The organism is Gemmatimonadaceae bacterium, from assembly GCA_035606695.1.
Taxonomy (GTDB): Bacteria; Gemmatimonadota; Gemmatimonadetes; order Gemmatimonadales; family Gemmatimonadaceae; genus JAQBQB01.
On sequence record DATNEW010000027.1, the window covers coordinates 230,685 to 288,355 of the forward strand.

The window sequence follows — 57,671 nt, forward strand, 5'->3', positions numbered from 1 at the left end:
ACGTCTATCACGCTCCCGCCGAGCATGGTGTGCCGCTCGTGTCGCCGTGTCCGGTGACGTTGACGGTGCACAGCGTCACGACCGCGAGCTACCGCTCGCTGATCGCGTCGGGTGTTCTCGCCGGCCGAATCTCCGACTATCTGGACGTACCGAACGCCGGCGCCGTTCGCTCGATGAAGGACGTGTATTATCGGTTTCAGCTTCGCCGCCCCGAGCACATCTTCACGCCATCGCGCTTCTGTCGCGACGAAGTCATCGAACACCTTGGCGCCGCGCCGGAGCGCGTAACGGCAACGCCGCTCGCGGTCGGCTCCGAGTTCACCGCGCCAATGACGGATGGTGCGACACGCGCCGCGACGCTGGCGCGACACGGCGTCGTTGCGCCGTATCTGCTCTACGTAGGCGGTTTCGAGCGGCACAAGAATGTCGCGGGCCTGCTCGACGTCTTCGCGGAAGTGAAACGCGTTCGCGCGGATCTGTCGCTCGTCATCGTCGGGTCGGGCGCTGTACCAGATGACCTTCGCGCATGTGCATCGCGGCGGGGCCTGCGAGTCGATCGCGACGTCCGCTTCCTCTCGAACGTGACGGCCGATCTCGTTGCACTGTACGACGCCGCCGAGCTCTTCGTCTCGCTTTCCTGGCGCGAAAGCTTCGGCTTGCCGGCACTCGAAGCCATGAGCCGCGGCGTATCCGTCATCGTCAGCGGCCTCGGCGCGGCGCGTGAAGTCGTCGGCGACGTTGGGACGCTCGTGAATCCAAGCCGGCCTGATGAAATCGTTCGCGCGATTGTCGGCGCACTCGCGATGTCGCCCTCGGCGCGCGAGCAGCAGCGGTCGCGCGCCGTTCGGCGTTCGCGCGAATTCAGCTGGTCGGCGACCGCGGATCGAACGATTGCCGTCTACGAGGCGCTGGTGCGCCGCGAGCTCGTGGCCGCGTCGTGAGCGACGATATCACCACGACGTACGTGCTCGTCAGCGGCGACTTCACGACGTGGGGCGGCATGGACCGCGCGAATTATGCGCTGGCGTGGTATCTCGCGGACGGGCTCGGGGTGTCGGTGCATCTCGTCGCGCACGGGGTTGCCGAACCGTTGGCATCGCACCGCAACGTCACGTGGCATCGCGTCGACAAACCATTCGGCCGCTACGGCCTCGCGTCGCCCGTGCTCGCGTCACGCGGCCGGCGTGTTGCGCGGGAGCTGAGCCGCGTCGGGGCGCGCGTCGTCGTCAACGGCGGCAACTGCGTCTGGTCCGACGTGAACTGGATTCACGCGGTGCATGCCGCGTGGGCCAATCGCGACACGCATGCGCCCCGGTTGTTCCGTTTGCGCAACGGTCTGCAAAAGCACGTTGCTCGGCGTGCCGAGGGGCGTGCGCTTCGCACGGCCGCCACGATCATCACGAATTCGCGGCGCGCGCGATCGCAGGTGATCGAGCATGTCGGCGTTCCGCCCGAATGCGTGACTGCCGTCTACTACGGTATCGATCCGACGATCTTTCGGCCCGCGTCTCGTGCCGAGCGCGATGCGGCGCGCTCCCGTCTCGGTTGGACGCTCGACCGACCCGTCGTGTTGTTCATCGGCGCGCTCGGACACGATCGCAACAAGGGCGTCGACGTGCTGGTGGATACCTGGCGTCGTCTGTGCGCCGACGAGCGATGGGACGTCGACCTCGTGCTCGCCGGCGGCGGCGCGGAAGTCGACACGTGGCGCGCGACGGTGGCCGCCGAGGGGCTCGAACGTCGCATCGACTTCTTCGGTTTCACGAAACAGATCCCTGATTTGCTCGCCGCGGCGGACGCGCTCGTGAGTCCAACACACTACGATGCATACGGCCTGGGCGTACACGAGGCACTGTGTTGCGGACTACCGGCGTTCGTGACGCGATCGGCCGGCGTTGCGGAACGGTATCCGGAATCGCTTTCGGGATTGCTGCTCGACGATCCGCCGCAAGCCGCCGATCTCGCCGCGCGCATGCGCTCCTGGCGCGAGCGCATGCCGGAATTCCGAGTCGCCGTGGCACCGTTCGGTGAAAAGCTGCGCACGCGCACCTGGGACGATATGGCTCGAGACATCAAACAAAAGCTCGACGACACACGTTGATGTCATCCACGCACGACGTCGTTCTCGTGATGATCGAGCCGCCGTTGCCGTTCGGCAACGCCGCGGCGCGCTGGTATTACGTGCTGCTCAAGCAGCTCGTCACGCGCGGACATCGCGTGCGTGCGTTCGCGACAACCCGCACGCGTGCGCAGGCCGACGAAGCCCTCGCGCTGTTTTCAGAGCCCGAGTATGACCTGCGCTGTTACCCGCAGCAGGAGCGGCGAACGTATGCGGCCGCCAAGTGGGCCAGCGTGCGCGAGCCCTTCTCGTACGTGTTCAGCGAGCGGATGCGCGCCGATCTCGGCGGCGAGCTGGCGCGCGGATACGGCGTGTTGCACTTGGAGCAGCTGTGGAGCGGATGGTTGGCGCCACGCGACACGACACGGACTGTGGTCAACGTTCACTTCCTTTATACGGTCGACTTGGCACCGCAGGCGGGCGACCCACCGCGGCCGTTCTCGGAACGTACGCGTTTCCGGCACACGCAGTGGGCGGAGCAGCGGCTGCTGCGCCGGTTTTCAACGATCACGACGCTGACGCCACGCCTTTCGCAATGCACGGAGCGCATCAATCCGCGCGCGCGCGTGCAGACGATCCCGCTGGCGCTGGATCACACACTGTATGACGCATCGCCGGTTCGCACCGGCTCGCGCGCGCCAGTCGTGGGACTTATCGGCTCGTTCGACTGGCCGCCGAGCCGCCGCGCCGCGCGCCGGCTGATTGAGTCGCTGTGGCCGCAGATCAAAGCGCGAGTGCCGGACGCGCGATTGGTCGTCGTCGGCCGCTCCGCTGCGCGCGCACTCGCGGAGTTTCGTGCCGTCACGGGTCTCGAGATTCACGAGGACGTGCCCGACGCGCGACCGTACTTCGTGGATCTCGACGTGCTGTTGTACGCGCCGACCGAAGGAAGCGGCATGAAGGTGAAAGTGCTCGAGGCGATGGCGCACGGAGTTCCCGTCGTCACGACGACGGCCGGTGCCGAGGGCCTCGATGTCATCGACGGCGTGCATGCGGACGTGTCCGACGTCGATGCGGTGCTCATCGACCGCTGCGTCGCCTTGTTGCGCGATCCGTCGCTTCGAGCTCGCCGCGCCGAACACGCGCGAACGCTCGTACGCACGCAATGTGATCCCGAACGCTGTGTTGCGCTCGTCGAGTCCGTGCATGCGCGCATTGCGGCACCGGTCGAGCAAACGACATGACGGCCACGGCCCCTCCGGCAATTTCACCGCTACCGGCCGCGCCGCGTTCCGTCGCGCCGAGTGCGCCGGAAAAGAGTGGCCGGTACTTGCCGACGCTCGACGGATGGCGCGCGCTCGCGATAGCCGGCGTCATGATCGCGCACGGCACGGCCGCCGTCTTCGGACCAACCGGCAGCCATCCGTGGGCCGCGGCCTTCCGCGCGACGCGATACGGCGCACTCGGCGTCGATGTGTTCTTCGGCATCAGCGGATTCCTCATCTGCACGCGCTTGTTGGAAGAGAGAGCGCGGTTCGGCCGCGTCTCGCTCGCGGGATTTTACATCCGTCGCGCGTTTCGGATTCTGCCGCCGTACGTGGCGTACCTCGCGATCGCGGCGGGGCTGGGACTGGTGGGTGTGTTGCCTGTGGCGACTCGCGAGATCGCCGCGTGCGTGCTCTTCGTGCGCAACTACTATCTGAGCGCCCAGAGCGGCGGATGGTACACCGCGCACTTCTGGTCCCTCGCCGTCGAGGAGCACTTCTACCTGCTGTGGCCTGCGCTGCTGGTCTTCGCGCGTCGTCGCGCGCTGCTCGTCGCGGCCATGCTCGCGATTGCCGTCGGTCTTTGGCGAGTGGCCGCGTTTCGCGTTGCGCCAATACCCGGCGTTTCATTTTACGAACGCACCGACATTCGGCTCGACGCGCTCATGTGGGGGTGCTGGACCGCGATCCTCGTGTCCGAGCATCGTGCGTCGCTCACGCGGTGGCTCAGGCCCCGGGTGTGCGCGCTGCTTGCGCTTGCGTTCGTCGTGTGCGTGCGCTGGTCGCCGCCGCTCGCCATGACGTGGCAGGCGCTCATCGTGCCACTCGTGCTGCTCGGCACCGTGCTCCATCCGAGGACGTTCGTCGGTCGGATGCTCGACACCGCGGCCATGCGATGGATCGGCGTGCTGTCATACAGTCTCTACCTGTGGCAGCAGCTTTTTCTGACGCCGCTCGATACGCGCGCGCCGGCCCTCGGAATGCTTCAGCGTTGGCCCGTGAACATCGTCGCCGTGTTCGCCGCGGCATCGTTGAGCTACTACCTCGTCGAGCGTCCGTCGATGGCGGTTGGCCGCCGACTCGCTGCGCGGCAAGCGAATCGATGACCCGTTCTCGATTCGCCGGCTGGAACTTCGCGAGCGCGCTGCTCTTCGCCATCGTCACGATGGTGGTTGGCGTGTTCGCGACACCGTGGCTGCTGCAATGGCTCGGTGAAGATCGCTTCGGCGCGTACAAGGCGGTCATCGACTGGTTCGGCTACCTCGCGCTGTTGGACTTCGGCATCCTCGGCGCCATGCAGCCGTTGTTCGCCGAAGCGCTTGGCAAATCCGATACGTCGGCGATGGGCCTGCTCGTGGCGACCGGCTCGCGGTTGTATGCGCGAGTCGTCGGCGTAATGATCGTGGTGGGGTTGATCATCACTTCGATGATCACACATCTCATTCCCGTGCCCGCGCCACTCACGGGAGAGCTGCGCATAGCGTCGTTGATCGTCGTCGCGGGTCTGCTGCTCCTGCCGCTGTCCGCGCCGTTTCGCATCGTGCTCGAGAGCGATCAACGCGGATATCGCGTCAACAACCTGCTCGTCGTGCAGTCGCTCGCGACGACGGCGCTTTCGCTGGGCTTCGCGTACTACGGCGGGGGCATCGCCGGCCAGGCGCTCGCGGTACTGATCGCATCGCTGCCGTATCATTTGCGATTGCTGACGTACGGACGACGGCGATTCCCGCGCGAGATGCGCGATGCGGCCGCGGCGACGCCGGCTGATGCGGCCACGGCGCGCGCACGACTCCTGTCGCTCAACCGTCCAACGTTCGTGCTCAACTTGTGCGGCCGCGTCGGCTTGTTGAGCGACAACATCGTCATTGCCGCGCTGCTCGGTCCAGCCGCGGTAGTCCCGTTCTTCGCTACGCAGCGCATTGCCGTGATGGTGCAGGGACAACTCCAATCGCTTGGCAACGCGACGTGGGCGGGCCTCGCGCAGTTGCACGCGGCGGGCGAACGCGAATTGTTCAATCGCCGGCTGGTCGATTTGACCGGCCTCGTCGCCGCGCTCGGCGTGGCGACGTTGATTCCCGTCATCGCCTTCAACGAAGCATTCGTCACACGCTGGCTCGGCGCGCAGCGGTTCGGCGGTCAAGCGCTGACATTGGTCGCCGTGCTGAACGCATTCCTGCTGTCGATCTCGTCGCTGTGGGGTTGGGCGTTGAATGGAACCGGCCGCGTCGAACAGATCGTTCGCCCATTCGGCATCCAGACCGTCGTGAATCTCGTCATGTCGATCGCGTTGACCAAAGCACTGGGTCTCATCGGACCGATGCTCGGCACGACGCTCGGGTATCTGTCCGTCTCCATTTGGTATTTCCCGGTGCTGATGCACCGCGCGTTCGGCGTTTCCGGTGGAGAGCTGCGACGCGCCATCGCCAAGCCGGTGTTGCTGGGTACACCGTTCGGCATCGCGACGTGGATGCTCGCGCGCACGTACGCGCCGACGGGATGGTTGATGCTGCTCGCCGAGATGATGCTTGCGACGGCGTGCTATTTGTGTGCGTGGTGGCTCGTGCTGCTGCCAAAGAGTGAGCGGCACCTGTACACGAAGCGCGTCGCGGGCGTATTGCGTTATCAATCCGCATGATGCTCGCCGAGACCTTGCTGATTCGATCGGCGCCGATGTGGGTCCGCGTGACCTCGTCCCTCGTTCGGCGATTGCCGGCGGCACGCTATCGCGCGATTCGCGCGATGTCGGGATTCGACACCGAGCCGTTCATCGGCGCACTGCCGCGCAGCGCCGGCGGTCTTCGCTTCGTGTGCGATCTTCGCGACGTCATCGCGCGCGACGTGTGCTTCACGGGCATGTACGAGCCGCAGGAAACGTCGCTCGTCAACGCCATCCTTCGTCCTGGCGACACCTTCGTCGACGTCGGCGCGAACTGGGGATATTTCACGCTGCTCGGAGCGCATGCGGTCGGCTCGGGCGGGCGCGTGATCAGTCTCGAGCCGGATCCGCGTCTGTTCGCGATGTTACGCGCGCACGTCGATCTCAACGACCTGGACCAGGTGACGTGTCTGCCGACCGCGGCCGCCGCGGAGTCAGGTGAGCTCACGCTTTCTGGTTTCGCGGAGGACGACGGCAACTTCGGATTGTCGCGCGTCATGGCCTCGCGCGCCGACGCCGCCGCGGCGTTTGTCGTCAACGCGGATACGCTCGACTCCACGCTCGCCGCCGCGGGCGTCGATCAGATCACGTTGCTGAAGATGGACATCGAAGGGTTCGAGGCGAAGGCGCTGCGCGGGCTCGATGGGATGCTCGGCGAGCAACGTGTCGAGCACCTGATCGTCGAGTTGCACCCGGCATACCTCCGCGAGCACGGTGATGACTCGCAGGCGCTCGTTCGGCGCGTACTCGACTTCGGCTACACCGCGTGGGCCATCGATCATTCACCGGCTGCGACGCGGCGTGCCGCGTACAGTCGCGGCGACCAGACGATGCTGCTGCGAGCGATGCACGCCGCCGACGCGCTCGACCGATGGCCGCACGTGTTGTTCGCGCGGCCTCGCTCACGCGTGCACGCGACCATCGAGGCCGGGGCGCAAATATGAGTACGCTCATGACGCCGGCCGCCGGTCCCATGGCAACCAGTAGCCAAGCGATATCGCGGCGGTGGGTGATCATCACCGGGGAGTATCCGCCGCAACCGGGTGGAGTCGCCGACTACTCGCGCCTGATTGCACGCGGACTTGTGGCCGCCGGCGACAGCGTGACGGTCTTCGCGCCACCGGCGCCAGGCGCGGACCCGAGCGACAAAGACGTCGAGGTGCGGCGACTCCCCGATCGATTCGGCCTCCGATCGCTGCGCGCAATCGATGCGTATCTCGACACGCACGGCGGTTCACCCCAGTTGCTCGTGCAGTACGTCCCCCACGCCTTCGGTCGCCGAGCGATGAACGTGTCGTTCTGTCTGTGGCTGTGGCGTCGGCGTGCACGCCGACCGTTCGTCGTGTTTCATGAAGTGGCATTTCCGATACAGTCGGGTGCACGATTGCGCCATCAGGCGCTCGGACTCGTCACGCACGCGATGGCGGCGATCGTCGAACGCGCATCGGCGCATTCGTTCATCCCGACCGCGGCGTGGAAGACCGTCTTGCGCCGCGTCGCCGGCCGCAAGGCCGACGCGTGTGCGTGGATGCCCGTGCCAAGCAACATTGATTGCGACGTGTCGAATGACGAACGCCACGCCGCGCGTTCTCGGCTGGGAGCGCCACCGCTGCGCTTGATCGGCCACTTCGGCACCTTCGGTCAGTATCACAATCGGTTGATGCGGCGTCTCGTGCCTGAACTTCTGGCCGGCGATTCGGACCGCGTCATGCTGCTCGTCGGCCGCGGCAGCGACGCATTCCGGGATCGTCTCGTCGCGTCAGACCCGAACCTCGCGCCCCGCGTGATCGCGCGCGGCGCCGTGAGCGCCACCGACGCGGCGCGCGTCCTCAGCGCGTGCGACCTGTTGGTGCAACCATATGAAGACGGCATCAGCGGACGCCGCGCGTCGGCGCTTGCCGGTCTCGCGTTGGGACGCCCCGTCGTCAGCACGGTGGGCCGTCTCTCGGAGGCGATGTGGCAAACGAGCGATGCAGTCTCGCTCGTGCCTGCCGAAGACGTCGAGGCGACGTCGCGCGCGCTGGCATCACGTGTCGATGCACTCTTGAACGCGCCCGAGACGGCAGCTGCGCTCGCCGATCGCGGCGCGACGCTGTATCGAGCACGATTCGACGTTTCGCACACGATTCGTGCATTGCGCGCCGCGGCGGCTCAGCGCGCGGGATCGGCGCCGTGAACCTCACTCTACGCGTCGCGCGGCTCATTCCGCCGCGATGGGCGTCGTCGATCGCCGCGCTGCAATGGAAGCATCCCGTCTTGGGCGCTGCGTATCGCTGGGCGAGGAAACGCGCGGTCGATCGGGCGGGCATCATCGAGCATGGTGTCGGGCGCGGACTGCACATCGATGCCTCCGGCGCGAACGCCGGCTATCTGCTCGGCACGACGGAGCCCGCCATCCAACGACTCTTCGCGCGGCTTGTCTCGCCCGGCGACACCGTGATCGACGTCGGCGCCAACATCGGATTCTTCACGCTCATCGCCGCCCGGCTCGTTGGCCCGAAGGGATGTGTGATTGCAGTCGAAGCGTCATCCGATAACGCATCTCGCATTCGAGCGAATGCTCACGCCAACGGTTTCATGCATGTGACAGTGCGCTCGGAGGCAGCTGCCGCGAGCGATGGAACGGCCGAGTTTCTGGTCTCGGCAGATCCAACGCTTGGCCGGCTCGCGAGCATCTCGCCGACGACGAATATGCAAATCGGTGTCACGCGAGTCCCAACGCGCGCGCTGGATTCACTGTTCGCCGAGGGTGTGCTCGCGCCGCCGAATCTCATGAAGATCGACGTCGAAGGCGCGGAGGTTGATGTTCTCGAAGGTGCGCGCCGGCTCATCGCCAGCGCGCGACCCGTGTTGCTCGTCGAGCTTCACGGAACGAACGCTCCAGTCGCGGCAGCGCTGCGTGACGCGCGATACGTCGCCGCCGTTGTCGGCTCGTCGAGCGATGTCGAGACGGCGCCCTGGGACGCGTACGTCGTCGCGGTGCCCGAAGAGTCGGCGTCGCTGCTCGATGTGGTTCGCGAGGTTGGCGTGGAGACGAAGAGTGCGCGCTGACGCCACACGCGAGATACGCATGATCGCACGGGTTTCGGCGTGAACGTCGTGCTTCGTCGCGGCACGCGCGCAGCGTTGCGCGCATGGGCGCGCACCGGGCGAGCGTCGGGTTGGTTCTACCGCACTGTGGAACACCTGGGCCCCGCACTCGCCGAGGCGACGCCGATCGCGACCGTGCTGCCGAACGGCTGCCGCGTGTCGTGCGATCTCCGCGATCACGTTCAGCGGCAGATCTTCTTTTTCGGTGTGTACGAGCCGGTGCTCGCGAGCTTGTTCGTGAGGTTGCTGCGGCCCGGAATGACCGTCGTCGACGGCGGGGCCAACGTTGGTCAGTACACGCTTCTCGCCGCGTTCGGTGTCGGCGCGACCGGAAGCGTGCACAGCTTCGAACCGGTGCCCCATACGTTCGAGCGACTCACCGCGCACGTCAGAGCGAACGGGCTCACGAACGTGCATGCCAATCGAGTCGCGCTCTGGAATGAATCCACCGAGCTGACGCTCGGTCTTGCTGACGATCAGGAAAACAACGCCGGCGCGTACAGCGCCGGAGTTCGCGACTCGACGAGCTCCTTCACCGCATCCGCAATTCGCCTGGACGACTATTGTGCGCAGCGAGACATCACGCGCGTTCACCTCGTGAAGCTCGACGTCGAAGGCGCCGAACTACAGGCGCTGCACGGGATGCAGCAGATCCTCGAGCGCGATCGTCCGGTTGTTTTCGTCGAAGTGTGCCGCGAGACCGCCAGCCGATTTGGCTACGATCACGCCGAGACGTGGAAGTACCTCGTCGATGGCCTTGGCTACGCCGCGTGGGTCGTTCGCGACGGCGAGCTGCAGAGTGTGCAACACGACGAGGTGCGCGAGCAGGAGAACGTGCTGTTCGCGGTCGAGGCCCCCGCGATCGATGCGCACGTGCTCGCGCCTCGCGGCGCGTTGCGATGGGCGGCGTCGGGTCATGACTGACACGGCAGCGTCGGGCCGGCCACTGCGCATTCTCACCATCGGCCACTCGTACACGGTGGGCGTGAATCGCGCGATCGCACGCGAGGTCGCGCGTGATCCGGCATTCGAGGTCACGGTTGGTGCACCCGCGGCCTTCGACGGCGACCTCCGCCCGCTTCGCATCGACCCCGAGCCGAGCGGATCACCGATCACGCTGCGGCCGCTCGCTGCCGCGCGCACGCGCTTCATCCACGTCTTCGGCTACAACGGCGCGACGCTTCGCCGCTTGATGTTCGAAGGCGATTTCGACGTCGTGCACGCCTGGGAGGAGCCATACATCCTCGCGGGCTACCAGATCGCGCGCGCGGTCGAGCGCACGAACGCGGCGTTCTGCTTTCGCACGGCGCAAAGTCTCGTGAAACGTTATCCGCCGCCGTTCTCCGGTTTCGAGCGGCGCGTCCTCCGCCGCGCGGACGGGTGGATCGCCGGCGGCAATCTCGTGTATCGCGCGATGCTCGAGCGGCGATATCCGGCGGAGCGCGGACGGATTCTCACCCTCGCCGTGGACACCGAGCGCTTTCGACCGTTGTCGCCCGATGAGCGCGCGGCCGTCCGCCACGAGCTTGGGCTCACGGCGCCGATCATCGGCTTCGTCGGACGACTGACGCGCGAGAAAGGACTCGATGTGCTCATGCGCGCGCTCGAGATGTTGCCGGCGAATACGCCGTGGAACGCGTTGTTCGTCGGCAGCGGACCGTACGAGCGCAAGCTGCGCGCCTGGGCCGCGCGACGCGGCTGGAGCGATCGCATCTGCATCAAGCTCACGCGACACGACGAGATTCAGCGATACCTCGGCGCCATGGACGTGCTCGTGGCCCCGAGTCTCACGACGTCGCAATGGAAAGAGCAGTTTGGACGCATGGTGATCGAGGCGTTCGCGTGCGGCGTTCCCGTCGTCGGGAGCGATTCCGGCGAAATCCCGTTCGTCATCGGCGACGCAGGGCGAGTCGTGCCGGAAGCGGACGCCGCGGCCTATGCACGAACGCTCACGGAACTGCTCCACAGCCCGGACCTTCGCATGGAGCTTGCGCGACGTGGATTGATGCGCGTTCGCGATTATTCCGTGCAGACGGTTGCGGCGAATTATCGCGAGTACTACGCCGAGCTCGCGCGTATGCGGCGGAGCACGTCGTGAAGCGAAAGCGGCTCGTCTCGATCGCGCACTCGTACGTGGTCGCGCTCAATCGCCGGCTCGCGCACGAGATGGCGCGCGTCGGCGACGAGTGGGAGGTGACCGCGGTCTCGCCGGCGTTTCTGCACGGCGACCTTCGCCCAATCTCCGTCGAGCCGTACGAGGGCGAAGCGTGCGACCTCGAAACCGTCCCGCTGCACTTCACCCGCCGCGCGCACTCGATGTTGTACGGACGTCGGCTCAAGGAAATTCTCCAGCGCCGCTGGGACATCGTGCATTGCTGGGAAGAACCGTACGTCTTGAGCGCCGGCCAAATTGCGCGCTGGACACCGCCGGACACCCCGTTCGTCTTCTGGACCGCGCAGAATTTGCCCAAGCGATATCCGCCGCCGTTTTCGTTCGTCGAACGCTACTGCGTCGATCGATGCGCGGCGTGGATGGCATGCGGCCAGTCAGTCGTCGACGCCCTCGGACCGCGAGGCTACGCCGCGAAACCGCATCGCGTCATTCCACTCGGCGTCGACGTTGAGCATTTCCAACACAACGCGAGTGCACGCCGTCGCATTCGCGAGCGACTCGATTGGAACGATGAGATTCCGGTCATCGGCTACCTCGGACGATTCGTCGCGGAGAAGGGACTTCCGCTGCTCATGCGCGCGCTCGACGCGGTTGAAACTCCGTGGCGCGCGATGTTCGTCGGCGGCGGTCCGATGGAACGGCAGCTGCGCGACTGGGCCGCTCAGCACGGCGATCGCGTTCGCGTCGTGACTGGCGTACCGCACGACGCCGTTCCCGCGCACCTCTCGGCGATGGACGTTTTGTGCGCGCCAAGTCAAACGGGACGGCGCTGGCGTGAGCAGCAAGGTCGCATGATCATCGAGGCGTTCGCCACCGGCGTACCGGTCATCTCGAGCGACAGCGGTGAAATTCCGCACGTCGTCGCCGACGCCGGCATCGTCCTTCCCGAAGCTTTGCTCGACAAATGGACGCACGCCATCGCGACCCTGCTTTCCTCGCCCGAACGCCGTCGCGAGCTGAGTGAACGCGGACTCGAACGCGCGCATCGCGTCTATTCGTGGCCCGTGATCGCCCGCGCGCACATTGCGCTCTTCGATGAAATCCTCGATACACGCGCCGCCGCTTCCGTCACGGTCGACTGAGCTCGTGCCAACGCACGCGCCGCGCGTCGGCATCGTCGCCGACCTGCGCGAGGAGCGTTGGTACAGCATGGATCTCGTCGCCGAGATGCTCGTGACCGAGCTCGCGGCGTTCGGCGGCGTACAGCCGGCGTTGCTGCGCCCTTCGCTCCGGCGCCGCATGACACGTCTTCCGTTCACGCGCGGCCGTTCGTCGCCGGACATGATCGATCGCGTCATCAACCGGTTCGTCGATTATCCGGCATGGCTCGAACGGCGCGCCAGTCAATTCGAGCTGTTTCACATCGTCGATCACAGCTACGCACATCTCGCCGAACGACTGCCGCGCGGTCGCACCGTCGTGACATGTCACGACGTGGATGCGCTGCGGCCTCTCCTGGGTTCGTCTCGTAGCCCGCGCGGGCGATTGCTCGCATCGATCGCACGGCGCGTTGGTGATGGACTCGCGGCCGCCACGCGCGTCATTTGCGACAGCGCCGCGACGCGCGACGCACTGCTCGAATTTGGCATCGTTGCACCGGCGCGCATCGACGTCATCTGGCTCGGCGCGCATCCAGTGTTCTCGCCGGCACCCGATGATGCCGCCGACGCCGACCTGGACCGGCATCTGCCCGCGGTTGGGCATGGAACGAATCCGCTCGACTTGCTGCACGTGGGCAGCACGATCGACCGCAAGCGTATCGACACACTCATCGAAATACTCGCCGGCGTTCGACGCACTCATCCTGACGCGCGATTGATCCGCGCCGGCGGAGCGCTGACGCACGCACAATCGGTGCACGCGACCAAACTTGGCGTGCGAGACGCCATCGTCGACGTGCCCGAGTTGAGCCGGCGTACGCTCGCGGCGCTGTACCGCCGGTGCGCGATGGTCCTGCTGCCGTCGAGTGCGGAAGGATTCGGCTTTCCCATCGTGGAGGCAATGGCGTCGGCCACGCCCGTGATCGCGAGTGATCTCGCGGTCCTTCGCGAAATCGGGGGCGACGCGGCGCGGTATGAGCCGGTCGGCGACGTCGCGCGCTGGACGAGTGCAATCCTCCAGCTCGCCGACGAACGTCAGGCGCACCCGGAACGATGGGCCGCGCGGCGCACGGCGTGCATCGCCCAAGCGACCCAATTCAGCTGGACCGAGTACGCGCGTCGAACGGCGGCCGTGTATGAGAAAATTCTGAACGCATGACTCAGGCACGGATGCGCGTACTGCATGTCGGAAAGTTCTATGCGCCCGAACCGGGCGGCATGGAGACACACCTCCAGGTGCTCTGCGAAGAGCTCTCGGCCACGATGGACGTGCGCGTGCTGGTGGCGGCGCGCGGACGAAAGACTCAGCGCGCGACGTACAACGGAATCCCCGTCACTCGCGCGGCGACGGCGGTCGCGATCGCCGGCGCGTCGTTCTGTCCGTCGATGCCCGCCGAGATTCGCGCCGCAGAGCCCGACGTCGTGCACCTGCATCTTCCGAATCCGCCGGCGGCTCTGGCGTACCTCATGAGCGGACACCGCGGCCCGCTCGTCGTCACGTATCACAGCGACATCGTCAGACAGCGCGTGCTTGGCCGCGCGATCGAGCCGCTCGTGCGCCGCGTGCTGCGCCGCGCGTCGGCGATCATCGTGTCGAGCGAAGCGCTCATCGACGCATCGCCGGTGTTGCGCGCCGTTCGCGACAAGTGCCGAGTCGTGCCATTCGGAACGCGGCTCGAGCCGTTCGAGCGCCGCGACGAAGGCGCGATCGCCGGCATCCGCGCGCGACACGGCACGCCGCTCGTCGTGGGCGTTGGCCGACTCGTCGGGTACAAGGGTTTCGAGTTTCTCATCGACGCCATGCGCGCGGTGCGCGGCTCCCTGGTCATCATCGGCGAGGGTCCGCTTCATTCGGAGCTCACCGAGCGGATTCGGCGCCACGGCCTCGAGGATCGGGTCGTTCTCGCCGGACACGTGGCCGACGTCACGAGTCATCTTCAGGCGGCGGATGTCTTTGTCCTCTCGTCGATCAGCCGCAACGAGGCCTTCGGCATCGTTCAGATCGAGGCGCTCGCGTGCGGCACGCCGGTCATCAACACGCGATTGGACTCCGGCGTGCCGACGGTCTCGCTCGACGGCCAGACGGGAATCACGGTCGCACCATGCGATGCCGCGGCATTGGCAAAAGCGATCGACCGGGTGTTGACGAATTCCGAGTTGAGGGCGTCGTACAGTATGGCAGCGCTCGCCAGAGCACGGACTCAGTTCAGTTCGGACATCATGACTCATAAAACCCTTCGGATTTATGGCGACGTACTTGGCACTCCGCTCGTTCCCGTGGACGAGATGCGGACGTCTGTCGCCGCCGGAACATTTTGAGGCTGGTTGCTTCATGCGCACCTGTTACATTCGTGGGCCCGAAGGTCGTGCCGATTCATGGGTTGCGACTCCGTTGACGGTCAACGCTCGGCGCGCCAAGAGATCTTTGATGCCTTTGTTTAGTTTGAGCTTCCTCGTCGTCTCCCTGCTGACGGCTTGGCGCCCGATAACCGCTCAGGTGGCCGCGCCGCCAATGGTCACGCTGAACCCCGGCGATGTGCTCCGAATTGCGGTGTGGCGACACCCCGAGTTCTCCGGCGACTTTCCTGTGGCGGGCGACGGCTCGCTCGTGCATCCGTTGTATCGCGTCGTGAAGGTCGGCGGCGTACCGCTTCCGGTCGCCGAAGGCAGAATCCGCGATTTTCTCGCGCAGTATGAAACGAATCCCGCATTCGTCGTCGTGCCGCTGCTTCGCGTCGGCGTCAGCGGTCAGGTTCGACAGCCGAATCTTCTGACATTGCCGCCGGAGACGACGATCGCTCAGGCGCTCATGCTCGCCGGCGGTCCGACGGATGTGGCCAACCTCGAGCACGTTCATTTGATTCGCGGCGGCGCATTGCAGGATCTCGATCTGACGCTGCCAAACGGTCCGGCAATGCAGATGCGCGTCCAATCCGGCGATCAGATCGTCGTCGAGCAGCGCACCAATCGCTTTCGCGACGTCATCGGACCGCTCAGCGGCGTCGTCGCCGCCCTCGCCTCGATCACGACGATCATCATTACGCTTTCGCGCTAACAGCCATGAACGATACGCCCATCACACCGCAACGCATTCTGCCGCCGACCTACTCGCCGAACGTCGAGGCGGCGGCCGACGGCGTCGATCGCGACTCGTTTCTGGCGTCCGTGCTCGAGGTCGTCGCGCTCGTCCGTCGCCGCTTCTGGCTCGTGCTGCTCGTGACGGCAACGACGGTCGGCATCGGCACCTATCTCGTCCTGCAACAAAAGCCGGTGTATCGCGCCACCGGCGTCATTCGCCTTTCGAATCTCCGGCGCACGATCTCCGGCGGCCTGGCCGATGACGAATTGGACAAAGTCGGCGCGGTCACCGACCCCGTGCTGTCGCAGATTCAGGTGCTTCGGAGCCGCGCGCTTGCCGACGAAGTCGTTCAGAAAGAAGGTTTGCGCCTGCAAGCCGGGACGCACACCCTGCCGCCCGGCGTGATTCGCGACGTCGCGGTGAGCCGCGATGCCGCGCCGCGCCTGCTGCATCTTCGATTCGACAAGGCCGGCGTGCGAATCGACGAGCTGTCCAAGCTCGGACTCGTCGCGTACGGCACACCGATCGACATCGGCGGCGGCACGTTCGTCGTCGATCATCGTCCGTCGATCGAGACCGCCGACCTCGCGATCGTGACCAACGATGCCGCCGTCGACGGTTTCATCCGGAATCTCCGCGCCACCGTGCGCGATCGCACGGACATCATCGACGTCGACTACGCCTCGGCCGATCCGGCGGTGTCGCAGCGCGTGGTGAATTCCACCATCCTGTCGTTCCAGGCGCTCAGCGCGCGCACCGCGCAGCAGCAGTCGGTGCGCCGGCGCGAGTTCGTCGAAGGGCAACTCGCCAAGGCCGACGCGCAGCTCTCCGAGGCGCAGCTGGCCCTCAACAATTTCCGAAGCCACCAGCATCTCTACAGCCCGCAGGACAAGATCCGCGGCGAACAAACCGCGATGTCCACGCTCGACACGCGACGCCAGGAGCTCGCGAGCGATCGCGACACGTACGTATCGCTGCTCGGCGCGTTGTCGAAGAAATCGGGAACGAGCACGGATAATCTCGCCGCGGTCGCGTCGTCGCCGGGCTTGCAGCAGAACGCGCTCATCGGGCAGCTGTTCTCGCAACTGCTTCATCTGCAGGGCGTCCGCGATTCGCTCACGACCGGCGTGTGGAGCACCCCAGCCTCGAGCCCCGACGTACGGCGACTCGACACGATGATCGTCGGCACCCAGCAAAAGATCGTGAGCGCGGTGCAGGGCCAGATTACCGCCGTCGATGCACGCCTCGCCGCACTCGACGACCTGCGACAGAAATCCGACGCCGAGATGGCGCGCTTGCCCAGCGCCGAAGCAGAGGAGGTGACGCTGCGCGCCCAGGTCGAGGCCTACCAGCGGAGCGCCGAGCGGTTGCAGGACGAGCTGCAACACGCACAGTTGGACGAAGCGGTCGAAGCCGGCCAGGTCGAGATCGTCGATCGCGCTCCGCTGCCGCGCGCGCCGATCGGCGCGTCGCGTCGCACGACGCTGATCTTCGCGCTCATCCTCGGCTTGATGCTCGGCAGCTCCGCGGCGTATCTCCTCGAGAATCGCCGGCCCGTCATTCGCCGGCGCGAAGGACTCTCCGACGCGCTGCACATCCCGACGCTTGGCCTCATTCCGCAGGTGAAGCACGACATGCCGGCGTTCTATCGGCGGCGCAACGTGGACCGCCGCCAGGGAACTGGACTCATCCCCACTCGGCACGGGCGGCCGGCGGTGACCGAGCTCGCGACGCTCTCCGCGGCCGGCTCGTCAGGCGCCGAGGCGTATCGCACGCTGCGTACGAATCTGATGTTCTCGACGTTCGCGCCGACCACGAAGGTCCTCGTCGTCACGAGCGCGTGCCCGGGTGAAGGCAAGACGACCACGTCGACGAACCTCGCGATCACGTACGCGCAACAAGGCTTCCGCGTCCTGCTCGTGGACTGCGATCTGCGGCGTCCGACCGTGCACAAGGTATTTAAGGTTTCCTCACAGCCTGGCGTCGCCGACGTGATCCTCGGCAAAGCGACGCCGACCGAAGCGATTCGCGAGAGCGGCGTCGTGAATCTCTCGGTGTTGCCGGCGGGAACCATTCCGCCCAACCCGACGGAGCTTCTGGGCAGCGAAGCCGGACGCGCGCTGCTGGAGTCGCTGGCCAAGACGTACAACGTGATCATCGTCGACACACCGCCGCTGCTCCTGGCCTCGGACGCGGCCATCCTCGGCTCGACGGCCGGCGGCGTGCTGCTGGTTGTGCGCGCGGGCAGAACCGAACGTGGCACCGCGCAGGCGGCCGTGCAGCAACTGTTCGCCGTCGGTGCGCGCGTACTCGGCAGCGTGCTCAATGATCCGGACGCGGAAGTCGCCAAGTACACATCGTCGTACTACAACTATTACTACTACAACTACGAGTCGGCGCGCAGTTAGATGGCCACTTATCTGATCACGGGCGGCGCCGGGTTCATCGGTTCCAGCCTGGCCGATGCGTTGTTGCAGCACGGCCATCGTGTGCTCGTCATCGACGATCTGTCGACCGGGCGGCTCGAGAACATCGCGCATCTGAAGGACCACCCGTCCTTCCATTTCGCGCGGTCGAGCATCGACAACGAGCTCGTGCTCGACCGGCTCGCGTCGGAGAGCGACATCATCGTGCATCTGGCCGCCGCGGTCGGCGTGCGATTGATCGTCGAGCAGCCGGTGCGCACCATCGAAACGAACATCATGGGCACCGAGGCCGTGCTGAAAGCGGCGATGCGGTACGGTGCGCGCGTGCTGATCGCGAGCACGTCCGAGGTCTACGGCAAGGGCACGCAGTTCCCGTTCACCGAATGCGACGATGTGCTCCTCGGCTCGACGGACAAGAGCCGCTGGGCGTACGCCGCCAGCAAGATGATCGACGAGTTTCTGGGCCTCGCGTATTTTCGCGAGTACAACCTGCCGGTCGTGCCGATTCGCTTCTTCAATACGATCGGCCCGCGCCAGTCCGGCGAATACGGCATGGTCGTGCCGCGGTTGCTGCGCCAGGCGATCGCGCGCGAGCCGCTCACCGTGTTCGGGGACGGCCGCCAGCAGCGCTGCTTCTGTTCGGTGGACGACGTCGTCGACGCCATCCAGCTGCTCGCCGAGCACCCGGCCGCGCCGGGGCAGGTGTTCAATGTCGGAAATCCGTATGAGGAAATTTCAATTCTAGAACTGGCAGAACGTATTCGGGCATTGACCGGCTCGGGGTCCGAGATCACGTTCGTGCCGTACGCCAAGGCGTACGCGCCGGGATTCGAGGACATGGATCGCCGCGTGCCCAACATCGCGCGCCTCGAGGCGCTCGCCGGCTGGCGCCCGCGCCGTTCGCTCGACGAAACGCTGCGCTCCATTCACGGATGGATGCTCGCCGAGGCGTTCTCGTTGCCGATGCAGGGCGCGACGCCGCTCGTTCCGCGCCCATACGTCGTTCGATAGCCATCCGTCGACGTGATAGGTCCTGCTCTCTGAGGCGGGGACAAGCGGGCAGAATGTCCACTGTTGATGCGTAAACACTAATATTTCCCTCGGAAACTGCGGCATTTCGTGACAACCTCTTGCGAATGTCTGTGACCGAGGGGCATAATGCCCGCCCGTCGCTCGACGGGCCTGGAATGACCGACGTTGGTCGTTGACGCGCGCCGCACGCAATTCCCTCCGCGGGCGTAATGACGTTTCTCGCGCTCTCTCTTGTAGCCATCCTCGCGTACGCGTTCTCGGCGGCCGCCGTGCCGTTGATCGTGCGTGTCGCGGAGCGCCATCGGCTGCTCGATTTCCCCGACGAAGAGCGTCGCGGACATTCCAAGGCCGTCCCGCGTCTCGGCGGCGTCGCCGTCTTCATCGGCATGGCGAGCGTGCTTGGTCTCGCCGCCGTCGTCGGACGACTCGGAATCTCCAGCCTCGGTCCGCTGCCCACGCATCCCGGCGCCCTACTCGCCGCGTGCGCCATTCTCTTCGCGATCGGACTGCTCGACGACCTGCGCGGCGTGCCGCCCGTCGTCAAGCTGCTCGGACAGACGCTCAGCGCGCTGATCGTCTGCGAACAGGGCTTTGCGATTCCGCGCGTCGCGTTTCCGCCGAACTTCGTCATCGAGCTGCACGCGTTGCAGATGCCGATCGCCGTGCTGTGGCTCGTCGGCATGTCGAACGCGTTCAATCTCGTCGACGGCCTCGATGGACTTGCCGGGGGCGTCGGCGTCATCGTGCTCGCGGCCGTGACCGCGGCCGCGGCCGTGCTCGGCAATCCCACGGTGCCGTTCTTCTGCATGGCACTCAGTGGCGCGCTGCTCGGTTTTCTCAAATCCAATTTCACGCCCGCCCGCATTTTCCTTGGCGACTCGGGCAGTCTCGTCGTTGGGTTTCTACTCGCGCTCCTCGCGGTGAAGGGCGCGACACGCCTGGACGGCACGGTGCTGGCCATCGTACCGATCTTCGCGCTGTCGTATCCGCTGCTCGATACCGGTATCTCGATGCTGCGCCGCTGGCTTCGTGGACATCCGCTCTCTCGCGCCGACGGACGCCACATCCATCATCAGCTGCGCGCGCTGGGCCTTTCGCCGCAACGTGCAGCCGCCGTCATCTATATAGAAGTGGCGGCGGTCGCCGTACTCGGCTTGTCGGTGACGTTTGCGCCGCCCGCGGCTACGGTCGCGATCGCCGCGGCCGGCGGCGCGATCCTGCTCTTCATCTTCGCGTACGGCGTGCGCTGGCTGCAGTATCACGAATTCCTCGAGGCCGGCACCGTCGTCGTGTCGGCCGGCTCGCGCATGCGCGGGGCCATTCGCGATACGATCAGCGCACGCGACATCGCGCGACTCATCGCGGTCGCCGGCACGCTCGACCAGGTGAACGCCATTCTCGAAGATGCCGCCGACATCTTCCGATTCGCGCACATGAGCGTCGGCCGGCACATGAATCACACGCCGGCGCACATGTTGGCCGACACGCCGCTCCCGCGCGTATGGAAGGTCGAGTATCCGATCATCACCGAACATGGCGCGTCGGTCGACGACTTCGACGGCGACGCGATGGTGCTTTCGATCTGGAGCACCATGTCCGTGCAGCCCCGCGCCGCGAATGTCGAGCGCGTCGCGGCGATCCTCGCTCCCGCCATCGCGAACTGGAGTGAGAACGCCGGTGCCGTGCTCATTCGGCGCACCCAGCCGCGGCGCGTATACTCGCCGGCATTCGCGACTCGGCTCGTGGCGAACAAGTTGCCGCCCGAGCTTCCGAGCGTGACGGCTCACGGGCGCGAACGGCTGCCGATACACTGACGCCCGTCGCGCGAGCGCCGGACAAAGAAACGCATTCCATTTTGCTCGAGATGATGAAGTGACGCTCATGCGTCGACTTCTGCGCGCACTCGGCGCGCGCAGTCCGCGCCTTCGCGCCGCGATGATCAACGCCGCGCGTGAAGCGGGGCTGCAGGACGCACTGTTGACTCAGTATCGCGAGATGGCGGCGCGCGGCGTGCTTCCAGCGTTCAGCGATGCCGAGCGCCGTTTTCTTTCACAGAACGGCGAGGACGGGATTCTGCTCATGCTCTTCGGCGTGCTCGGCATGGGCGGCCGTCGCGCGATCGAGATCTGCGCCGGCGACGGCATCGAATGCAACTCCGCGAATCTCATCATCAATCACGGCTGGCAGGCGCTGCTCGTCGACGGTGACGCTCGTCAAACATCGACGGGTGCGCGCGTGTACGCACATTTACCGAGTACCCGCCGCTCGCCGCCAAGGTTCGCGACGTCGTGGGTGACCGCCGAAAACGTGAATGATCTGATCCGTTCCAATGGCTTCGACGGCGACGTCGACCTGCTCTCCATCGATCTCGACGGAATGGATTACTGGATCTGGAAAGCGCTCGACGCCGCCCGCCCGCGTGTCGTCGTCCTGGAGTACCAGACGGCTTGGGGTCCGCGCGCGCGCAAAACGGTGGAATACGAGCCGGCCTTCGAGCTTCGCACCGGCAACGGTCCGCGCGACTGGATTTTCGGCGCAGGCGCATCGCTCGGCGCATTCATCGCACTGGGCGCCGAGAAGGGCTATCGATACGTTGGCAGCCAGTGCCTTGGCTTCAACGCGTTCTTCCTACGGAACGACGTAGGGTTGGAGCATTTTCCCGAGGCGGATCCCAGCGCGGCGTTCCTGCATCCGCACGCGCAAGCGTGCATCGCGAACGGCCAGAGCGCGCTTGCGCACTATAGCTGGATGGATGTGTAACTGAATCGCTCGTGAATCCGTCTTTCCGCGCCGGCCCAATGGGCCGGTTTTTTTTTGCGGTCAATCACTGCGGTGCAGTGACCTCGCGAAACGGTTCAATTGGTTGAACCGTCTCGATCGGCATCATCCCGCGTTGCGCGCGCCGCAACAACCGCTGCAACCGCGTCCGAGAGATGCCGAGCCGCCGTGCCGCGTCGCTCTTGTTGCCGCCGCATCGCTCGACGGTTTCCTGCACGGCATTCCGAATGATCGCGCTCAGCTGCTGCGACGGCGTCGGCCTCGATGCGAGCGTGATCTCGGCGTCGTCGCGAATGTCCTCCGCGTCGATCCGCGGATGCGTCGCCAGCAATACCGTCCGCTCGATCACGTTGCGCAACTCGCGCACGTTGCCGGGCCACTCGCGCCTGCGCAGCAGCCGCTCCGCGGCCGGTGTGAAGCGGGCGCGCTCGAGCTTGTAGTCGCGTGCGAACCGCGCGAGAAAGTGACGCGCCAGAAGCGTCACGTCGTCGCCGCGAACGCGCAGCGACGGAAGGTGGATGGGAACGACGTTCAGTCGGTAGAACAGATCCTGCCGAAACTCACCGCGCCGTGCGGCGCGCGCGAGATTCACATGCGTCGCCGCGATCACGCGGACGTCGATCGGAATCGTCTTCGTGCCGCCGACGCGCCGAATCTTTCGCTCCTCGAGCGCGCGCAGGAGCTTGCCCTGCAGCGACAACGGCAAGTGTCCGATCTCGTCGAGAAAGATCGTCCCGCCGTTCGCGACCTCGAACAGACCCGGCTTCGTGACGACGGCGTCGGTGAACGCGCCGCGCTCGTGACCGAACAGCTCGCCCTCGAGCAGAGCTTCGGGAATCGCGGCGCAATTGACGTCGACGAACGCCGCGCTGCTTCGCGGACCGTTGTCGTGCAGCGCGCGAGCGAGCAACTCCTTGCCCGTGCCCGTTTCGCCGGTGATGAGCGCCGTCACGCCGGGATGCGGAATGATCCGCGCGGCCTGCTCCAGCGCCGCCTTCATCACCGGACTGTCTCCGAGAATCGCGGAGAAGTCGTACATGGCGCCGTCGACGACGACCGACTGTCGCGATCGCCGCTCGGCGAGTGCCTCGCGTTCGGTCAGCACCCACGCCGAAAGTGCCGCCGTGTCCTGCGACAGCACGAAGAACTCGGCCGCTCCGGCGCGCAAGACACGCGAGACCAGGCGATGATCGGCCAGCGACGCCACCGCGGCGATCGCGCAGCCCGATGATTCCAGTTCTCTAAATACGCCCTCGAGGCGCTCCTCGTCTCCGCCCGCCGCCACGATGCCGATCGCGTCGTGACGAGCGAACGCGTGCGTGTCGGCTGCCGCCTCGAAGCGAAGTCCGGCGCCCGCCGCGAGGCGCGGCCAATAGTCCGAGAACGACTCGCTGAGCGAAAGAACGAGAAGCGTGTCCGACATGTCGCGGCGAATGGGGGACGGATTCACGACTTATAAATGCTGTCGCATTTCAGGCGGTTCCCCTGTGGCGCGCGTCACACACGCCGTGTGCCCGTGCGTCGCTGTAGCAAAACGGAGCGCGGTCGGCGCGTTTCGCTACATGACCCAGCTCACACGAAAGGATCTCGTCCGCGAAGGCGGGCATCACATCCCGCGCGATGCCCGCCTCGCGACGCGAGTTAGGTCGATTACCTCATCCATACGACCGCGTGTGATACACCGCACATGATAGGGGAATGCGCGGTGCACGGGTGTCCCTGCACTCGCATGACTGCGTCATCAACCTCAAAGGGAGCACCGAACCATGCAGGGTAGTTTGAGAACTCTAACATTCAGCGGCGTCGCGGCCGCCGGCCTCATGGTCGCCGCCGCCTGCTCGAGCGACAACTCGCTCGGCGTGAATGGCAATTCGTCGTCGCAACTCGCGTTCACGACGGCGTCCACCGGCGCATCCTTCGCCGCGGTGCCCGTCACCAGCGGGGGCCACACGCTCAACCTCACCGCCGTCACCGTGACGGTCGCGCGCGCGGAGCTCAAGCGCGCCGAGAGCGACAACTGCCCGGGCGACAACGACAACGATGACGATCATCCGGCCGCGGCGCCGAGTACGGCCGCGTGCGGCGAGCTCAAGCTCGGACCGTTCAACGTCAACCTGCCGCTCGACACGACACTCGTGACGCTGCCAGCCAACACGATTCCGGCCGGCACGTTCCGCGAGTTCGAGCTGCGCGTGTCGCGCGTCGAGCTCAAGGGCACCTTCGACGGCACGGCGTTCGATGACACGATCGCGGTGGACGCCAAGAGCGAAGTGCAGTTCTCGACGCCGCTCGTCGTCACCGACAGCACGCCGACTTCGATCACCGTCAACGTCCCGGTCAAGAACTGGCTCGTGAACGCCGACGGCTCGCTCGTCGACCCGACCAAGCTCGCGACGTCGCCATCGCTCTTGGCGCAGGTTAAAGCGCGCATCGCCGCATCCTTCCGCGCGTTCGAGGATCGCAATCATGACGGCCACGACGATCACGACGGCGGCGGCCACGACGGTAAAGGCGGCAACGACTGATCGTACATGACAATCTCCTCGCTGGGTGAGCGAGACCGCACCGCTCACTCAGCCGGAGAATGCACGATGACATTCGAGTTCGTATCTCGCGCGTCCCACGCCAACGATCGAGCTCGTCCGCGCGTTTTTCTGAGGCACACCCGCCCGATTCCGGGGTAGGGTAACGCAGCCGACGAGGGTCATTCGATCATGAGCACACACGACGAACTCAACGAGACAACACCGGGCGACCAATGTGAGGGGCACGGCTGCGGCCTGCCCCACACGCGTCGCCAGTTTCTTCGCGATTCCTTCCTGAGCATGGCCGGGGCGCTCGTCGCCGTCGGCGTGTCACGCCGCACCGCGCTCGCCATGCCGCTCGAGTTCACGGAAGCGCGCCGCGCCTCCGGTGCCACGCGCAGCTACACACTTCCCGCCGCGGACGGTGCGCAGATCGACAAGGACAACGAGGTCATTCTCGTTCGCTGGCAGAACGCCGTATATGCGTTCGCCCTCTCCTGTCCGCATCAGAACACCGCGCTCAAGTGGGACGATCGCGAACACGGCTTCCAATGCCCCAAGCACCACTCGGCATTCAAGCCCGACGGCGAATACATCCCCGGCAGCGGCCGCGCCACGCGCAGCATGGATCGCTTCGGCATCTCGGCGGCGGGCAGCACCGGCGTCGTCGTCGATCTCGACAAGCTCTATCAGGAAGACGACGACGCGGCGCAGTGGGCGAACGCCGTCGTACACCTGAAATAAGAGAAATTAGAATTATCGCAACGCCAGCACGCGAATGAGCAGGATCGCAGTCGCAATCAGCGCGATGAGCGATCCCGCCACCGCGGTGGCCACCCGCGATCCGACGCGCCGCACCGAGCGCAAATCCACCGACAATCCGAGCCCCGCCATCGCGGCGATCGTCAGCCAGCCTGCGACGAGCTTCGCCTCGTTCGCGACGACGTCGGGAATGACGTGCGTGGAACGCAGCGCGGCGAGCACGACGAATCCGGTGACGAACCACGGAACCAGGCTCGCCCGGCGCTTTGGCAGCGACGACGTCGCGGCGTCGCTCGGCGCGCCCAATCCTGAGTCGCGCCGGCCGATCAACGAGAAGAACATCACGACAGGCCCGAGCATCAACACGCGACCCAACTTCACCGCGGTCGCGACCTGTCCACTCAACACGCTCACGGCGAACGCCGCCGCGAGCACCTGTGGTACCGCGTAGACCGTGAGCCCCGCGAGCACGCCGTACTGATAGTTGGAGTAATGCAGCGGGATCATCAGGAGCGGCAGACCAAGCACGACGAGCACACCCAGCACCGCGGTCAGCGCGATCGACGCCGCCACATCCTCACGCTCAGCGCCGATCACCGGCGCGACCGCGGCGATCGCCGAATTCCCGCAGATCGAGTTGCCGCACGCAACGAGCACCGCGAGCCGCGGCGTGAGACCGACGCCGCGGCCGATGCCGTAGCTCACGACGAGCGACACGCACACGATCCCGACGATCCCGAACGCCAGCCACGGTCCCGACGCAAAGAGTCGCGGAATGTCCATCGTGGCGCCGAGCAGAAAGACCGCGACCTCGAGGATTTCTTTGCCGACGAAGCGAATGCCCGCGTCCTGTCGCGGGCTGACGCCGCCGGCGGTGCACACGGCCATTCCAATGAGAATGGCCAAAACGAGCGCCTCGATGATCGCCCGTCCGAGGAGGTGTTCTTCAGCCGCGCCCCCGGCGACAGCCGCCAGGGCGACAAGAATGGAGATAAGGACGCCTGGCCACAGGACGCGCCAATTCAACCGCATAGAGGGAGGATAGTTGGCGAGGACACAATGAAGCCAGTACATTGTTCTTATAAATACATAACTTTTCATTATGGCACTCAACCTCCACCACCTCCGGCTCTTCGCGGCCGTCGTCGACCATGGCGGATTCACCCGCGCTGCCGAGGCGCTCAATCTCAGCCAACCGGCGATCTCCAAGTCGCTCAAGGAGTTAGAGGCGGGATTGGGCCTGTCCCTCATCGACCGGGAGGGACGCTCTCTTCGGCTGACCGACGCCGGCCGCGCGCTCCATAGCAGGGCGCGCGAGCTCTTCGGTGTCGAACGAGTGGCCGAGCGGGAATTGCGGGAGCTTCGCGGGCTCAAGCGGGGCGCGCTTCGCATCGCCGCCAGCACGACGATTGCCACCTACCTCCTTCCGCCCGTGCTCGGGCGGTTCCACCTTCGTCACCCGCGCGTCCGCATTCAGACGTCGAGCGCGAACACGCGTGCGGTGCTCCGGCTGTTGCTCGAGGCGCGGGTCGATCTGGCGCTCGTCGAAGGGCCGGTGTCGGACGCGGGGGTCATCGCGCATCCGTGGCGTGACGACGAGCTGGTCGTGATCGCGCCGCGCGACCACCGCTTGTTGTCGGAACGGCGCGTGACGGTCGAGGATGTCGCGGCGGAGCGGATGTTGGTCCGTGAGCCGGGCTCGGGCACGCGAGAAGTCAGTGAAAGCGCGCTCGCGCGACACGGCATCCGCCTCACGCGCACGATGCGCGTGGGCGGCACGGAAGCCATCAAGCAGGCGGTGGCGGCGGGACTCGGACTTGCGATTGTCTCGCGCGCGGCGGCGGCGGATCAGCTCGCGCTTGGACGCATTGCGGTGTTGCACGTCGAGGGGCTGACGATCAAGCGAACGTTGACCCGGCTCGAGCTGCGCGATCGGACCGCTACGGTCGCCGCCCGAGAGATGGTAGAGTTGTTGTACGAGGACAACGGCAATGCCGATGCGTCCGGCGTCGGCTGATTAGACATTCATCGAACCAACGCACGCTCATGCGAACGAATCCGCACATGCACTACGGACACTGCAGGCACTACATGTCGAGCTCCGCGCGAAGGTTCGCGCTGACTGTCGTCTCTTCGTTCATCGTTGGAATCGCGGCCTGTCATTCGGCGCCGCCACCACCGCCGCCACCGCCGGTACCCTTGAGCGACTCGGCGACGGCCGCGCTGCGGTGGGTCGAGTCGCACGCGTCGGCGTTCGGCGCTGACGATTCCGTCGCGACGCCGGCGGAGCGCGCGGAGATCTTCGCGCTCACGACTGGCGCGCGCATCATCGGCTTCAGCGAATTGAATGAAGGCACGCACGAGTTTCCGTACGTCGTGCGGCGCGCGGTACTGGCGCTCGCCGACTCGGGCGTGCGCGGCATCGCCATTCAGGCGTCGATGGCGGACGCGATGGAGATCGATCGCTACGTCCGCGGCGGCAACGGCGATGCGCGGCGTTTGCTGCGCACACTCGACAACTGGCGCTGGGAAACGCGCGAGATGGTGGCCCTGGTCGAATCGATTCGCGCGTGGAACATGGCGCATCGCGACCGCGAGATCGGATTCTACGGGTTCGAGATTCCAACCGCCGCGCACGCGGTGCGCGTGATCACGACGCTACCCGATTCACTCACCGGGCCGGCGCTCAAGTCGTGGCTCGTGCAGCACTATGCCTGCGTCGCGATGAACGAAGGCGCGCACTGGGGACTCGAGGGTCGCGCGGCCGACAGCACGTTCTGGGCGTCGTGTGGTCCGGCCACGACGCAAGGGTTGGACAGCATCGTCGCACTGCGGCGCCGGCTGGGCTCGCGCGGCGCGTCGGATTTAGCATTTGCTGAAGAGATGGCGCGGCTCGTCGCGCATCACGTGAGCGTTGGGTTGCGCCGCATGAAGCGCGAGGACGCGAACGCCGAGCACGTGATGTTCCTCGCGAACATCGCCGGCGAGAATGCGCGGCTGGTGTTGTGGGGCGGCGACGTCGAGATGGGACGTCTGACGCTCGACAAGACGACGGTGCAAACCGGCGTACCGCTTGGCCAGCGGCTTGGCGCGCGCTATCGCGCGATTGCGTTCACATATGGCGACGGCGTGATTCGCACGCACGTGCCGAATCCGAATGCGCGCATCGGCGACGAGCCGGGTCTGTCGACGATCACGGTGACGCCGCCGCAGCCGAACACGTACGAAGACGTGTTTCGCCGCGCGCCTGAGAGCGCCTATTGGCTCGACATGCGCGCGCTGCCGAGTGATCTCGCGGGGGCGTGGCTCAAGGGTCCGCGTCCGATGCGGTTTATCACGGACGCCTATTCGCCGCTCGCATCGCCGACGGCGTTCCAGACGCCAATCGAGTTTCCCGCGAACTACGACGCGGTGGTGTTCGTGAAGAAGGTGTCGGCGGCGAAATAGATCGGTCATCCTCGCGAGCCGAACGAACGCCGTCATCCTCGCGAGCGGAGCGAGACGAGGATCTGCTTTTCTGCACGCTGTTCAAAAAAACTCAAGCACGGACTGTGAACCGCGACGGACTCTGACGGGCACGGAGACAGCGGAAACCGCAGTCAACTGTAGTCAACTGTAGTCAACGCCGTCTCCGTGCCTGTCCGCGTATGTCGCAGTTCACAGTCCGTGACAAATTTTTTTGAACGGCACGGGTACTCCAGACTATTCCGTGCTAGGCGACGCCACACTCGCCACACTGATATCGACCGGCAGGCGCACGCCGTTGTGCTCGCGCACCACGTCGAGCAACCCCTGCCACGCCGTCGCGAACTTGTGGCCCACGTCCGTCGGCGCGCGGTCGACGTCGAAGCCGCCGGTGCCGGCGATCCAGAACGCCGGATCACCCGAGACACCGGCGCGCGTGTACTCGTCGCTCACGTCGTCGTAGATCGTGCTCGCGTTGCGCGTGTGGGCATAGATGCCGGGCTTATAGCGACCGTCGGCGAGCACGGCATGCGTCCACGCGCGGTAGTAGTCGCGCATGCGTTGCGGCACCGACGTCATGTACTCGACGTCGAGAAAGATCACGGTCCCGTTCGGAAAGCCTTCGCCCTGCGCGGTCCCGATGGCGCCGCGTGCATCGATCGCACCTTGCGCCGCGTTGACGTACGACGCCGCGCACTTGCCGTCCCGGCTCGTCGCGACGGGAATGGTCGACGTGCGCGTCATCTTGTAGGTCTTCGCGCGATGGCCTTTCGTCGCCTTCCTGTGGACCGTGACGGTGCGCGTCGTCGGCGCGAAGCTCTTGCCCCACGTCTGCTGACCGACGTAGATGACCGCCAAGCCCCATCCGTTGCGCACGAGTTGCGCGCGCTTGCCCGACCACGTGTCGTCGGAGTGGCAGGGAGCCGACAGATAGTAGCCGACCCATTCGTATTGGCCGGCACGCTTCCAGGCGTCCATCGCCTTGTCGCCGGGATATACGTTGGTGTCGAACCCAAGATGGCTGCGCGTCGCCGTCGAAACGAGCTGAACCACTGCGCTGTCGATCGTCGCGGGCGCAGCAGCGAGCTCGGCCGCTGCGGCCGGCAGCGGCTCATGCACCAGCTTCGGCGATTCGAGCCATGCCGATACGGCCGCGGTCGCCACGAGCAAGGCGTTGCGCAGAGTCTGCTTCTTCATTGGCGGCTGTTAGGGAAATGTGAATGCGTACGTGTGACGCACCTCACGCCTCGATGTTACCCGCCATCTCGAGCCGGGTTCGTACAGAAATTGCTGAGCCAGCGCACGGTCATCCCGGAACGACCGGGCGATTCAACCTGTCTGGAGGACGGAACGTATGTCGATGCGTCTTGCGCGTAGCATTGCAGTGATCGGCACCTGCGCACTGTGGGCCGCGTGCGCCAAGGGTGAGAACAAGTCGGACTCGGCCGCGGCGGCTGATTCGGCCGCGAAGGCGGCAGCAGCGGCGCCGACGACCACCGCCGCCCCGGCACCGGCGCAGCTGACGGACGCCAACATCGCGGCGCTGCTCGATGAAGCGAACATGGCCGACAGCGCCTGGGGCAACATCGCCACGAAGAAGGGAACGGCCGCGTCGGTGAAGGAGTTCGGCAAAATGATGGAGCGCGATCACCACGCGTTGCGGAAAGCCGGGCAGGATCTCGCAAAGAAGCTGAACCTTACGCCGCAAGCGCCGGCGAACGATACGCTGCCGGCGACGCTCCAGAAGATGTCCGACAGCCTCAACGCGCAAGCGAAGGGCGCGGCGTGGGATAAGGCCTACATCGATCACGAAGTCGCCGTTCACCAGTCGGTACTGTCGCTGCTGCAAGCGGCACAGGGCGCGGCGCAGGACACCTCGCTCAAGGCGCTGATCACGAAGGCAATCCCGAACATCCAGGCGCATCTCACCAAGGCGCAGGACGATCAGAACAAGCTCGGCAACGCGGCAGCGGCGCCTGCGGCGGCTCCAGCCGACAGCACGAAGAAGGGCGGCAAGAAGAAAGGCTGAGCCGCCGAGCCCGCACCAACGGTTCGGCGCGCCTCTTGAAAAGGATGCCCGGGTGAGAGCCCGGGCATTTCTTTTTTTTCGACGAATCAGGATGTTGTGATGGACAGCGGACTCACCAAAACGATCGGATTGGGAATCGTCACGGCGGTGCTGGCGACGTTTGTGGCGCTGGCGGACAGCGGCGCGAACGAAGCCGCGGGAACCGTCGCGGTCGCGGACACCACACATCACGACTCAGCCGTGACGGTGCACTGGATGACCGACGGCAACGTCACGTCGCTGCTCACGGCGATCGACTCGCGGCAGAGTGCGCTCGCGAACGCCGAGCTGCAGGCGTGGCATTCGGACACCGTGCGGGCGTTCGCGGCTGACATGGTTCGCGGAACGGCAGAGCTGCAACACACCACGGATTCGCTTGCCGCGAAATTGCGGCTCTCGCCCGCGGCGCCGGCAATGCAGGACTCGCTCGTCGCGGCGCTGCAGGCGCGCATCGATACCGTGAGCATGAACCACGGTCCGCAGATGGATCGCGTGTTCGTGAAGCAGTCGATCGCGGCGAACCAGCTCGCCGCCGACTACATGTCGCAGCTGTCGGCCGTCGCGCAGGCGCCTGAGCTGCAGGCGGTGCTCGAGACAGCGCAGGGACGCGCCTCGGCGCAGGTCGCGCGCGCGCAGCAGCTGCAGTCGATGTTCGCGGTGGCCGACTCCGTCGTCGCCGATTCACTCGCGCGGCGCGCCGCGGCGCACCGCAACCGTCAACGCACCAATCGATGAGCGCCCAGCAACGGCCGCAACAACCCCAAGAAGCCGAGCCGGCGTCGAGCGTGGTGCTCGTCGATGGATCGAACGTGGCGCATTCTACGGAAGGCGAGGGGCCGCGGCTCGCGAACCTCATCGCCATTCGGGACAAGCTGAAGTCCGAAGGCCTCGAGCCGATCATCGTCGCGGATGCGGCGCTTCGCCATCAGATCGACGACGCGCGAGCGTACGAGCGACTGATCGAGGAAGGCCACGTCCGGCAAGCGCCCGCCGGTACCGATGCGGATTATTTCATCCTCGCGTTCGCGCGCGAGCTGAACGCCAGCATCGTGTCGAACGATCGCTTTCGCGATCGCATCAAGCAGTTTCCCGAAGCACGCGATCGCGTCATTCGGTACATGATCCTCAACGATGAAGTGGTGCTCGAGCGGAGAACGCATCGGCGTCATGATTCGTGAGTGATGCGCCGGAGGGCGTCGATGCCGGCGCGACGCTGCGTGGCATTCTCCTCGACGTCGACGGAACACTGATCGACAGCAACGACGCCCACGCCAGTGCATGGGCAGACACGTTTCGCGAATTCGGGCTCGACATCGCGTTCGATCGCGTGCGGCCCTTGATCGGCATGGGGGGCGACAAGCTCTTGCCCAAGCTCACCGGCCTCGATCACGAGAGCGTCGAGGCGAAGCGCATGACGGCGCGACGGAAGGAAATATTCAACACCACGTACCTGCCGACCTTGCGCGCGTTTCCGTGCGCGCACGAGCTGCTCGCGCGCTTCAAGGCCGACGACCTGCGGCTCGTCATCGCGACCTCGGCCGAGCGCGAGGAGTTGAACAAGCTGCTCGATCAGGCGGGGCTCGAGGAGTTGGTCGACCGGAAGACGTCGTCGTCGGATGCCGATCGCTCGAAGCCGGATCCGGACATCATTCAGGCCGCGCTCGACCGCGGATCGTTCGCCGCCGGCGAAGTCCTCATGCTGGGCGACACCCCGTACGACGTCGAAGCAGCACGACGCGCGAACATCCCAACCGTCGCGTTGCGATGCGGCGGTTGGGACGATCGTGCGCTTGGCGGAGCATTAGCGATCTATGATGACGCGCGCGATCTGCTCGCGCGGTATGAGGCGTCGCCGTTCGGAATCAGCGCCGCACGACGTTGAGCTCCGAGACGTTGAATCCGGTGGCGTCATCGGTGGTGAGGCCGAGAAGGGCGAGTCCCTTCACTTGCATGATGGGCGTGGTGATGCTGCACGGACGGCCGGAGTTGGGGCAGATGAAGTGCAGCGTCAACGTCACGCCGTCGGTGGTGCCGGTCATCGGGCTGGTCACGACGATGTTGCCCTGATTGAACAGCGTGGACGTGAGGGTGCCGGTGACGTCACTGCCGGTTTGAACGAGCACGAAATCCACACTGGCTTCGCCGGGCGTGGCGGCGTAGAGGAAGCCAAACCACTCGCCGGTCACGTTGAGGGCCTTCACGCCGCCGCCGCCACCGCCGCCGCCGCCACCTCCCCCTCCCGCGACGCCTTTGGCGAATTGTGCGGGGCCCGTCGGCGTTGGGGTCGTCATCGTGTCGGAGCAGGCGGCGGCGAAAAGCGCGACCGACGCCGTGAGGAAAATGGAGCGGATGGAGTGGCGCATGAGCGGCTCTGAATGCGGGGAGATTGCGATGCTTGACGCATCAACAATTGTCAATAGACATGCCGCGTTCGCGAGCGTTGAATGTGTCATATCTCGTTGCCGCAATTCATCTTATAAATCGACGTTTGTTGTGTCGGCAGGTGGCCGAGCACCGATTCGATGCATTTGCGCATCGAATCGGTGCTGCTGGTGGTCACGTTCTGCCGAGGCGTCGCGGTCAGTATTCGATCGGCGTCAGCGATTCGAAGGGTCCGTCGAGCCGAATTACACTTCGACCGCCAAACGCGACATACAGGCTCGTCCATCCATTGGTCTGAGGCGCCGGATCGTACCAGGCCGACTGAGGCCAGGCATGCACATCGGCGAGCGAGTCGACGTGGAGTCCGTTCAACCCGCGGAGGCGCTCGATCGGCGTCCAATGCAGTCCGCGATCGCGCGAGAATGCGAGCCCGCGCGGATGCAGTACCGCGATTCGCACATCCGGCTCGGTGTGGACGAACAGCACCTGTTGCAGTGGGCAGAAGTACTGTCGACACGTGAACCTCTGCGTGCCGTTCGCAGTCGCGATCGCCGTGAGATGAGTTTCAGCGTTCCAATGCAGTCCGCCGTCGCGGGTGGATTCGATGTCGTGCGTGGCGGTGACCCAGATCTCCTGAGGATCGTACGGATTCACCCACAGGCTCTGCGCGGTCATCGTGCTGGGCGAAATCGTCTCCCAGGTGGTGACCAGGCCCACGCTGTTGCTTCGGCCGCGAATGACTCTGCCGTCGGTCGTGAGCACGAAATACACGGGGCTCACGTGCCCGCCTGATACGCCCACTTTGCTCACCGTGTTGTACGGAAAATCGTGGCCGGGGGAGACGTCGAACGTCCTGTTGACGAGCCCGCGCATGCGCACGACCATGTCGAGATTCGCCGGCTGACCGCGCATGATGGGCGAGACGTTACGGAACGTGACGTAATCGACTGGCGTCGTCGGCGGTGTTTCTCCGCGAGGGGTGACGACTGGCGCCGCACCATACCCAACCTGTGTCGTCGAGCCGTCTGTAATGGAGCTATCGCCGATCTCGACCTCGGCAAACGCCGGCGGCAGCGCGCCAACACTGTGTAGCACCAATCGCAAGGTGTTTCGTCCGGTCATTACCTCGCTGGGACGCGCGGGATCGCCGACGACGAAGCTCGCGTCACCACAGCAATAGATGCTGTTCCAGGACTGCGGTGTCGCGCCGCCTGTCCATGACGCCCACAGATCGTTGTCTCCCGTTGGCACGTAGAGCGCGACGCACTCGGATGGCGGACCGGAACATCCGGGGCGGCGAATGCCATAGATCTTGCCCGTACCAAGCGCGTGCAAGCCGGACATGGCGCGTCCGAATGGACCGGTAGCGGTGATGCAGTTCGACCCCGCGCCGCCAACATACGCGTAGATGCCGCCGTCGTTCGACGCATAGGCGGTGCAGACCCCGCGAGCCGGATCGTAGGTCGACGGAAATGCCATCGACCACGTATCGACGTGCATCGTCGCGATTCCCGCCCACATGAACGTTCTGTCCGCATTTCGTCCGGAGATGCCGAAGAAATTCAGCCCGTTACCGACGAAGACATCGTAGCTGGCGAGGGGACCGGTTCCCGTCGCGGTGACGCGCGGTGCCACGAATATTCCCCGTCGCCCGGATCCATCCGGCTTCTGTCGGAATCCGAGGTCGCGCGTCGAACCGGACGATGCGTCCACGGAGAACACGCGCAATTGAGTCTCACCGCCGTCGATGAGGAGGACGAGCGCCGTATGACTCGGATCGCCGCCGTCCGGCGGAGCAGCGATGCCGATGCAGCGGTTCGGCAGCGCGATTGCTCGCTCCCACGATGCGCCCAGCGTCGTCGACCGATAGAGAGATGTATTATTGCAAGTATATAACGTCTGTCCGCGCGCCGCGAAGTACGGCGTGTCGCCACCCCACGGACCGCTGAGCGTGGTGAAATGCGCGAGGTCGGTGCTCGTCACGATCCCGCATCGCGTCGCAACGAAGACGCTGCCGCCGACGAAAATCGCTTGTCGCGCCGCAAGCCCCGGGTCGCAGCCATCGACGGCAACATGGTGCCACGTCGCCGCCGCGTCGGTCGATACGTAAATGCCCACGGTCGAGCGTCCGTCGGCGCGCTCCTCGTCGTCGTCGGTGGCGTAGACCAAGCGGCGTGAGTTCGTCGGGTCAACAGCGAGCGCAGGCGTCCACGACGGAACGCCGTGCTCCATTCCGTAGCTCGACTGAATCCAGGAATGTCCTGCGTCGGTCGACTTCCAGACGCCACTGAGATCCGTTGCCGCATACAGCACCGATGGGTTCGTGGGATCGACCACGACGAGATTCGTGCGACCGGTCGGATCACCCACGTCGCGCGTGTGGTCATTCCACGGCCGGTCAGGCGAGACGTCGGTCGCCGTGAAAATCGCGCGGTCGCGTGAGGTCGCGACGACCGCCGGTGCGTCGACACCAAGGCGATATACGCCTTCGGACAACTGGAACCAATAGACGAAGCGGCCGTCACTCACGATCGGGCCCGCGAGCAGCTGATAGTCCGTGATCGTCACGGGCACCGGCGCCCGCGCTCCGAGCGACAGACGCATCAAGGGGCCGCCCGTGCGATCGGCCGCGACATGCCAGTACACATGCGCGGCGTCGACCGCGACGGCGTCGATGCGCTGCGCAGGGTGTAGTGCGCCGTCGTCATGGAAGAGCGTCGTGGCGCTCGCGAGCGAAGGCAGTGATCGGGAGAAGACGGTGTATGCGCCTTGGTCGCCGGCGGAGACATACACCAGATGGTCCGTGCTCAGGGCGTAGGCGACCACGCTTTCGCCCGCGGGCAACGGAAAGTACGTGTTGGCGCTGGCGGGAAGGAGCGCGCGAAGGCGGCCGCCGCCTGGCGTGACATCGATATAAAACACGCGGGGCGAGGCACCCGACGTCGCCTGCACATCCGTGACGCGGGTACCGCTGGCGCGCGCGATGACTATCGGCGTGCCGCCGCCCTTCGCCACACGCCACACCGCGTTCGTCTCTGTCCAATAGACGTAGTGGTCGTCGACCGCGATCGAACAGCACGACGGATAGCCGGCAATGCGTGAGAGCGACGTGTGTGCGATCTGTTGTGGAGCGGACCCCGGCACAGGTACCAGCGGAGCACGAACGACCGCGCCCGCGCCAGTGAGCCAGTAGACGAAATCGTTGTCTGCGACGGCGCGCGTCGACGCGGGTCGATTGGCATCGCACGCGTCCGAGAAGTAGGTCGTGACGATGCTGGTTCCGCGTGTATCCATGAACCGCACGCGGGCAGCCGTCGCGAGGTCCCCGCCACAGTCGCTCTTCCAGACCAGCGTCGTGCCGGCGAGCGACAATCCGTCGACGGGGTCCCGCGCGACCAGTGTCGCCTGCGCAAAGGCGCTGATTGGCAGGAGTGTCAAGAGAGTTGCGGAGCGAATGTGCATGCGGATCCTCCAGAGGTTGGCACGCGCGATCGTATTGCAGCCCCGATAGCCGGGGCGTAGCTTCGCCAACCTTGGGAGTCGGAGTGACTCAGGCGTTCGTCGAGGCGTTACGCCGCGTGTAACGCCGTCGAACGCAGGTCGCCCGGGAGGCGCGACGTGATCGCAATGCGGTTGCTGGGCGGCGTCGAGCTGGCCCGAGTCGACGGACGGAACGACGCCGAAGCCGAGTCTCTGCTGCGCGGTCTCGCGCGGCAACCCAAGCGGCTGGCCCTGTTGTCGTATCTCGCGCTGGCGCCGGAAGGCATGCCTCGCCGCCGCGATACACTGCTCGCGCTCTTCTGGCCGGAGCTGGACGATGCACGCGCCCGAGCCGCGCTTCGCCAACTAATCCATCACTTGCGCCGCGCCCTCGGCACCAATTCAGTCGTGAGCTTTGGCGACGATGAGCTGGCACTCGCCGACGATGTCTGGTGCGACGTGCGTGCGTTTCAAGAGCACGCGCGCGCCGGGCGCGCCGCGGAGGCTCTAGAGTTGTACAGAGGCGAGTTGCTCCAGGGGTTTTTCGCCTCAGGCGTTGCCGCCGAGTTCGAACAATGGCTCGATGAGGAACGCGCGCGGCTGCGCACGCTCGCGGCAGACGCGGCGTGGAACGTCGCCGAGAGCCGGCGCATCGCGCACGATGCGACGGGCGCGCTGCACTGGGGACGCCGTGCGTTGACGGTTTCTCCCGACGATGAGACGGCCGTTCGACGTTTCATCGTGCTGTGCGATCGCGTGGGAGACCGCGCCGCGGCCCTTCGCGCGTACGATGAGTTCACCGCTCGACTCGCGCGGGACTTCGAGGTCGCGCCGTCGGCCGAAACGCAAGCGCTAATGAGCACGGTGCGCGAGCGCAACGCGGTGTATCCATCCGGTGAATGGTTGGCCGAGGTACGTCCGTCGCGCGATACCTCGGCGGCGCCACCCTCGCCGCAGCCGGAAATCGTGGAGAACGACCGTGTGAGGCCGCTGTCGCGTGCGCGCCTCGCACTGCCGGCAGCCGCCGTGCTGCTTCTTGCCGGAGCGGCGTGGGGCAGCTGGCGTTTGCGTGCACACGACGACGGTCCGGTCGTTGTTGTCGGCGCCGTGACGGACTATGACGGAGATTCGGCCAGCATCGTTCGGCCGCTGCGCGACATGCTCGCGACGAATCTTGCGCGCGTGCCGGGACTGCACGTCGTCAGCAGCGCCCGTGTCTACGAGCTTGCCGCTGGGTTGCGTCATGATGACGGCGTCGGTCGGCCGGCGGCGGAGCCAGAGCGCATGGTTCTGACGCGAGCGGCGCGAGCCGCCCGCGCGGACGAAGCGATCGACGGCTCGCTATATCGCCGAAGCGACGGAACCTTGCGGCTCGACCTGAGACGCATCGACCTCGCGACGGGTGCGCTGCGCGGAGCGTACGAGGTCAGCGGCGTCGATGTTTTCGCGCTCGTCGATCGCGCCACGGCGGAGCTCGCGAGCGGGTTGGCGCGCGCCGCACCCGAATCGCTGCACGTTGCGGACGCCAGCACGCGGTCGCTCGTCGCATACCGATTCTATCAAGAGGGGTTGCGCGCGTATTACCAGAACGATCTCGTCTCGTCGCTCCGTCTGTTCAGTGGCGCGGTCGACGAGGACTCGAGCTTCGCGATGGCGGAATACTACCTCGCGCAGACGCAGCACTCGCTCGGCTTACCGATGCTGCGCACTCTCACGCGTGCGTTACATGCCGCCGAGCCGCTCCCCGATCGCGACCGCTTGCTGGTGAAGGGTCTGTGGGCCGCCGAAACGAACGATCCAACGCTGCTGCCGGTCGCGGAGACGCTCGCGGTGCGCTATCCATCGGAACCGGACGCGATGTATCTGCACGGCTTGGCGCTCGCGGCGGCGGGCGACTTCAATGGCTCGGCGCGGGCCATGCTGCGCGTCGTGTCGCTCGATTCGGGCATGACGTCGGTGTCCGACGAGCGGGCTGTGCCGCGAGGAGATCCGGCGCGTTGCCGCTCGTGTGAGGCGCTCCAAACGGCGGTCTTCGAGTACATCCAGGCCGACTCGATCCCCGCCGCCGCGCGACTGGCTCGGCAATGGCTGCGCTGGCAACCGCGCTCAGCGTCCGCGTGGCTGACGTTCGGGATGATGGCCGGTCTCCAGGCAAAGACGGACTCGGCACTGGCGGCATATCGCCAATCCGCGTCGCTCTCGCACACTCGCGATGTGCAGCTCGGCTTTCTCGTGACGGCGTACTTGCAGGCGGCTCGTTTTGCGGAGTGTGATTCACTGCTTGCCGAAGCAACGCATGTCTCGGATCCTCGGACACGCGCGGAAGCGCTGTGGTATCTCGCGATCGATTATCGCACGCAAGGCCGACTGAAGGAGGCGTGGTCGGTCGGACGCGAGTTGCAGTCGCTGGCCGACGCCGGCAAGGATTCGGTCGTTGACGGAGCCGCATATACGGCCCGAATCACACGGGCGCAGCTGCTGCTCGAGCGTGGGTTGCCCCGTGCGAGCGCGGTCCTGTTCGACTCGCTCGTTCCGCCATGGCGTCCGGGGGCGGACAGCGCGCCGGGTCGGACGGCGCGGGCGCGCGCGTGGCAGCTGGCGCACGCGATTTCGGCGTACGCGGCCGCGCACGACACGTCGGCGATCGTGCGACGCCTGCCGTTGGTCGATGAAGCAGGGCGCGCGAGCTCATACGGGCGAGACGACCTGCTGATCCACTATGCTCGCGGCCTGCTCTTCACGGCGCGAGGTCAGCTGGATTCGTCGGCGAGCGAGCTTCGGCGGGCGCTTTATTCGCCGACGAACGGCTACACGCGCGCTCACTACGAGCTGGGCCGCATCTTGTTGGCGTTGCACCGGCCGCGCGAGGCGGCGACCGTGCTGGCGCCGGCGCTTCGCGGTGCTGTCGAGGCGAGCGCGTACTATTTGTCGATCACCGAGTTGCACGACCTGCTGGCGCGTGCGTATGAGGAGGGCGGTCAGCGGGACAGCGCGGCGGCGCACTATCGGTGGGTCGCGCGTGCGTGGTCGCGGGGGGACGTGCCGTTTCGTGTGCGGGCGGAGGCTGCGGGGCGGCGGGCGCGCGAGTTGGTGGCGGGGGCGTCGGGGTTCTGATTGGACAGGGTGGGTTGTGGGTCGTAGGTGGGTGTCGCCAAACATTTGTCGCAAGTAAGTAGGTACTTGCATATGCCTCCGGAAGGCCATACTCTACGCGCCCTATGGACATCCGCGACCGCATTCTCGACGCCGCGAAGCGCGTCTACGCCCAACACGGCTTCCGTGGCGCCACCACCCGGCTCATTGCCATCGAAGCCGGCGTCAACGAAGTCACCCTCTTCCGCACCTTCGGCTCCAAGGCGGCGCTGTTCGAAGCGCTCATGCAGGATCACGTCGCCCAATCCCCAATCCCCGAGCTCCCCGACAACCCCAACGACCCACAGCGCGAGATGACCGAGTGGGTCGCCGCCGTGCTCGGACACATGCGCGACAACCGCGCGCTCATTCGCACCTCGTTCGGCGAGATCGAAGAGCGACCGGAAGCCGCCGTGTGCATGTGCGAAGGTCCGAACTGCGCCGGCATGATCCTCACCGACTACGTGCTGCGCTTGCAGTCGATGGGCATCGCCGCCGCCGACGGCGACATCCCGACCGCGGTGACCATGCTCATGAGCAGCATGTTCGGCGATGCCATCTCCCGCGACGTGATGCCCGGCGCGTTTCCGCAGCCCGCCGACAGCGCGCCCGCCAAGTACGTCGAGATCTTCATGCGCGCGCTCGGTGTCCACGCCGCGTCGCCCGCCCGCAACCGCACCATCGACGTTTCCGTAGTGCGCACCGCCGCCGGCGACTGACGACGGTCTGCCGCCACGCCGTGAACTCCTTTCCGCAAACTCGTATGCTTTCCCGCCGCCCTCACATCCGGATCGTGTCGCTGTCGCTCGCGCTCGTGGCTACCTCGGCCGAGCTCGCGCGCGCGCAGGGGCCAGCCTCACAAAGCCCGCAAACCATTTCCCTCTCGCTCGACGACGCGCTCCGCCTCGCACAGGGCGCCAGTCAGACCGTCGACATCGCTCGCGCCGGCGTCACGCGCGCCAGCGGCGGCAAGTATCAGGCGCACAGCCAGTACCTGCCGCAGCTCAACGCCACCGGCAGCTATAACAGAACGCTCAAGTCGCAGTTCTCGGGGCTGAGCTCGAGCAGCTCGAGCAACTCGAACACGACGACGCCCGGCACGACCGATACCACCAAGAAGGCGGCGGCGGGCGGATTCGATCTCAGCAAGACGAGCTTTGCGGCGGCGAATCTCTGGACGTTTGGCTTGAGCTTCTCGCAGAACGTCTTCACCGGCGGCCGCATCACCGCGCAGAACGCCGCGGCCGACGCGCAGCTTCGCTCGGCGCAGATCGAGCTCACGGCGCAGCAGGCGCAAGTGTCGCTCGACGTGACGTCGGCGTACTACGACGCGGTGCTCGCCGACCAACTCGTGTCGATTGCCGACTCGTCGTTGGCGGAGACGAACGCGATCTTCGCGCAGACGCAGGTGGCGAAGAACGTCGGTAACGTTTCGGAGTACGACCTGCTCCGCGCGCAGGTCACGCGCGACAACCAGATTCCGGTCACGATTCAGGCGCGCGCCAATCGACAGGTCGCTTACCTGCACCTGAAGCAGCTGCTCAACATGCCGCTCGACGACAACGTGCATCTCACGACGGGCATCGACGGCGCGACCGGTCCCTCGCTGCCGGCGATGGCGCAAGCCACGAGCGCCAGCACCGACACGTCGGCGGCGATGCGCGCGCCCGTGCGCGAGCTCGACGAAGCGGTGCGCGGTGCCGAAGCGCAGGTCAAGATCGCGCGGAGCGAGCGGATTCCGTCGTTCGCGCTCGTGTCGCAGTATCAGCGTCTGTATTTCCCGGCTGGTGCGCTGCCGTCGCTCGGCCAGGGTGTCAACAACTGGACCGTCGGCGTCTCGACCAACTTTCCGATTCTCGACGGCGGCCGGATCAAGGGCGATCAGCTCATCGCTCAGGCCGCGCTACAGCAGGCGCGCGCGCAGCGCGATCAGACGAAGCAGTTCGCGGGACTCGATTCACGTGTCGCCCTCAACTCGCTCGCCGACGCACAAGCGACGTGGAACGCCAGCCGCGGCACTGCCGAGCAGGCGCAGCGTGCGTACGCGATCGATCAGGTGCGGTTTCGCGAAGGCATCTCGACGCAGACGGATCTCTCGCAGTCGCGATTGTTGTTGGAGCAGGCGCTCGCCAATCGCGCCCAGGCGGCGCGGAATCTCGCCGTCGCCCGCGTGCGGCTCGCGTTGATCCGCGACCTTCCGCTGCAGTCGGGCGCAAGCAACCAGGCGCCGACACAGAGCGCGGCGGGCGCCGTGCAGCAGCAACAGCAGCAGCAGCAACTACAAGGACAAGCGACGCAAACGCGTTTACAGACTACTAATCCACCGGGGAGCGGCCAGCCATGAGTCGGCGTGAGGAGGAGATGAACGAAGCAGCTCGCAGCATCCAGGTCCGTTGTGTCGCGGCTTCGCCCGTCGTGCTCGTCGCGCTTGCCGCACTTGTCACGCTCGCGGGGTGCAAGGGAACGGACACCACCAAGGCGGCGACGACGACGCCGACGATGTTGGTCGGTCCGGAAAACATCGCCGTGGTGAAGGCGCAGCAGATTCGATCGGGGCCGGCGATCTCGGGTGCGTTGCAGCCGGAGGAACAGGCGAACGTGCGCGCCGAAGTTGGCGGCACCGTGCTGCAGACGATGGTCGAGCAAGGCCGTCCGGTGAGCAAAGGCCAGGTGCTCGCGCGCATCGACGACGCGGCGCTGCGTGAAACGGAATTGTCGGCACGCTCCGCGGTGACGACGGCGCAGAACTCGGTGGAACTGCAGAAGCGGCAGATGGATCGCAACGAAGCGCTCCTGAAAGCGGGCGCGATCGCCGAGCGCGACGCGGAGCTCACGCGCAATCAGTACACGGCGGCCGAAGCGCAGCTGGCGAACGCGCGCGCGCAATTGGCGAATGCGGACAAGCAGTTGAGCAAAGCGACGATCGTTTCGCCGATCACCGGCGTGGTGAGCGCGCGCGCGGTGAGCGCGGGCGACGTGGTGCAATCGGGCGGGGCGCTGTTCACGATCGTGAATCCGGCGACGATGCGACTCGAGGCGTCGGTGCCGGCCGATCAGCTGTCGGCGGTGCGGCTCGGCATGCCTGTCGACTTTTCGGTGAACGGCTATCCGAACCGCCAGTTCACGGGGCGGATCACGAACATCAATCCGGTGGCGGATCCGACGACGCGACAGGTGCGGATCATCGCGTCGATCCCGAACGCGGGAAACGTGCTGGTGGGCGGCTTGTTCGCTGACGGCCACGTGTCGAGCGAGGTGCGCGACGCGCCGGTGATTCCGATCAGCGCGGTGGACGAGAAGGGACTGCGTCCGTATGTGATGCGCATCAAGAACGGGTTGGTGCAGAAGACCGACGTGGATCTTGGCATTCGCGATGCCGCGACTGAGACGGTGGAAGTGCGCTCCGGCATCGCACCAGGCGACACGATTCTGCTTGGCGCGGCGCGCGGCATCTCGGAAAAGACGCCGGTGAAGGTCAGCGCGGCGGCGGATACGGGTAGGAAATAACTGATTGTCATCCTGAGGGAGCGTCAGCGACCGAAGGACCCCCTCGATCGCCGAGGAGAGCTCCTCCGTGATGAAAGGGGTCCTTCGCTACGCTCCGCTCCGCTCAGGATGACGGGGAGCTCTCATGATCATTAGCGATTTCGCAATCAAGCGGCCGCTCATCACCGTCGTCACCATGGTGGCGCTGGTGATCTTCGGCACGTTCTCGCTGCTCAAGCTCAAGACCGACGAGTTTCCCGACGTGGCGCCGCCGTGGTTGACGGTGGGCATCATCTATCCGGGTGCGTCGCCCGACGTGGTCGAGAGCGAAGTGCTCAAGCCCGTCGAGGAACAGATCGGGTCGATCGCCGGGGTGAAGCGCATCATGGGCAAGGCGTACGACGGGTACTCGATGATGATGATCGAGTTCCTGTACGACAAGGATCTCAACGTGGCCTCGCAGGAAGTGCGCGACGCCATCTCGACGATCCGCGCCGATCTGCCGACGGAGATGAAGGAACCGATCATCTCGAAGTACAACGACACCGATCGGCCGATCGTCTCGCTGGCGATCTCGTCGACCGTCTTGTCGCCCGCGGAGCTGACGCGTCTCGCGGATCCGGGCATCACGCGCGAGCTGCGCGCCATCCCCGGCGTCGCCGACGTGCAGATCTTCGGCAAGGTCGAGCGCGAGCTGACGGTCGAGTTGGATCCGCAGCGGCTGCAGGCGAACAATGTGAGCGTCGCCCAGGTGGTGCAGGCGCTTCAGCTGCAGAATCTCGCGGCGCCGGTCGGCCGCGTGAACGGCGATCTCGACGAGCGCGCGATTCGCCTGCACGGCCGGCTCGAGAATCCGGCGGAGTTCGAGAACCTCGTCGTCGCCGACCACAACGGCATTCTCGTGCGGCTCGGTCAGGTCGCGAACGTGAAAGACGGAACGGAGGAGCCGAGGACGCTGGCCGTGTACGCGGACAAGAACGCGACGGCGGCGAAGGAAGCGATCGGCATCGACGTGAAGAAGATGAAGGGGTACAGCACGACCGACGTAGCGGCACGCGTGCGCGATCGGTTGGCGCAGATCGATTCGACGCTGCCGGCCGGTACGGAAGTGAAGGTCGTGAAGGATTCCGGTGTGCGCGTGACGGCCGCGGTCGAGAACGTCGAGGAGGCGCTGCTACTGGGCGCGCTGCTCACGGTCCTGGTGGTATTTCTGTTCCTGAATTCGTGGCGTTCGACGGTGATCACCGGCGTCGCGCTGCCGATCTCCGTGCTCGCGAGCTTCATCGCGGTCTGGTCGCTCGGCTTCAATCTCGAGACGATGTCGCTGCTCGGGTTGTCGTTGGCGATCGGCATTCTGATCGACGATGCAATCGTGGTGCGCGAAAACATCGTGCGACATGTCGAGATGGGGAAAGACCATTTCACGGCGGCGCACGACGGCACGGACGAAATCGGCCTCGCGGTCGCGGCCACGACCTTCTCGATTCTCGCCGTGTTCGTGCCGATTGGCTTCATGCCCGGGGTCGGCGGGCAGTGGTTCAAGCCGTTCGCGTTGACGATTGCGTGTTCGGTTGCGGTTTCGCTGTTCGTGTCGTTCTCGCTCGATCCGATGTTGTCGGCGTATTGGCCCGATCCGCACAAGCCGCCGCACGAGCGCGCGTGGATCACGCGGCAGCTCGACAAGTTCAATGCCTGGTTCAATCGCCAGGCGCTCAATTACAAGAAGGTGATCGCGTGGGCGCTCGATCACCGGTTGGCCATGGTGACGATCGCGACGCTCACGTTCTTCGCGTCGTTCTTCCTCCCGTCGCGGGGGGTCAGCGGACTGGCCGCGGCGCTCGTTGGAATTCTGATCGTCGTGTTCGGGCTCGTGAAGAAGCGTCTGCACGGCGCGGTGCGCGGCGTGATCGTCGCAGCGGGTCTCGCGGCCTTCGTGGCGCTGCCGCAAATCGTGCCGCCGGTGCGTACCGTCGGCACCGCCTTCTTCCCCGAAGACGATCGCAGCGAATTCATCATCGCGATGGAAACGCCGCCGGGGTCCAACATGGAATACACGCGACTCAAGGCCGAAGAAGCGGCGCGTATCGCGCGACAACATCCCGAGGTCAAGTACACCTACGCTACGCTCGGCAACGGTGCCACGGGTGGCGTGGACGAAGGCAACATCTACGTGCGCACCGTCGGCAAGGGTGACCGTCACAAGTCGGTCGAGGAGCTCGCGGCCGAAATGCGCACGGAGACGGCGCGCATCTCCGGCGCGACGTATTCCATTTTCACGAGCGACTTCGGCGGCGGGTTCAAGCAGATCCAGCTGCAATTGCGCGGACAGGACGTGAATGCGCTCGCGCAGGCGGCGGACATGGTGAAGGCCGGCGTCGAGAAGATTCCCGGCGCGGTGGACATTGGTCTCTCGACCAAGGGCCAGAAGCCGGAGCTCGAGATCGATCTCAATCGTGGCGTGGCGGGTTCGATGGGGCTGACCGTGGGACAGGTCGCGCAGTCGTTGCGTCCGGCGTTCGCGGGCATCGATGCCGGATACTGGATCGATCCCACGGGCAAGTCGCGCAAGGTCACCGTGCGTCTCACGCCCGAGGCGCGCCAGCGCGCGTCGGATCTCGAGCGGCTGCCGATGATCGTGAATGGGCCGAACGGAGCACCCACGACCATGCCGCTGGGCCAGATCGCGACCATCAAGCAGAGCCTGGGGCCGGCGATCATCGACCACCTCAATCGGGAGCCAGTCGTGACGGTGGAGTTGAACACGGCCGGTCGTGCGACGGGCGACGTGACCGCGGACATTCAGAAGATGCTCGACCACATGCGACTGCCCGCCGGCGTTCACTATACCATCGGCGGCGACGCGGAGTCACAGGCCGAAGTCTTCGGACAGATCTTTTCGGCGCTTGGGCTCGCCGTGCTGCTGATGTATCTGATCCTGGTCGTGCAGTTCGGATCATTTGTCGATCCGGTGGCGATTCTCATGTCGCTGCCGCTCTCGCTCATCGGCGTGATGCTGTCGCTGGCGATCTCGGGCATGACGATCAACATCATGAGTTTGATCGGCGTGATTCTGCTCATGGGCATCGTGGCGAAGAATGCCATTCTGCTCATCGACTTCGCGAAGTGGGCGCGTGAGGAGCGCGGCCTGCCGCTCCGCGAGTCGCTCATCGAGGCGGGCTCCATCCGGCTGCGTCCGATTCTGATGACGACGTTCGCGCTCATCGCCGGCATGATCCCCGTCGCCCTCGGCCGCGGAGAAGGGGCGCAGTTCCGCGCGCCGCTCGGCGTCGCCGTCATTGGCGGCGTGTTGACGTCGACGTTCCTGACGCTGCTCGTCATTCCGACGGGTTATGAGATTCTGGACGAATGGCGGCAGTGGTTCGCGCGGAAGTTCGGGATGCAGCCGAAGCAGATGACGGCGGAGCATGCGGTGCCGGCGCACGCGGTGCAGACGCACGCTGGAGATTGAAGCACAAAGGCTTACCGCGGACGAACGTCGGACGTCCGCATTTTTCGGGGAGGAGCGACAGCGTTATTTTCCAGTTGTTCCCACCCGTTGATTGCCGTGCTCTGTTATCTGAATGGCCAGTTCGTTCCGCGCGAAGGAGCGTCGATCCCGGTGGAGGATCGAGGCTTCATTTTCGGCGACGGCGTCTACGAAGTGTGGCGCGTCGTCAACGGACGGCTGTTCGAGACCGAGCGGCATCTCGATCGACTGGCGTTCGGACTTCGCGAGCTGCGCATCGCCGCCCCCGACGTGGCGAGCGCCCATGTCCTGACCGACGTGGCCGAGCGCCTGCTGAGCGATGGCGATCTGATGCACGGTGAAGCAACCCTGTACCTCGAGATCACGCGCGGCGCTGCTCCCCGCACGCATCAGTTTCCCGCGAACGCGCCGGCGCCGACCGTGTTCGTGATGGTCAATCCCTTCTCGCCGCCAAACGAGCTGCGCGCGCGCGGCGCCACGGCGATCACGACGGCGGACATTCGATGGCTGCGCTGCGACATCAAGACGATCCAGCTGCTGCCGAACGTCCTTGCCAAACAAGCGGCTGCCGAGCGCGGGGCAATGGAGGCGATCATGATTCGCGACGGCCTGGTCACCGAAGGGTCGCACGCGAACGTGGTGGGCGTGATCGACGGCGAGATCCGCACGCATCCGTTGAACAATCTCATCCTTCCTGGAATCACGCGCGCCGTGGTGCTCGAGATCGCGCGCGCGCTCGGCATGGCGGTGCGCGAGGGAGCGCTCACACGCGCAGAACTGTCGCGGCTGGATGAGTGTTTCCTCGTTGGCACCACTGCCGACGTGATGCCGATCGTGCGCATCGACGACGTGCCGGTCGCGAATGGCGCACCGGGTCCCATCGCCACTCGGCTGCATCGGGAATTTCGCGCGTACATGGACGCGGCGTGCAGCGCCGCCGCGATCGCGCCGTGACGGCGTAGCGGAGCGACGCCCATTCTTCTGCTCCTGTTTCAAACGGCCGCGGCGCATGCTCAGGCGACAAGGGTTCTGCATCAGCTCTGGGCGTACATCACGCTCGGGTTGACGGGCATCATCACCGAAGAGGCCACGCCGCTCATCGGAGGCCTGGCGGCGCACGATCATCGCTTGCGGCTGTCGCTCGTCGGGTTCTGGGTCGCGGGTGGAACATGGGTCGCCGACATCGGGTTGTACTATGTGGGACGCTGGCGCGGCGAGTGGGCGCGGCGGCGTTGGCCGCACCTTCGATCGTTCATGGTGCGCGCCTTCCGCGTGGTTCGCCGGCATCCGTGGCGTGTCTCACTGGCGGTGCGCTGGGCGTACGGCCTGCGGCTGACGCTGCCAATCGCGTGCGGCGCGGCTCGAGTGCCGATCTGGCTGTATGCGATCGGTGCCGCAGTCAGCTGTACGACATGGGCGTTCGCGTTCACACTGATTGGCTGGGGCTTCGGACGAACGACGCTGGTCCTGCTCGGTCACGTTCGCCGTTATGAAAATGTGCTCGTGGCGGCAATCCTTATTGGCCTTGCCGTCGTATTCTGGGTGATGAAGAAGCGGCACGTCGAGGAAGAAGTCGTCGAAGTGCTCGAGTCCGGTGATACGGGGCAGTTCCCGTTGGCGCCGTCGGAGGACGACGAATGACAAGTGAGCGGAGGCTCATATGATGAGACGCACATTCTTGCTGGCCGGCATGCTCGCCACGTTCGCCGCGGGCTCGGCCAGTGCGGGGACAGCGGCGAAGTCCGACGAAACGATCATCTTCGCCGGTGGATGCTTCTGGGGTATTCAGTCAGTGTTCGAGCACACCAAGGGCGTAACGAGCGCCGTTTCCGGGTACTCCGGCGGTTGGGCGGACAAGCCGTCGTACGAGCAAGTGAGCTCCGGACGAACGGGCCACGCCGAGTCGGTGCGCGTGACGTTCGATCCGTCGCAGGTCTCGCTCGATCAACTGCTACGCATCTTCTTCACGGTCGCGCACGATCCAACGGAGCTCAACCACCAAGGTCCGGACGTCGGCACGCAATATCGCTCGATGGTCGTCTACATGAACGACAATCAGAAGCGTGAGGTGAAGGCGTTCATCGATCAGCTGACGAAGTCGCACACGTACTCACAGCCGATCGTGACCGAAGTCGTGGCGTACAAGAACTTCTATCCGGCGGAGGCGTACCATCAGCACTACGCCGAGCTGAATCCGACGCAGCCGTACATCGCGATGTACGATCTGCCGAAGGTGGCGAATCTCAAGAAAGAGTTTCCGCAGTCGTACCGCGACATCAAGTAGCGAGGCGAGCACTGGCCTCGTTCAAGCGATCCCACGCCAGGCGCACGTGCTTCTTTTCAGTGCGAATGTTTCCGACCGCGAGCCGCAGCGTGAACCGGCCGTCGATCTTCGTATGCGAGAGAAACACGTCGCCGCCGGCGTTGACGGCGTGCATGATCGCCTCATTGCGCCGGTCGGCCCCGTCGTCACCCAATCCGTTCGCCGTGTAGCGGAAGCAAACGAGTGAGAAAGGCACGGGCGCCATCAGTTCCCAGTCAGAGCTCTTGGCGACCCACGACGCGAACTCGCGCGCGAGCTCGCAGTGTTCACGTAACCGATCGGCGAGCCCATCGACGCCGAACGCACGGATGATCATCCACAGCTTGAGCGCGCGGAACCGGCGCCCGAGCTGGACGCCGTAATCCATGTAGTTCACGACGTCGTCCTGCTCGCGCGTCACGAGATACTCGGGCACGAGTGAGAACGCGCGCTTGAGCACATCGGGACGTTTGATGTAGAACGCCGAACAATCGAACGGCGTGAACAACCACTTGTGCGGATTCACGACGAGCGAATCCGCGCCCTCGACACCGTCGAGCACGAAGCGGTATTCCGGAACGATCGCCAGCATGCCGCCGTACGCTCCGTCTACGTGCAGCCAAACGCCTTCGCGTTTGGCGATCGCCGCGATGGCGGGCACGGGATCGATGCTCGTCATTCCCGTGGTGCCCACCGTCGCGACGCACGCGAGCGGCAGATAGCCTTGCGCGCGATCGTCTGCGATCGCCCGCTCCAACGCCTCGGGCCGCATGCGGAACTCGTCGTCGTCATCCACCTTTACGACATTCTCGAGACCAAGCCCGAGCGCGAGCGCTGCCTTGTCGACGGACGAGTGCGCGTGCGGCGACGCATAAACGCGAAGCCGCGGAAGATCGGCGCGTCCCGCCATGCCTCGTTCGCGAATCGCCAGCTCGGGACGCGCTTCTCGCGCCGCGGCGAGCGCAAGCATCGACGAAATCGATGCCGTGTCGGTCGTGATCCCAAACCACTCGCCGCTCAACCCGAGCATCTGGCGCAACCAATCGGTCACGACTTGCTCGAGCTCGGTCGCCGCCGGCGACGTCTTCCACAGCATGGCCTTCACGTCGAGCGCCGAGACGAGCATCTCGCCGAGAATGCCGGGAATCGACGACGACGTCGCGAAGTATCCGAAGAATGCCGGATGATTCCAGTGCGTGATACCCGGGAGGATCTTCGACTCGAAATCGCCGATGATCGTCTCGAGCGGTTCGGCCGCGCGCGGTGGTGACGAAGGCAGTGACGCGCGTATCTCGCCCGGCGCCACTCGCGACAACACCGGAAACTTCTCGGGATGCTCGAGATATTCGGCGATCCAGTCGAGGATCGCGCGCCCATTGGTTACGAGGTCATCACGCGAGAGATCGCCCCCCAACGCTCACCTCCAGCGGAAGACGCGCAACGCGACCATGAAGCACACGATCATCCACGCCGCGAGAATCGCGAATTGAGGCCACAATGCGGGCAGCGCCGTACCACGCAGCATGCTCGCCCGCAACGCGTCGTTCGTCGCGGTGAGCGGCAGCGCCTTGATGAACGGCTGCACGGCGTGCGGAAAATTCTCCGACGAGAAGAACACGCCGGACAACACCCACATGGGCAGCATGGTGAGGTTCATGAGGCCGGACACGCCCTCGATGGTCTTGGAGCGCGACGCGATGAGCAAGCCGAGTCCGCCGAACGCGAGCGCGGAGACGACGGTAATGACCGCGACCGCGAAGATCGAACCACGCATGGGCACGCCGAAGAACAATCTCGAGAACGTCAGTAGCACGCCGGCTTCGATCGTCAGCATCACCAGCCGCGAAATGATGTACGACAAGAGATACTCGGCGCGCGACATGGGAGTCGCCACGAGCCGCTTGAGCAGATTCTTACGCCGCTGATCGACGATCGAGAAACCGAGTCCCCAGATGCCGCCGCCCATGATCGTCATGCCGAGCAGGCCGGGGATGACGAAATCGATATAGCGCGCGCCCGCTTCGCGCACCTGTCGCTCACTCACGCGAACGGGATCGGCGCGACCCGCGCCGCGCTGCAGCGCGTCATCGACCATCATCCGCGCGTCGCGCGCGTCGGGCCGCGTGTTATCGAACTGGTACGTGACGCCGCCGTCGGCGGCGGGCGTGGCAACCAGCGCCACGCGTCCCGTCTGAAGCGCAGTGGCGGCGGTATCGGCCGCAAGCAGGTCCACAGCGAGTCCCTTGTCGCGCTTCAACGACGCCGCGATGCCCGCGGCTCGCGAGTCCGTATTCGCCACGGCGACATGCACGATGTCAGGCGGCTTGCTCCGAAACGCGATGCCGAGTCCGATGGCCAGCAGAATGGGAAAGCCGAACGACCAGAACAACGCTTCCGGTTCGCGCGTGTACTCCTTGAAACGCACCCCGACGAGCTGCGCCAGCGAGCCCCGATCGCCTCGATCATCCCGCTTACCCTGTTTACCTCGTTCACTCATCGCGAAGCTGTCTCCCCGTGAGCGACACGAACACGTCCTCGAGTGAAGCGGAATGCGTGGTGAGTTGCGTCATTTCCGCGCCGCGCTGCGCGATGAACGACAAGAGCGCCGGCACCGCGCGATGCAATGCACTGACCTGCAGCTCGTACCCGCCGGTCACCGTTCGCGCGGTGCGCGCCCCCTCGAGCGCGCGCAACGCCTCGGTGTCCAGCGGCGTGCTCCCCGGCGCAAGCGCGAACTCCACCACATGCTCGGCGCCCAGCGATCTAATGAGCTCGAGCGGTGTGCCGAGGGCGATGACCTTTCCGTGATCGACGATGGCGACGCGGTCGCAGAGTATCTCCGCTTCGTCCATGTAGTGCGTCGTCAGAATGATCGTGCGGCCGAGCGATTTGAATTCCGTGATCAAATCCCAGAGCTGCCGTCGGGACTGCGGATCGAGACCGGTGGTGGGCTCGTCGAGAAAGAGGAGGTCGGGATCGCCGACGATGGCGCACGCGAGCGCCAGGCGCTGCTTCTGGCCGCCGGACAGCTTGCCCACGCGACCGTCGCGCTTCTCTTCGAGCTGAACGAGGCGAATGACCTCGTCGACGGTGCGGCCCGATGTGTAGAAGCTGCGAAACAGCCGCACCGTCTCTTCCACCGTCAGCTTGTCGGCGAGCTGCGTTTCCTGAAGTTGAATACCAAGACGCTCACGAAGCTCGTGCTCATGGTGGTCCCACTGCATGCCGAGCAGCTCGACGCGCCCCGAGTCGGGCGCCAGCAGCCCTTCGCAGATCTCGATGGTCGTCGTTTTTCCGGCGCCGTTGGGCCCCAGCAGGCCAAAGCATTCGCCCGGTGCGACCGTGAGGTCGAGCCCCGCGACCGCGTGGACGTTACCGAACGACTTTCGAAGATTCTCGACGAACAACGCGGGCGCGGCGGCGGCGGTCGCGGAAATAGGCATACGCGCTGAAACCTACACCTGGGTCCCCTTGCTCGGGATTGCGTCAGGTCATAGCGTGAAAGAGCGGTCACCCACCCAGCCATGCGTGTTGTCGTCGGTTTGTTGGTGTTTGTTCCGGCGATCGTCGCCGCCCAGCGGTCGACGCGATCGGAGGTAGGCGCGGCGCGCGGAACGACGCGCGACTCCGCGGGACATCGCGTGGGCGGCGTCCTCGTGGCTCCGCTCGGCGGCGGGTTGAGCGCACGAACCAACGAGGCGGGCGCGTATCGGCTGGATGGTCTCGCGGCCGGCCGTGTGCTGCTCACGGCGCGGCACTTTGGCTTCGCGCCGGAAACGATCGCCGTCGTGGTGCAAGCGGGCGGAGTCGTCGTCGGCGATTTCGAGATGAGGCCCGCGGTCGCGCTGCTCGACACCGAGCACGTCGCCGCGGATCCGATGCGCGGAAAGATGGGATCGTTCAATCGCCGCCGCGCGCGCGGCGTGGGCTCGTTCATCACGCGCGATCAGATCGAGAAGCGTCAGGCCGCCAGTGTGAGCGAGCTGCTTCGGACGTTGCCTGGTATCGGCGTCATCCAGATGCGCGCCGGCGATCCGCAGCCCGTGCACATGCAGCGATCGCGGAACACGACGGCGCGCGGCGACTGCTCGGTGCGGATCTACGTTGACGGCGAGCCGTATCCCAACGGCAACGTCGACGACTTCGACCCGCTGACCCTCGAGGGTGTCGAGGTGTATCGCAGCGCCTCGGAGATCCCCGCCGACTTTCGTACGAGCGACGCGACGTGCGGCGTGATCGCGCTCTGGACGCGCGATCCGGAATCGGCGCGTCGCAAGCCGTAGGCGCGGCGGCCGCTACTGCACGTACCGCAGCACGTCGTACGTGTACTTGAGCCCGAACGCGACGTTGTCGACCGAGATGCGCTCGTTGTTGCCGTGCATGCCCGTTTGCAGGTCCGACGCTTCGATCTTGAACGGATCGAATCCGTACGTGATGATACCGAGCGCGCGGTAGGTCGGGCGGTCGGTGGCGGCGGTCAGCATTGGCGTCGTGACCAAGGCGTTCGGATCGCGATCGTGCGACGCGCGCTCGATGGCCCGAAAGAGATCGGTGGCGATCGGATTCTCGAGCGGCGGCTTGGGCTCGAGCAACGTCGTGAAATGCACCGCCGTGTCGCCGACGATCCGCCGCAACGTCTTCATGAACTCCACGGGGTCGGTGTCCGGCAGCAGCCGAATGTCCAGCTCCGCGGTGGCTTCGGCCGGGATGACGTTCGTCTTGTTCGACCCCTGAAGCGCCGTCAGGGAGATCGTGTTGCGCAGAATGGCGTTCCAGTAGACGTCGTTCGTGATCCAGTCGCGCGCTTTAGCATTATTTAAAGCCGCCGCGACGTCGCTCAGCCACGTGCGCTGCGGCTCGGGATACGTCCGCGCGATGTCGTGAAAGTATTTCGCGACGCCCGGCGTGGCGTGGAGCGGCGTCTCGTAGCGGGCGATCTTGTCGAGCGCCGCCACGAGTTTTGGCACGGGGTTGAGCTTCGTCGGGCGCGACGCGTGCGACGGCGTGCCGCGCACGCTCACGCGCTGCCAGAACGTGCGCTTCTCGGCGACGCCCACGCCGTAATACGCGAGCTTCCCGCGCTCAACCTGATTGCCGCCGCCTTCGGTCATCAGGTACTCGACGTCCTCGAGCAGATCGGGATGGCGCTTGACGAACACCACCGCGCCGGTTGAACCCAGTTCCTCGTCGGCGTTGCCGATGAAGACGATGTCGCGGCTGAGCGGCAGGCCGCTCCGCTTGATGGCGATCATCGTCATGAGCTGCACGATGCCTTCGCCCTTCATGTCGATCGTGCCGCGGCCCCAGATGTACCCGTCCTTCACGAGCCCCGCGAATGGATCGACCGACCAGAAACTTGGCGTCACCGGCACGACGTCCATGTGGTGCACCAGCGCGATCGCTTTCTTCGATCCGTTTCCTTTGATCCGCGCATACAGATTTGCGCGGCCGCTGGGTGCAAGCTCGGCGGTATCGAGAATGCGCGCCTCGATGCCTTCCTTGTCGAGAATCTGCTTGAGAAATCGAGCCGCCTGGAGCTCGTTACCGGGCGGATTCGTCGTATTGATCTTTATGTAATCCGAAAGGACACGCACCGTCTCATTCGTGAGCGCGTTCCAGTCGACGGGTGTCTGCGCGAGTGCGCGCTCGCCGTGGCTGAACGACACGCTCGCGGCGAGGATGAGAGCGAACGGACGAAGTCGAGGCATGGGACCGACGGAGGGTAGCGGGGGAGTTGACGTATGGCCGGGAATTAACGCACGGCACGGCTCGTTCGAAACCCGGGCTGAGTCTCGCCCGTACCGATGGCAGCGCTCACGAGGCCTCGAATCATGCTATTGCCGCTCCTCAGTGCCGCGCTGTGTCTGACCTTTCAGGTCGCACAGAGCGGGCGTCCCGACTATCCGCGCTATCCGCGGGTCATCGACAGCACGCGCGACTCCGTCACGATGCGAACCTCGCAGTACGGGGAGCAGGGTCGCCGGCGGCCGGTGACAGAAGCGCTTCGCTCCAGCGCGTTTCACGATGCGACGGCGCGGAGCATGTTGCTTGCAGCGCGCGTCGCGCGAATGCGACAGGACTCGGCGCTCCGCTCATATGACGCGATGGCGTACGAACGCGTGTCCGCGGGGATGAGCATCACCAGCATCGGCCGAAACCGCTTGATCTTCCGTCACGAAGCCGCGTCACGGGTTCGTTGGCAGCAAGGCATTGGCGCGTGGGTGGATGTCAAAGGCGCGCGCACGGTGGTTCCAATCGTCCACAATGACGAGGCGGATCGCGAGATCAAACGTGAGTCGCGGAGCGAGCCCGACCTGATGGGCGCCGTTCCGTACTATCCCGGTTACGAGCCATTGTGGGTGGGCGGCGGCGAGGTTGCGCGCGCGCAAGTCGATGAGAGCGAGATCGTCAATCCGATCGCCGACGGCGCTGAGGCGTACTACACCTTCGAGAGCGGCGATTCGCTGAGCTTCCGGCTTCCGGACGGTACGAGCGTGCATTTGCGAGAGCTTCGTTTCCGGCCGCGCCAACCGAAGTGGAATCTGGTCGTGGGCTCGGCGTGGTTGGATACGCGATCCGGACAAGTCGTGCGCGCCGCGTATCGCTTATCGGTGCCGATCGATGTCTGGGGCCTGGTCAAGGAGGAGAATCAAACCGGCGAAGACGATGTCCCAGGGTGGGTCATGGCCATGATGTCGCCCATGAAAGCCGAGCTGTCGGCGATCGGCGTCGAGTATGGGTTGTATGAGGGGCGCTTCTGGCTGCCTCGGCTGCGCGTTGCCGAAGGAAGCGCGACCGTATCCTTCATGCACGTGCCGGTGAAGATGGAAGAGAGTTTCAAGTACGCGAGCGTGAACGGCAAGGACACCTTGCCGCCGATCAATTTCGGGCAGTTTTCGCCGCGCGCCCGGGTGCAAGTACCCGATTCGCTGAGGGGCCGGGCGCGCCGCGCATGGATCGATTCCGCCACGGCCGCGCAGCGCGCACGAGCGCGCGCGTCGAACGATTCCATTCGAGCCGGTCTCAAGCCGCGCCCGCCGATGCCGATATCGGCGTGCGACACGTCCGACACGCGAACGACGACACGCGATCCCTACAACGGCCGAGTGCGCGTCGCGATGCGCGTTCCGTGCGATCCGGAAAAGCTCGAGCATTCACCCGACTTGCCCCCGTCGATCTATGACAAGAATGAAGAGATCTTCAATGAGAAAGATCTCGAAGCGCTCAAGGCCGCCGCGCTGTCGCTGAGCGCGCAGGCGCCGCTCCAATTCCGGCCCTCGTTGCTGCCCAAGCCGACCATCGCGTACGGGCCGTCGATGATGCGGTACAATCGCGTCGAGGGCTTCTCGTTCGGCGCATCGGTCGATCAGCAGCTCGGGGGCGGATACAGTGCCACCGGCATCGCGCGACTGGGGCTTGCCGATCTGGAGCCGAACGTGGAGCTCGGCGGAACGCGGACGAATTTCACCGACTCGATCGGTGCGCGCGTGTACAACCATCTCGTGTCGGCGAGCGATTGGGGACATCCGCTGAGCTTCGGCAGCTCGTTCTCCGCGCTCTTCTTCGGGCGCGATGAAGGATTCTACTATCGGGCGTCCGGCGTCGAGCTGAACGGCGCGCGCGGCACGCCGCTCGGCTCGACGCGTCTCAATTGGCGCGCGTTCGTGGAAAACCAGCGCTCGGCGAAGGTGCGCTCCAACTTCACCGTGAACGGTTCGGGCTTCGTGCCGAACATCACGTCGCGTGCCGATACGTACGAAGGCGTTGGTGCTCGGTTGACGAACGATTACGGCCTCGATCCCAACGGCTTGCGGCTGTTCACCGATCTGCGCGTCGAAGCCGCGCACGGCGACTCGCTCTATGGCCGCGCGGCGCTGGACTTCACGGCGTCGCACGGTCTCGGGAGAGTCGCCGCCGCGATGACGCTTTCGGGCGGGAGCTCGGTCGGGGGACTGCCGCCGCAGCGGCGTTGGTTCCTCGGCGGGTCGCAGACGATTCGAGGACAGGCGCCCGACACGACGCAAAGCGGCAATGCCTATTGGATGTCGCGACTCGAGCTTGGCTCGAACGACCCGGGAATTCGGCCCAGTATGTTCGGCGATCTGGGGTGGGTAGGTAACCGGTCGAAGTTGAGCCAGGTCGGCCGGCCGATGAGCGGTGTGGGGGCGGGCGTTTCGTTCATGGACGGGTTGTTCCGGTTCGACGTGGCGCGCGGGTTGTATCCGCGGAAGCAGTACCGGGTGGACCTGTATCTCGAGTCCAAGTTTTGAGTAAAGATTCCCGATACTTTATCCAATCCTATTGACGGCCTGAGTAACCGCCTTACTTTCTGATCATGACCCGCGCCCAAACCATGTGCTGCTGCTGCATGTGTCTCATGTGTCAACCGACACCTGAGGGTCTGGGCGTGCACGACATGTAGTAGCGAACTCACTTCGCGACTCGCGCTCCGATCCTCAGCCAGGATCGGGGCGTTTTTTTTGTTTGCAGATCGTTCCTCACTCACAGGTTCTTCATGCAACCCATCGCCGTCTATCACGAGCATCCCGACTGGTTCAAGCCGCTCTTCGCCGAGTTGGATCGGCGCGGGCTGCCGTACGTCCGCCTCGATGCGGCCGCGCACGTGTTCGATCCATCGGAGGACGACGTGCCGTATTCCGTGGTCGTGAATCGCGCGAGCCCGTCGGCGTATCTGCGCGGGCACGCCCAGTCGACGTTCCACACGCTCCACTGGTTGCGGCATCTCGAGCGCATCGGGATCCCGGTGATCAATGGATTACAAGTATACTCATTCGAACTTTCTAAAGCATCACAGCTGGATCTGCTCGAGGAGCTCGGGCTTCCATACCCGAAGTCGCGCGCCATCAACAATGCGTCGCTCGCGGCGAAGGCGGCGGAGGGATTGCGCTATCCGGTGCTCGTGA

General features: G+C 65.5%; 46 protein-coding genes (2 of these 46 cut by a window edge). 37 read left to right on the top strand and 9 right to left on the bottom strand.

The window, feature by feature from the left end; translation table 11 throughout:
• The 18 genes from VN706_14255 to VN706_14340 form a co-directional block, all read left to right on the top strand.
• On the top strand, positions 1-941 hold the 3' portion of the coding sequence (locus tag VN706_14255; GenBank protein HXT16797.1) for a glycosyltransferase family 1 protein. Its footprint begins 250 nt before the window's first position; 941 of the gene's 1,191 nt are visible here — the last part of the coding sequence; its start codon lies beyond the left edge, outside the window; its stop codon occupies positions 939-941.
• Entirely contained in the window at positions 938-2,101 is a 1,164-nt protein-coding gene (locus VN706_14260) for a glycosyltransferase family 4 protein (GenBank protein HXT16798.1), read from the top strand. Before VN706_14255 ends, VN706_14260 begins: the two co-directional genes overlap by 4 nt.
• Positions 2,101-3,303 carry a glycosyltransferase family 4 protein gene (locus VN706_14265; GenBank protein HXT16799.1) on the top strand — a complete coding sequence of 401 codons (1,203 nt, stop codon included), beginning with the start codon at positions 2,101-2,103 and terminating at the stop codon, positions 3,301-3,303. The genes VN706_14260 and VN706_14265 overlap by 1 nt, the downstream gene beginning before the upstream one ends.
• Positions 3,300-4,430 (top strand): acyltransferase, encoded by a 1,131-nt coding sequence (locus VN706_14270; protein ID HXT16800.1) that lies wholly within the window; start codon positions 3,300-3,302, stop codon positions 4,428-4,430. The genes VN706_14265 and VN706_14270 overlap by 4 nt, the downstream gene beginning before the upstream one ends.
• Positions 4,427-5,959: an oligosaccharide flippase family protein gene (locus VN706_14275; protein HXT16801.1), complete on the top strand. Its 1,533-nt coding sequence runs from the start codon at positions 4,427-4,429 to the stop codon at positions 5,957-5,959. Before VN706_14270 ends, VN706_14275 begins: the two co-directional genes overlap by 4 nt.
• Positions 5,956-6,924 carry an FkbM family methyltransferase gene (locus VN706_14280; GenBank protein ID HXT16802.1) on the top strand — a complete coding sequence of 323 codons (969 nt, stop codon included), beginning with the start codon at positions 5,956-5,958 and terminating at the stop codon, positions 6,922-6,924. Before VN706_14275 ends, VN706_14280 begins: the two co-directional genes overlap by 4 nt.
• Positions 6,925-6,953: 29 nt before the next feature.
• Entirely contained in the window at positions 6,954-8,156 is a 1,203-nt protein-coding gene (locus tag VN706_14285; GenBank protein ID HXT16803.1) for a glycosyltransferase family 4 protein, read from the top strand.
• Positions 8,153-9,031 carry an FkbM family methyltransferase gene (locus VN706_14290; GenBank protein HXT16804.1) on the top strand — a complete coding sequence of 293 codons (879 nt, stop codon included), beginning with the start codon at positions 8,153-8,155 and terminating at the stop codon, positions 9,029-9,031. The genes VN706_14285 and VN706_14290 overlap by 4 nt, the downstream gene beginning before the upstream one ends.
• A gap of 39 nt (positions 9,032-9,070) precedes the next feature.
• Positions 9,071-9,994 carry an FkbM family methyltransferase gene (locus VN706_14295; GenBank protein ID HXT16805.1) on the top strand — a complete coding sequence of 308 codons (924 nt, stop codon included), beginning with the start codon at positions 9,071-9,073 and terminating at the stop codon, positions 9,992-9,994.
• Positions 9,987-11,168, top strand: a complete 1,182-nt coding sequence (locus VN706_14300) for a glycosyltransferase family 4 protein (protein HXT16806.1) — start codon at positions 9,987-9,989, stop codon at positions 11,166-11,168. The genes VN706_14295 and VN706_14300 overlap by 8 nt, the downstream gene beginning before the upstream one ends.
• Complete coding sequence (locus tag VN706_14305) at positions 11,165-12,325, top strand: glycosyltransferase family 4 protein (protein ID HXT16807.1); 1,161 nt, start codon at positions 11,165-11,167, stop codon at positions 12,323-12,325. The genes VN706_14300 and VN706_14305 overlap by 4 nt, the downstream gene beginning before the upstream one ends.
• Before the next feature lie 4 nt (positions 12,326-12,329).
• Positions 12,330-13,502: a glycosyltransferase family 1 protein gene (locus tag VN706_14310; protein HXT16808.1), complete on the top strand. Its 1,173-nt coding sequence runs from the start codon at positions 12,330-12,332 to the stop codon at positions 13,500-13,502.
• Between the two features lie 11 nt (positions 13,503-13,513).
• Positions 13,514-14,662 (top strand): glycosyltransferase, encoded by a 1,149-nt coding sequence (locus VN706_14315; GenBank protein ID HXT16809.1) that lies wholly within the window; start codon positions 13,514-13,516, stop codon positions 14,660-14,662.
• A gap of 109 nt (positions 14,663-14,771) precedes the next feature.
• A complete protein-coding gene (locus VN706_14320; protein HXT16810.1) occupies positions 14,772-15,398 on the top strand; it encodes a polysaccharide biosynthesis/export family protein in 627 nt (208 codons plus the stop codon).
• 5 nt (positions 15,399-15,403) lie between these two features.
• Complete coding sequence (locus tag VN706_14325; protein ID HXT16811.1) at positions 15,404-17,830, top strand: polysaccharide biosynthesis tyrosine autokinase; 2,427 nt, start codon at positions 15,404-15,406, stop codon at positions 17,828-17,830.
• Entirely contained in the window at positions 17,831-18,859 is a 1,029-nt protein-coding gene (locus tag VN706_14330; protein HXT16812.1) for an NAD-dependent epimerase/dehydratase family protein, read from the top strand. It abuts the gene before it with no gap.
• Between the two features lie 230 nt (positions 18,860-19,089).
• On the top strand, positions 19,090-20,694 hold the full coding sequence (locus VN706_14335; protein HXT16813.1) for an MraY family glycosyltransferase: 1,605 nt from the start codon (positions 19,090-19,092) through the stop codon (positions 20,692-20,694).
• A 67-nt stretch (positions 20,695-20,761) separates the two neighbouring features.
• Positions 20,762-21,640 carry a hypothetical protein gene (locus VN706_14340; GenBank protein ID HXT16814.1) on the top strand — a complete coding sequence of 293 codons (879 nt, stop codon included), beginning with the start codon at positions 20,762-20,764 and terminating at the stop codon, positions 21,638-21,640.
• Positions 21,641-21,704: 64 nt separating this feature from the next.
• On the opposite strand, the gene VN706_14345 is transcribed toward VN706_14340, so the two are convergent.
• A complete protein-coding gene (locus VN706_14345; protein ID HXT16815.1) occupies positions 21,705-23,081 on the bottom strand; it encodes a sigma 54-interacting transcriptional regulator in 1,377 nt (458 codons plus the stop codon).
• A gap of 343 nt (positions 23,082-23,424) precedes the next feature.
• On the opposite strand from VN706_14345, the gene VN706_14350 reads away from it, so the two are divergent.
• Positions 23,425-24,183: a hypothetical protein gene (locus tag VN706_14350; GenBank protein ID HXT16816.1), complete on the top strand. Its 759-nt coding sequence runs from the start codon at positions 23,425-23,427 to the stop codon at positions 24,181-24,183.
• Positions 24,184-24,372: 189 nt separating this feature from the next.
• Entirely contained in the window at positions 24,373-24,927 is a 555-nt protein-coding gene (locus VN706_14355; GenBank protein ID HXT16817.1) for a Rieske 2Fe-2S domain-containing protein, read from the top strand.
• Positions 24,928-24,939: 12 nt separating this feature from the next.
• On the opposite strand, the gene VN706_14360 is transcribed toward VN706_14355, so the two are convergent.
• Complete coding sequence (locus VN706_14360; protein ID HXT16818.1) at positions 24,940-26,046, bottom strand: putative sulfate exporter family transporter; 1,107 nt, start codon at positions 26,044-26,046, stop codon at positions 24,940-24,942.
• A 1-nt stretch (position 26,047) separates the two neighbouring features.
• Here VN706_14360 and VN706_14365 point away from each other — a divergent pair, with 1 nt between their 5' ends.
• On the top strand, positions 26,048-26,962 hold the full coding sequence (locus tag VN706_14365) for a LysR substrate-binding domain-containing protein (GenBank protein HXT16819.1): 915 nt from the start codon (positions 26,048-26,050) through the stop codon (positions 26,960-26,962).
• 29 nt (positions 26,963-26,991) lie between these two features.
• Positions 26,992-28,392, top strand: a complete 1,401-nt coding sequence (locus VN706_14370; GenBank protein ID HXT16820.1) for an erythromycin esterase family protein — start codon at positions 26,992-26,994, stop codon at positions 28,390-28,392.
• A gap of 255 nt (positions 28,393-28,647) precedes the next feature.
• On the opposite strand, the gene VN706_14375 is transcribed toward VN706_14370, so the two are convergent.
• A complete protein-coding gene (locus tag VN706_14375) occupies positions 28,648-29,607 on the bottom strand; it encodes a glycoside hydrolase domain-containing protein (GenBank protein ID HXT16821.1) in 960 nt (319 codons plus the stop codon).
• Between the two features lie 157 nt (positions 29,608-29,764).
• On the opposite strand from VN706_14375, the gene VN706_14380 reads away from it, so the two are divergent.
• From VN706_14380 to VN706_14395, 4 genes are all read left to right on the top strand, one after another.
• Complete coding sequence (locus VN706_14380) at positions 29,765-30,439, top strand: DUF4142 domain-containing protein (protein ID HXT16822.1); 675 nt, start codon at positions 29,765-29,767, stop codon at positions 30,437-30,439.
• Between the two features lie 99 nt (positions 30,440-30,538).
• Complete coding sequence (locus VN706_14385) at positions 30,539-31,213, top strand: DUF4142 domain-containing protein (protein ID HXT16823.1); 675 nt, start codon at positions 30,539-30,541, stop codon at positions 31,211-31,213.
• On the top strand, positions 31,210-31,656 hold the full coding sequence (locus VN706_14390) for a hypothetical protein (GenBank protein ID HXT16824.1): 447 nt from the start codon (positions 31,210-31,212) through the stop codon (positions 31,654-31,656). The genes VN706_14385 and VN706_14390 overlap by 4 nt, the downstream gene beginning before the upstream one ends.
• Positions 31,653-32,360 (top strand): HAD family hydrolase, encoded by a 708-nt coding sequence (locus VN706_14395; protein ID HXT16825.1) that lies wholly within the window; start codon positions 31,653-31,655, stop codon positions 32,358-32,360. The genes VN706_14390 and VN706_14395 overlap by 4 nt, the downstream gene beginning before the upstream one ends.
• Here the strand turns inward: VN706_14395 and VN706_14400 are convergent.
• Together VN706_14400 and VN706_14405 are read right to left on the bottom strand one after the other, a co-directional pair.
• A complete protein-coding gene (locus VN706_14400) occupies positions 32,341-32,841 on the bottom strand; it encodes a hypothetical protein (GenBank protein HXT16826.1) in 501 nt (166 codons plus the stop codon). The genes VN706_14395 and VN706_14400 overlap by 20 nt on opposite strands.
• A 217-nt stretch (positions 32,842-33,058) precedes the next feature.
• Positions 33,059-36,322 carry a hypothetical protein gene (locus VN706_14405; GenBank protein ID HXT16827.1) on the bottom strand — a complete coding sequence of 1,088 codons (3,264 nt, stop codon included), beginning with the start codon at positions 36,320-36,322 and terminating at the stop codon, positions 33,059-33,061.
• 165 nt (positions 36,323-36,487) lie between these two features.
• Here VN706_14405 and VN706_14410 point away from each other — a divergent pair, with 165 nt between their 5' ends.
• The 8 genes from VN706_14410 (at position 36,488) to msrA (ending at position 48,729) form a co-directional block, all read left to right on the top strand.
• Positions 36,488-39,454 carry a BTAD domain-containing putative transcriptional regulator gene (locus VN706_14410; protein HXT16828.1) on the top strand — a complete coding sequence of 989 codons (2,967 nt, stop codon included), beginning with the start codon at positions 36,488-36,490 and terminating at the stop codon, positions 39,452-39,454.
• A gap of 104 nt (positions 39,455-39,558) precedes the next feature.
• Positions 39,559-40,191, top strand: a complete 633-nt coding sequence (locus VN706_14415; protein HXT16829.1) for a helix-turn-helix domain-containing protein — start codon at positions 39,559-39,561, stop codon at positions 40,189-40,191.
• A gap of 44 nt (positions 40,192-40,235) precedes the next feature.
• Complete coding sequence (locus tag VN706_14420) at positions 40,236-41,816, top strand: TolC family protein (GenBank protein ID HXT16830.1); 1,581 nt, start codon at positions 40,236-40,238, stop codon at positions 41,814-41,816.
• A complete protein-coding gene (locus VN706_14425) occupies positions 41,813-42,979 on the top strand; it encodes an efflux RND transporter periplasmic adaptor subunit (protein ID HXT16831.1) in 1,167 nt (388 codons plus the stop codon). Before VN706_14420 ends, VN706_14425 begins: the two co-directional genes overlap by 4 nt.
• A 124-nt stretch (positions 42,980-43,103) precedes the next feature.
• Complete coding sequence (locus VN706_14430; GenBank protein ID HXT16832.1) at positions 43,104-46,427, top strand: efflux RND transporter permease subunit; 3,324 nt, start codon at positions 43,104-43,106, stop codon at positions 46,425-46,427.
• Positions 46,428-46,523: 96 nt separating this feature from the next.
• Positions 46,524-47,399: a D-amino-acid transaminase gene (gene dat / locus VN706_14435; protein HXT16833.1), complete on the top strand. Its 876-nt coding sequence runs from the start codon at positions 46,524-46,526 to the stop codon at positions 47,397-47,399.
• Positions 47,400-47,507: 108 nt separating this feature from the next.
• Positions 47,508-48,086, top strand: a complete 579-nt coding sequence (locus VN706_14440; protein HXT16834.1) for a VTT domain-containing protein — start codon at positions 47,508-47,510, stop codon at positions 48,084-48,086.
• A gap of 19 nt (positions 48,087-48,105) precedes the next feature.
• Positions 48,106-48,729, top strand: coding sequence for a peptide-methionine (S)-S-oxide reductase MsrA (gene msrA / locus VN706_14445; protein HXT16835.1), 624 nt, complete (start codon positions 48,106-48,108; stop codon positions 48,727-48,729).
• Here the strand turns inward: msrA and VN706_14450 are convergent.
• Genes VN706_14450 through VN706_14460 form a run of 3 tightly spaced genes read right to left on the bottom strand, consistent with a single transcriptional unit; the run spans position 48,722 to position 52,190 of the window.
• A complete protein-coding gene (locus VN706_14450; GenBank protein HXT16836.1) occupies positions 48,722-50,161 on the bottom strand; it encodes a pyridoxal-dependent decarboxylase in 1,440 nt (479 codons plus the stop codon). The two genes, msrA and VN706_14450, sit on opposite strands and share 8 nt — an antisense overlap.
• 3 nt (positions 50,162-50,164) lie before the next feature.
• Entirely contained in the window at positions 50,165-51,244 is a 1,080-nt protein-coding gene (locus VN706_14455) for an ABC transporter permease (protein ID HXT16837.1), read from the bottom strand.
• Entirely contained in the window at positions 51,237-52,190 is a 954-nt protein-coding gene (locus tag VN706_14460; protein HXT16838.1) for an ABC transporter ATP-binding protein, read from the bottom strand. The genes VN706_14455 and VN706_14460 overlap by 8 nt, the downstream gene beginning before the upstream one ends.
• 81 nt (positions 52,191-52,271) lie before the next feature.
• Between VN706_14460 and VN706_14465 the strand changes: the two genes are divergently transcribed.
• Positions 52,272-53,030: a TonB-dependent receptor gene (locus VN706_14465; GenBank protein ID HXT16839.1), complete on the top strand. Its 759-nt coding sequence runs from the start codon at positions 52,272-52,274 to the stop codon at positions 53,028-53,030.
• A gap of 12 nt (positions 53,031-53,042) precedes the next feature.
• On the opposite strand, the gene VN706_14470 is transcribed toward VN706_14465, so the two are convergent.
• Positions 53,043-54,455, bottom strand: coding sequence for a M20/M25/M40 family metallo-hydrolase (locus tag VN706_14470; protein ID HXT16840.1), 1,413 nt, complete (start codon positions 54,453-54,455; stop codon positions 53,043-53,045).
• Positions 54,456-54,578: 123 nt separating this feature from the next.
• On the opposite strand from VN706_14470, the gene VN706_14475 reads away from it, so the two are divergent.
• Both VN706_14475 and VN706_14480 read left to right on the top strand, forming a co-directional pair.
• Positions 54,579-57,017 carry a ShlB/FhaC/HecB family hemolysin secretion/activation protein gene (locus VN706_14475; GenBank protein ID HXT16841.1) on the top strand — a complete coding sequence of 813 codons (2,439 nt, stop codon included), beginning with the start codon at positions 54,579-54,581 and terminating at the stop codon, positions 57,015-57,017.
• Positions 57,018-57,262: 245 nt separating this feature from the next.
• Positions 57,263-57,671, top strand: partial view of a hypothetical protein gene (locus tag VN706_14480; GenBank protein ID HXT16842.1) — the beginning only. It continues 563 nt past the right edge of the window; the window shows 409 of its 972 coding nt (coding positions 1-409); it begins with the start codon at positions 57,263-57,265; the stop codon falls past the right edge of the window.

Bases quoted from the DNA above. Each gene is read 5' to 3' on its own strand.
- VN706_14270 (HXT16800.1), top strand. From the start codon at position 3,300: ATGACGGCCACGGCCCCTCCGGCAATTTCACCGCTACCGGCCGCGCCG.
- VN706_14400 (HXT16826.1), bottom strand. From the start codon at position 32,841: ATGCGCCACTCCATCCGCTCCATTTTCCTCACGGCGTCGGTCGCGCTT.
- VN706_14430 (HXT16832.1), top strand. From the start codon at position 43,104: ATGATCATTAGCGATTTCGCAATCAAGCGGCCGCTCATCACCGTCGTC.
- VN706_14340 (HXT16814.1), top strand. From the start codon at position 20,762: ATGCGTCGACTTCTGCGCGCACTCGGCGCGCGCAGTCCGCGCCTTCGC.
- VN706_14385 (HXT16823.1), top strand. From the start codon at position 30,539: ATGGACAGCGGACTCACCAAAACGATCGGATTGGGAATCGTCACGGCG.
- VN706_14315 (HXT16809.1), top strand. From the start codon at position 13,514: ATGCGCGTACTGCATGTCGGAAAGTTCTATGCGCCCGAACCGGGCGGC.
- VN706_14470 (HXT16840.1), bottom strand. From the start codon at position 54,455: ATGCCTCGACTTCGTCCGTTCGCTCTCATCCTCGCCGCGAGCGTGTCG.
- VN706_14335 (HXT16813.1), top strand. From the start codon at position 19,090: ATGACGTTTCTCGCGCTCTCTCTTGTAGCCATCCTCGCGTACGCGTTC.
- VN706_14275 (HXT16801.1), top strand. From the start codon at position 4,427: ATGACCCGTTCTCGATTCGCCGGCTGGAACTTCGCGAGCGCGCTGCTC.
- VN706_14475 (HXT16841.1), top strand. From the start codon at position 54,579: ATGCTATTGCCGCTCCTCAGTGCCGCGCTGTGTCTGACCTTTCAGGTC.
- VN706_14370 (HXT16820.1), top strand. From the start codon at position 26,992: ATGCGAACGAATCCGCACATGCACTACGGACACTGCAGGCACTACATG.
- VN706_14320 (HXT16810.1), top strand. From the start codon at position 14,772: ATGCCTTTGTTTAGTTTGAGCTTCCTCGTCGTCTCCCTGCTGACGGCT.
- VN706_14455 (HXT16837.1), bottom strand. From the start codon at position 51,244: ATGAGTGAACGAGGTAAACAGGGTAAGCGGGATGATCGAGGCGATCGG.
- msrA (HXT16835.1), top strand. From the start codon at position 48,106: ATGATGAGACGCACATTCTTGCTGGCCGGCATGCTCGCCACGTTCGCC.
- VN706_14365 (HXT16819.1), top strand. From the start codon at position 26,048: ATGGCACTCAACCTCCACCACCTCCGGCTCTTCGCGGCCGTCGTCGAC.
- VN706_14380 (HXT16822.1), top strand. From the start codon at position 29,765: ATGTCGATGCGTCTTGCGCGTAGCATTGCAGTGATCGGCACCTGCGCA.
- VN706_14350 (HXT16816.1), top strand. From the start codon at position 23,425: ATGCAGGGTAGTTTGAGAACTCTAACATTCAGCGGCGTCGCGGCCGCC.
- VN706_14415 (HXT16829.1), top strand. From the start codon at position 39,559: ATGGACATCCGCGACCGCATTCTCGACGCCGCGAAGCGCGTCTACGCC.
- VN706_14410 (HXT16828.1), top strand. From the start codon at position 36,488: ATGCGGTTGCTGGGCGGCGTCGAGCTGGCCCGAGTCGACGGACGGAAC.
- VN706_14375 (HXT16821.1), bottom strand. From the start codon at position 29,607: ATGAAGAAGCAGACTCTGCGCAACGCCTTGCTCGTGGCGACCGCGGCC.
- VN706_14345 (HXT16815.1), bottom strand. From the start codon at position 23,081: ATGTCGGACACGCTTCTCGTTCTTTCGCTCAGCGAGTCGTTCTCGGAC.
- VN706_14330 (HXT16812.1), top strand. From the start codon at position 17,831: ATGGCCACTTATCTGATCACGGGCGGCGCCGGGTTCATCGGTTCCAGC.
- VN706_14420 (HXT16830.1), top strand. From the start codon at position 40,236: ATGCTTTCCCGCCGCCCTCACATCCGGATCGTGTCGCTGTCGCTCGCG.
- VN706_14390 (HXT16824.1), top strand. From the start codon at position 31,210: ATGAGCGCCCAGCAACGGCCGCAACAACCCCAAGAAGCCGAGCCGGCG.
- VN706_14355 (HXT16817.1), top strand. From the start codon at position 24,373: ATGAGCACACACGACGAACTCAACGAGACAACACCGGGCGACCAATGT.
- VN706_14300 (HXT16806.1), top strand. From the start codon at position 9,987: ATGACTGACACGGCAGCGTCGGGCCGGCCACTGCGCATTCTCACCATC.
- VN706_14280 (HXT16802.1), top strand. From the start codon at position 5,956: ATGATGCTCGCCGAGACCTTGCTGATTCGATCGGCGCCGATGTGGGTC.
- VN706_14265 (HXT16799.1), top strand. From the start codon at position 2,101: ATGTCATCCACGCACGACGTCGTTCTCGTGATGATCGAGCCGCCGTTG.
- VN706_14425 (HXT16831.1), top strand. From the start codon at position 41,813: ATGAGTCGGCGTGAGGAGGAGATGAACGAAGCAGCTCGCAGCATCCAG.
- VN706_14325 (HXT16811.1), top strand. From the start codon at position 15,404: ATGAACGATACGCCCATCACACCGCAACGCATTCTGCCGCCGACCTAC.
- VN706_14405 (HXT16827.1), bottom strand. From the start codon at position 36,322: ATGCACATTCGCTCCGCAACTCTCTTGACACTCCTGCCAATCAGCGCC.
- VN706_14360 (HXT16818.1), bottom strand. From the start codon at position 26,046: ATGAAAAGTTATGTATTTATAAGAACAATGTACTGGCTTCATTGTGTC.
- VN706_14460 (HXT16838.1), bottom strand. From the start codon at position 52,190: ATGCCTATTTCCGCGACCGCCGCCGCCGCGCCCGCGTTGTTCGTCGAG.
- VN706_14285 (HXT16803.1), top strand. From the start codon at position 6,954: ATGGCAACCAGTAGCCAAGCGATATCGCGGCGGTGGGTGATCATCACC.
- VN706_14465 (HXT16839.1), top strand. From the start codon at position 52,272: ATGCGTGTTGTCGTCGGTTTGTTGGTGTTTGTTCCGGCGATCGTCGCC.